This is a genomic window from Paenibacillus radicis (ex Xue et al. 2023), from assembly GCF_024722015.1.
Taxonomy (GTDB): domain Bacteria; phylum Bacillota; class Bacilli; order Paenibacillales; family NBRC-103111; genus Paenibacillus_S.
Window position 1 is genome coordinate 1 of record NZ_JANQBD010000017.1, and the last position, 56549, is coordinate 56549.

Annotated in this window: 73 protein-coding genes and 1 pseudogene (1 of these 74 running past the window's edge); 9 read left to right on the plus strand and 65 right to left on the minus strand. The window is 38.9% G+C overall.

Features of this window, described 5'->3' with window-relative positions; all coding sequences use genetic code 11:
- Positions 1–170: 170 nt before the first annotated feature.
- The 8 genes from NV381_RS22000 to ald form a co-directional block, all read right to left on the minus strand.
- Positions 171–659, minus strand: coding sequence for a GNAT family N-acetyltransferase (locus NV381_RS22000; RefSeq protein WP_258215437.1), 489 nt, complete (start codon positions 657–659; stop codon positions 171–173).
- Positions 660–1068: 409 nt separating this feature from the next.
- Positions 1069–1377, minus strand: coding sequence for a hypothetical protein (locus tag NV381_RS22005; RefSeq protein WP_258215438.1), 309 nt, complete (start codon positions 1375–1377; stop codon positions 1069–1071).
- A 358-nt stretch (positions 1378–1735) separates the two neighbouring features.
- On the minus strand, positions 1736–2584 hold the full coding sequence (locus NV381_RS22010) for a purine-nucleoside phosphorylase (RefSeq protein ID WP_258215439.1): 849 nt from the start codon (positions 2582–2584) through the stop codon (positions 1736–1738).
- A 33-nt stretch (positions 2585–2617) separates the two neighbouring features.
- Positions 2618–3448, minus strand: coding sequence for a purine-nucleoside phosphorylase (locus NV381_RS22015; RefSeq protein ID WP_258215440.1), 831 nt, complete (start codon positions 3446–3448; stop codon positions 2618–2620).
- Positions 3449–3469: 21 nt separating this feature from the next.
- Positions 3470–4642: a phosphopentomutase gene (gene deoB, locus NV381_RS22020; RefSeq protein ID WP_258215441.1), complete on the minus strand. Its 1173-nt coding sequence runs from the start codon at positions 4640–4642 to the stop codon at positions 3470–3472.
- A gap of 163 nt (positions 4643–4805) precedes the next feature.
- Complete coding sequence (gene xerD / locus NV381_RS22025; protein ID WP_258215442.1) at positions 4806–5702, minus strand: site-specific tyrosine recombinase XerD; 897 nt, start codon at positions 5700–5702, stop codon at positions 4806–4808.
- Positions 5703–5809: 107 nt separating this feature from the next.
- Positions 5810–6043 (minus strand): YqzK family protein, encoded by a 234-nt coding sequence (locus NV381_RS22030; protein ID WP_258215443.1) that lies wholly within the window; start codon positions 6041–6043, stop codon positions 5810–5812.
- 128 nt (positions 6044–6171) lie between these two features.
- Positions 6172–7305 (minus strand): alanine dehydrogenase, encoded by a 1134-nt coding sequence (gene ald, locus NV381_RS22035; protein ID WP_258215444.1) that lies wholly within the window; start codon positions 7303–7305, stop codon positions 6172–6174.
- 191 nt (positions 7306–7496) lie between these two features.
- Between ald and lepB the strand changes: the two genes are divergently transcribed.
- A complete protein-coding gene (gene lepB / locus NV381_RS22040) occupies positions 7497–8051 on the plus strand; it encodes a signal peptidase I (protein ID WP_258215445.1) in 555 nt (184 codons plus the stop codon).
- 86 nt (positions 8052–8137) lie between these two features.
- Here the strand turns inward: lepB and NV381_RS22045 are convergent, their stop codons facing one another.
- The 6 genes from NV381_RS22045 to NV381_RS22070 all read right to left on the minus strand — a co-directional run bounded on the left by NV381_RS22045 (position 8138) and on the right by NV381_RS22070 (position 14643).
- Positions 8138–8587: a Fur family transcriptional regulator gene (locus NV381_RS22045; RefSeq protein ID WP_258215446.1), complete on the minus strand. Its 450-nt coding sequence runs from the start codon at positions 8585–8587 to the stop codon at positions 8138–8140.
- 225 nt (positions 8588–8812) lie between these two features.
- The gene (spoIIM, locus tag NV381_RS22050; RefSeq protein ID WP_258215447.1) at positions 8813–9454 is read right to left on the minus strand and encodes a stage II sporulation protein M; all 642 of its coding nucleotides are present in this window, start codon (positions 9452–9454) and stop codon (positions 8813–8815) included.
- A 63-nt stretch (positions 9455–9517) separates the two neighbouring features.
- Positions 9518–10705 (minus strand): endonuclease Q family protein, encoded by a 1188-nt coding sequence (locus NV381_RS22055; RefSeq protein ID WP_258215448.1) that lies wholly within the window; start codon positions 10703–10705, stop codon positions 9518–9520.
- A gap of 2 nt (positions 10706–10707) precedes the next feature.
- Positions 10708–11268 carry an NUDIX domain-containing protein gene (locus tag NV381_RS22060; RefSeq protein ID WP_258215449.1) on the minus strand — a complete coding sequence of 187 codons (561 nt, stop codon included), beginning with the start codon at positions 11266–11268 and terminating at the stop codon, positions 10708–10710.
- Positions 11269–11590: 322 nt separating this feature from the next.
- Positions 11591–12754 (minus strand): DUF3866 family protein, encoded by a 1164-nt coding sequence (locus tag NV381_RS22065; protein ID WP_258215450.1) that lies wholly within the window; start codon positions 12752–12754, stop codon positions 11591–11593.
- A gap of 755 nt (positions 12755–13509) precedes the next feature.
- Entirely contained in the window at positions 13510–14643 is a 1134-nt protein-coding gene (locus tag NV381_RS22070; RefSeq protein WP_258215451.1) for a M20/M25/M40 family metallo-hydrolase, read from the minus strand.
- A 77-nt stretch (positions 14644–14720) separates the two neighbouring features.
- Between NV381_RS22070 and prli42 the strand changes: the two genes are divergently transcribed.
- Positions 14721–14816 (plus strand): stressosome-associated protein Prli42, encoded by a 96-nt coding sequence (prli42, locus tag NV381_RS22075; protein WP_258215452.1) that lies wholly within the window; start codon positions 14721–14723, stop codon positions 14814–14816.
- A 9-nt stretch (positions 14817–14825) separates the two neighbouring features.
- Here prli42 and NV381_RS22080 read toward each other — a convergent pair whose 3' ends face one another.
- The 4 genes from NV381_RS22080 to lpdA form a co-directional block, all read right to left on the minus strand.
- Complete coding sequence (locus NV381_RS22080) at positions 14826–16172, minus strand: dihydrolipoamide acetyltransferase family protein (protein WP_258215453.1); 1347 nt, start codon at positions 16170–16172, stop codon at positions 14826–14828.
- Between the two features lie 505 nt (positions 16173–16677).
- Positions 16678–17658 (minus strand): alpha-ketoacid dehydrogenase subunit beta, encoded by a 981-nt coding sequence (locus tag NV381_RS22085; protein WP_258215454.1) that lies wholly within the window; start codon positions 17656–17658, stop codon positions 16678–16680.
- On the minus strand, positions 17658–18671 hold the full coding sequence (locus tag NV381_RS22090; RefSeq protein WP_258215455.1) for a thiamine pyrophosphate-dependent dehydrogenase E1 component subunit alpha: 1014 nt from the start codon (positions 18669–18671) through the stop codon (positions 17658–17660). The genes NV381_RS22085 and NV381_RS22090 overlap by 1 nt, the downstream gene beginning before the upstream one ends.
- 129 nt (positions 18672–18800) lie before the next feature.
- Complete coding sequence (gene lpdA / locus NV381_RS22095) at positions 18801–20222, minus strand: dihydrolipoyl dehydrogenase (protein WP_258215456.1); 1422 nt, start codon at positions 20220–20222, stop codon at positions 18801–18803.
- Between the two features lie 237 nt (positions 20223–20459).
- Between lpdA and NV381_RS22100 the strand changes: the two genes are divergently transcribed.
- On the plus strand, positions 20460–20729 hold the full coding sequence (locus NV381_RS22100) for a DUF2627 domain-containing protein (protein ID WP_258215457.1): 270 nt from the start codon (positions 20460–20462) through the stop codon (positions 20727–20729).
- 168 nt (positions 20730–20897) lie between these two features.
- Here NV381_RS22100 and NV381_RS22105 read toward each other — a convergent pair whose 3' ends face one another.
- The 4 genes from NV381_RS22105 to NV381_RS22120 form a co-directional block, all read right to left on the minus strand.
- Positions 20898–21764, minus strand: coding sequence for a hypothetical protein (locus tag NV381_RS22105; protein ID WP_258215458.1), 867 nt, complete (start codon positions 21762–21764; stop codon positions 20898–20900).
- Positions 21758–22462 carry a glycosyltransferase family 2 protein gene (locus NV381_RS22110; RefSeq protein ID WP_258215459.1) on the minus strand — a complete coding sequence of 235 codons (705 nt, stop codon included), beginning with the start codon at positions 22460–22462 and terminating at the stop codon, positions 21758–21760. Before NV381_RS22110 ends, NV381_RS22105 begins: the two co-directional genes overlap by 7 nt.
- 45 nt (positions 22463–22507) lie before the next feature.
- On the minus strand, positions 22508–23542 hold the full coding sequence (gene steA / locus NV381_RS22115) for a putative cytokinetic ring protein SteA (protein WP_258215460.1): 1035 nt from the start codon (positions 23540–23542) through the stop codon (positions 22508–22510).
- Positions 23543–23756: 214 nt separating this feature from the next.
- Positions 23757–24032, minus strand: coding sequence for a hypothetical protein (locus tag NV381_RS22120; protein ID WP_258215461.1), 276 nt, complete (start codon positions 24030–24032; stop codon positions 23757–23759).
- 111 nt (positions 24033–24143) lie between these two features.
- Here NV381_RS22120 and NV381_RS22125 point away from each other — a divergent pair, with 111 nt between their 5' ends.
- From NV381_RS22125 to NV381_RS22135, 3 genes are all read left to right on the plus strand, one after another.
- Positions 24144–24473 (plus strand): hypothetical protein, encoded by a 330-nt coding sequence (locus tag NV381_RS22125; protein ID WP_258215462.1) that lies wholly within the window; start codon positions 24144–24146, stop codon positions 24471–24473.
- A 395-nt stretch (positions 24474–24868) separates the two neighbouring features.
- Positions 24869–25255, plus strand: a complete 387-nt coding sequence (locus NV381_RS22130) for a DoxX family protein (RefSeq protein ID WP_258215463.1) — start codon at positions 24869–24871, stop codon at positions 25253–25255.
- A 58-nt stretch (positions 25256–25313) separates the two neighbouring features.
- Positions 25314–25817, plus strand: a complete 504-nt coding sequence (locus tag NV381_RS22135; protein ID WP_258215464.1) for an SRPBCC family protein — start codon at positions 25314–25316, stop codon at positions 25815–25817.
- 194 nt (positions 25818–26011) lie between these two features.
- Here NV381_RS22135 and NV381_RS22140 read toward each other — a convergent pair whose 3' ends face one another.
- The 10 genes and pseudogenes from NV381_RS22140 to NV381_RS22185 form a co-directional block, all read right to left on the minus strand.
- Positions 26012–26452: a NucA/NucB deoxyribonuclease domain-containing protein gene (locus tag NV381_RS22140; protein ID WP_258215465.1), complete on the minus strand. Its 441-nt coding sequence runs from the start codon at positions 26450–26452 to the stop codon at positions 26012–26014.
- A 65-nt stretch (positions 26453–26517) separates the two neighbouring features.
- Positions 26518–26703 (minus strand): hypothetical protein, encoded by a 186-nt coding sequence (locus NV381_RS22145; protein ID WP_258215466.1) that lies wholly within the window; start codon positions 26701–26703, stop codon positions 26518–26520.
- Between the two features lie 50 nt (positions 26704–26753).
- Entirely contained in the window at positions 26754–27182 is a 429-nt protein-coding gene (locus tag NV381_RS22150) for a hypothetical protein (protein ID WP_258215467.1), read from the minus strand.
- A 154-nt stretch (positions 27183–27336) separates the two neighbouring features.
- Complete coding sequence (locus NV381_RS22155; protein WP_258215468.1) at positions 27337–27675, minus strand: macro domain-containing protein; 339 nt, start codon at positions 27673–27675, stop codon at positions 27337–27339.
- 300 nt (positions 27676–27975) lie between these two features.
- Entirely contained in the window at positions 27976–28395 is a 420-nt protein-coding gene (locus NV381_RS22160; RefSeq protein ID WP_258215469.1) for an RDD family protein, read from the minus strand.
- Between the two features lie 32 nt (positions 28396–28427).
- A complete protein-coding gene (locus NV381_RS22165) occupies positions 28428–28649 on the minus strand; it encodes a hypothetical protein (RefSeq protein ID WP_258215470.1) in 222 nt (73 codons plus the stop codon).
- 229 nt (positions 28650–28878) lie between these two features.
- Complete coding sequence (locus tag NV381_RS22170; RefSeq protein ID WP_258215471.1) at positions 28879–29130, minus strand: hypothetical protein; 252 nt, start codon at positions 29128–29130, stop codon at positions 28879–28881.
- A gap of 464 nt (positions 29131–29594) precedes the next feature.
- A complete protein-coding gene (locus NV381_RS22175; protein WP_258215472.1) occupies positions 29595–29855 on the minus strand; it encodes a hypothetical protein in 261 nt (86 codons plus the stop codon).
- A gap of 913 nt (positions 29856–30768) precedes the next feature.
- Positions 30769–30960: pseudogene (locus NV381_RS22180) on the minus strand (sporulation initiation factor Spo0A C-terminal domain-containing protein); the annotation flags it as partial.
- A 595-nt stretch (positions 30961–31555) separates the two neighbouring features.
- Positions 31556–32233, minus strand: coding sequence for a hypothetical protein (locus NV381_RS22185; RefSeq protein WP_258215473.1), 678 nt, complete (start codon positions 32231–32233; stop codon positions 31556–31558).
- A 173-nt stretch (positions 32234–32406) separates the two neighbouring features.
- Between NV381_RS22185 and NV381_RS22190 the strand changes: the two genes are divergently transcribed.
- Entirely contained in the window at positions 32407–32643 is a 237-nt protein-coding gene (locus tag NV381_RS22190; RefSeq protein ID WP_258215474.1) for a helix-turn-helix domain-containing protein, read from the plus strand.
- 154 nt (positions 32644–32797) lie between these two features.
- Here the strand turns inward: NV381_RS22190 and NV381_RS22195 are convergent, their stop codons facing one another.
- From NV381_RS22195 to NV381_RS22285, 19 genes are all read right to left on the minus strand, one after another.
- A complete protein-coding gene (locus tag NV381_RS22195) occupies positions 32798–33268 on the minus strand; it encodes an EcsC family protein (RefSeq protein WP_258215475.1) in 471 nt (156 codons plus the stop codon).
- Positions 33269–33307: 39 nt separating this feature from the next.
- Positions 33308–33433 carry a hypothetical protein gene (locus NV381_RS22200; protein ID WP_258215476.1) on the minus strand — a complete coding sequence of 42 codons (126 nt, stop codon included), beginning with the start codon at positions 33431–33433 and terminating at the stop codon, positions 33308–33310.
- A 93-nt stretch (positions 33434–33526) separates the two neighbouring features.
- Positions 33527–33751, minus strand: coding sequence for a hypothetical protein (locus NV381_RS22205; RefSeq protein WP_258215477.1), 225 nt, complete (start codon positions 33749–33751; stop codon positions 33527–33529).
- 205 nt (positions 33752–33956) lie between these two features.
- On the minus strand, positions 33957–34970 hold the full coding sequence (locus NV381_RS22210; RefSeq protein WP_258215638.1) for an ion channel: 1014 nt from the start codon (positions 34968–34970) through the stop codon (positions 33957–33959).
- 412 nt (positions 34971–35382) lie between these two features.
- Positions 35383–36030 (minus strand): restriction endonuclease, encoded by a 648-nt coding sequence (locus NV381_RS22215; protein WP_258215478.1) that lies wholly within the window; start codon positions 36028–36030, stop codon positions 35383–35385.
- A 21-nt stretch (positions 36031–36051) separates the two neighbouring features.
- Positions 36052–36432, minus strand: a complete 381-nt coding sequence (locus NV381_RS22220) for a hypothetical protein (RefSeq protein WP_258215479.1) — start codon at positions 36430–36432, stop codon at positions 36052–36054.
- A 247-nt stretch (positions 36433–36679) separates the two neighbouring features.
- Positions 36680–37327: a hypothetical protein gene (locus NV381_RS22225; protein ID WP_258215480.1), complete on the minus strand. Its 648-nt coding sequence runs from the start codon at positions 37325–37327 to the stop codon at positions 36680–36682.
- A 20-nt stretch (positions 37328–37347) separates the two neighbouring features.
- Entirely contained in the window at positions 37348–37677 is a 330-nt protein-coding gene (locus NV381_RS22230; protein ID WP_258215481.1) for a hypothetical protein, read from the minus strand.
- Positions 37678–37692: 15 nt separating this feature from the next.
- Positions 37693–37833 (minus strand): hypothetical protein, encoded by a 141-nt coding sequence (locus NV381_RS22235; protein WP_258215482.1) that lies wholly within the window; start codon positions 37831–37833, stop codon positions 37693–37695.
- 5 nt (positions 37834–37838) lie between these two features.
- Complete coding sequence (locus NV381_RS22240; protein ID WP_258215483.1) at positions 37839–38021, minus strand: DUF4083 family protein; 183 nt, start codon at positions 38019–38021, stop codon at positions 37839–37841.
- Positions 38022–38072: 51 nt separating this feature from the next.
- Positions 38073–38717: a hypothetical protein gene (locus NV381_RS22245; protein WP_258215484.1), complete on the minus strand. Its 645-nt coding sequence runs from the start codon at positions 38715–38717 to the stop codon at positions 38073–38075.
- A 40-nt stretch (positions 38718–38757) separates the two neighbouring features.
- Positions 38758–39204 carry a hypothetical protein gene (locus NV381_RS22250; protein WP_258215485.1) on the minus strand — a complete coding sequence of 149 codons (447 nt, stop codon included), beginning with the start codon at positions 39202–39204 and terminating at the stop codon, positions 38758–38760.
- A gap of 39 nt (positions 39205–39243) precedes the next feature.
- Complete coding sequence (locus NV381_RS22255) at positions 39244–39504, minus strand: hypothetical protein (protein ID WP_258215486.1); 261 nt, start codon at positions 39502–39504, stop codon at positions 39244–39246.
- Between the two features lie 54 nt (positions 39505–39558).
- On the minus strand, positions 39559–40299 hold the full coding sequence (locus NV381_RS22260; protein ID WP_258215487.1) for a hypothetical protein: 741 nt from the start codon (positions 40297–40299) through the stop codon (positions 39559–39561).
- Between the two features lie 390 nt (positions 40300–40689).
- Positions 40690–41253, minus strand: coding sequence for a recombinase family protein (locus tag NV381_RS22265; protein WP_258215488.1), 564 nt, complete (start codon positions 41251–41253; stop codon positions 40690–40692).
- 264 nt (positions 41254–41517) lie between these two features.
- Positions 41518–42567 carry an SIR2 family protein gene (locus NV381_RS22270; protein WP_258215489.1) on the minus strand — a complete coding sequence of 350 codons (1050 nt, stop codon included), beginning with the start codon at positions 42565–42567 and terminating at the stop codon, positions 41518–41520.
- Between the two features lie 30 nt (positions 42568–42597).
- A complete protein-coding gene (locus NV381_RS22275; protein ID WP_258215490.1) occupies positions 42598–42993 on the minus strand; it encodes a DUF6979 family protein in 396 nt (131 codons plus the stop codon).
- 82 nt (positions 42994–43075) lie between these two features.
- On the minus strand, positions 43076–44206 hold the full coding sequence (locus NV381_RS22280) for a hypothetical protein (protein ID WP_258215491.1): 1131 nt from the start codon (positions 44204–44206) through the stop codon (positions 43076–43078).
- 27 nt (positions 44207–44233) lie between these two features.
- Entirely contained in the window at positions 44234–45061 is an 828-nt protein-coding gene (locus NV381_RS22285) for a hypothetical protein (RefSeq protein WP_258215492.1), read from the minus strand.
- Between the two features lie 322 nt (positions 45062–45383).
- Here NV381_RS22285 and NV381_RS22290 point away from each other — a divergent pair, with 322 nt between their 5' ends.
- Together NV381_RS22290 and NV381_RS22295 are read left to right on the plus strand one after the other, a co-directional pair.
- Positions 45384–45608 (plus strand): DUF2188 domain-containing protein, encoded by a 225-nt coding sequence (locus NV381_RS22290; RefSeq protein ID WP_258215493.1) that lies wholly within the window; start codon positions 45384–45386, stop codon positions 45606–45608.
- Between the two features lie 49 nt (positions 45609–45657).
- Positions 45658–45783: a hypothetical protein gene (locus NV381_RS22295; protein WP_258215494.1), complete on the plus strand. Its 126-nt coding sequence runs from the start codon at positions 45658–45660 to the stop codon at positions 45781–45783.
- Positions 45784–46165: 382 nt separating this feature from the next.
- On the opposite strand, the gene NV381_RS22300 is transcribed toward NV381_RS22295, so the two are convergent.
- From NV381_RS22300 to spo0A, 14 genes are all read right to left on the minus strand, one after another.
- A complete protein-coding gene (locus NV381_RS22300) occupies positions 46166–47374 on the minus strand; it encodes an HNH endonuclease (protein ID WP_258215495.1) in 1209 nt (402 codons plus the stop codon).
- Between the two features lie 299 nt (positions 47375–47673).
- Positions 47674–47925 (minus strand): HNH endonuclease, encoded by a 252-nt coding sequence (locus NV381_RS22305; protein WP_308862163.1) that lies wholly within the window; start codon positions 47923–47925, stop codon positions 47674–47676.
- A complete protein-coding gene (locus NV381_RS22310; protein WP_258215496.1) occupies positions 47907–48659 on the minus strand; it encodes a hypothetical protein in 753 nt (250 codons plus the stop codon). Before NV381_RS22310 ends, NV381_RS22305 begins: the two co-directional genes overlap by 19 nt.
- A gap of 170 nt (positions 48660–48829) precedes the next feature.
- Complete coding sequence (locus NV381_RS22315) at positions 48830–49507, minus strand: hypothetical protein (protein ID WP_258215497.1); 678 nt, start codon at positions 49505–49507, stop codon at positions 48830–48832.
- Between the two features lie 86 nt (positions 49508–49593).
- Positions 49594–50490, minus strand: coding sequence for a DUF3991 and TOPRIM domain-containing protein (locus NV381_RS22320; RefSeq protein ID WP_258215498.1), 897 nt, complete (start codon positions 50488–50490; stop codon positions 49594–49596).
- A gap of 96 nt (positions 50491–50586) precedes the next feature.
- Positions 50587–51057 carry a hypothetical protein gene (locus tag NV381_RS22325; RefSeq protein ID WP_258215499.1) on the minus strand — a complete coding sequence of 157 codons (471 nt, stop codon included), beginning with the start codon at positions 51055–51057 and terminating at the stop codon, positions 50587–50589.
- Complete coding sequence (locus NV381_RS22330) at positions 51050–52453, minus strand: hypothetical protein (protein WP_258215500.1); 1404 nt, start codon at positions 52451–52453, stop codon at positions 51050–51052. Before NV381_RS22330 ends, NV381_RS22325 begins: the two co-directional genes overlap by 8 nt.
- 61 nt (positions 52454–52514) lie before the next feature.
- Positions 52515–52955 carry a hypothetical protein gene (locus tag NV381_RS22335; protein ID WP_258215501.1) on the minus strand — a complete coding sequence of 147 codons (441 nt, stop codon included), beginning with the start codon at positions 52953–52955 and terminating at the stop codon, positions 52515–52517.
- Between the two features lie 57 nt (positions 52956–53012).
- Positions 53013–53987 (minus strand): tyrosine-type recombinase/integrase, encoded by a 975-nt coding sequence (locus NV381_RS22340; RefSeq protein ID WP_258215502.1) that lies wholly within the window; start codon positions 53985–53987, stop codon positions 53013–53015.
- Positions 53988–54140: 153 nt separating this feature from the next.
- Entirely contained in the window at positions 54141–54392 is a 252-nt protein-coding gene (locus NV381_RS22345) for a hypothetical protein (RefSeq protein ID WP_258215503.1), read from the minus strand.
- The gene (locus NV381_RS22350) at positions 54389–54670 is read right to left on the minus strand and encodes a hypothetical protein (RefSeq protein ID WP_258215504.1); all 282 of its coding nucleotides are present in this window, start codon (positions 54668–54670) and stop codon (positions 54389–54391) included. Before NV381_RS22350 ends, NV381_RS22345 begins: the two co-directional genes overlap by 4 nt.
- Before the next feature lie 81 nt (positions 54671–54751).
- Positions 54752–55357, minus strand: coding sequence for a tyrosine-type recombinase/integrase (locus NV381_RS38515; RefSeq protein ID WP_419182289.1), 606 nt, complete (start codon positions 55355–55357; stop codon positions 54752–54754).
- 125 nt (positions 55358–55482) lie between these two features.
- Positions 55483–55728 (minus strand): site-specific integrase, encoded by a 246-nt coding sequence (locus tag NV381_RS38520; RefSeq protein WP_419182290.1) that lies wholly within the window; start codon positions 55726–55728, stop codon positions 55483–55485.
- 172 nt (positions 55729–55900) lie between these two features.
- A protein-coding gene (gene spo0A / locus NV381_RS22360; RefSeq protein WP_258215505.1) for a sporulation transcription factor Spo0A crosses the window boundary here: on the minus strand, positions 55901–56549 show its 3' portion. 158 nt of this gene lie beyond the right edge of the window; the window shows 649 of its 807 coding nt (coding positions 159–807); its start codon lies beyond the right edge, outside the window; its stop codon occupies positions 55901–55903.

A 56549-nucleotide genomic window follows, 5' to 3' on the forward strand; every position in this document is an offset into this window, starting at 1 on the left:
CGCCTTGTTTGCTGTACGCTTTTTTCTGGCTTACACCAAAAAACAAACGGCACAGGGATTTTTCCCATACCGTTTCGAATTCCATTTTAATTCCGCTATTGTTTTTGAGCTTAACTTAATGACATTGCCCTCTTGGGTAGTCGTTTTTATCATCCATGCCCAATTTCTTCTCAGACCAAATTCAAAACCATTCTGGTAGTTTTTAAAGTGTAGCCATTAAATGCTTCTTCCGAATCATTCACTTTACTAAATCCTTTGGATGTATAAAATGCTATTCCTGCGTGATTTTCCCGTTCCACATTGAGAAATAGACAGGTTATTCCAGTTAAGTCATTTAGCCCTCTCTGTATTAATTCAGAGCCAATCCCTTTGCCCTGATGTTCAGGAGCAACATAAATCGCCCATAGCTCTGCCTCGTGGCTCGTGTTTGCTTTAGAAAAGTTTGCAAATCCAACGATTTCGCCTTCACTTTCAGCTACAAGAAGCAGGGATCGCTCCATCCTCCTTCTCACATTCCCGTCCGAATAAGCAATACTAAGAAAATTACGCTGCACCTGCTCAGGAATAATGCCTTTATAAGTAAGATGCCATGTTGTTTGGGCTACATGCTGGATATCGGCTATATCATCAATTTGAGCGTAACGAATTTGAATCTTCATTGGATCCCCTCCAAAGAATCGAAAGCTTTTACTTGAACCGAGCATTATGCCGCCATTATTACAACAACAAAAAGACTACTTCCACCCGATTGATGATCGATGAAAGTAGTCGCTTCATACTGCTTGTAAACAGCTTATAGCTGTTCGAGGAAGTTTTGAATGACTAAGAAAGGAATGGCACCAATAGAGATGAAAGCGAAGAAGAAACCGTAAAGAAAACTTTTTAACTGTGTCATAGCAATCACTCCAATCCATTTTGTCTAAATTGTGAACTTGCTTCTCATTATAAACCTCATTAGCTTGTCTTTTATTAAAAATACATGAGTTTTTCATTAATTTTCTATAATTTAACACACAAAAAAAGCTTTCTAACAGTTCCATGTACCTGCTAGAAAGCCGTCTTATTGATTTATTTAACAACTTCGGTTTTAAATACGTTATCTAATTTTCCATCAAGCCGTTTCTTCAATGGAATTTTAATATCTCTGCCAAGTTCCTTAAAGAAAGTGTCCACATCACAGTTTACGTTTTCCAGCAAAATTTTCAGAGCGCCTTCCACGGCAATATTCTGGTTAGATTCGGCAGGAACCGTAATATCAACCGCGTATTTCTTAGTTAATGTGTTAATATATCGGCTGAATATTTCAATTAACTCATCATTATTAAAATTCTCGATTGCGACTTGACCTTTATTCGTAAATTTCAAATTAATTCTCACTTTCCAATTTCCCCTTTTCTGTTAAACCATCTATTTTTGAAGTATTTAGTTAATAGGGCTGATCTTATGGTTGTTCACGAAGAAAAGGTTGCAATAATCCGCTAGATACTACGCTTCAATTCTAAGTCAGTTTTTATTGTTTTCTTATCCATCCATAAATATATCATACTTTTGACTTTTTTCCGATGGTTTTCAACGTTTATTTCACATTAAAGTAAAAATAAGTGCTCGGGTGTCACTCAATTGAGTATTATTCGCCAAATTTTAACAGTAAAAAGACCACTTTCACTCGATTTATCCAATCGACAGAAAGCAGTCTTGTTTGCTTCAAACCAAAACTCGATGCAGTTACCTTACATCAGATAGCCAACTGAGCCACAAAACGCCGAACCAGTTCAATGAACATCGGCTTCGTTTTATTGGCTACAGCTACCACCTGCTCGTGCGTCAGCGGCTCCAATTCCTCGCCTATCGCCATATCGGTAATGCAGGAAATGCCAAGCACCTTTAGTCCTGCGTGGCTCGCGGCAATCACTTCGCCAACTGTGGACATTCCCACAGCGTCTCCACCCAGTCGTGCAAGCATAGTAAGCTCTGCCGGGGGTAAATAGCTTGGTCCGGTAATACCGCTGTATACACCCTCCTGGAGTCGTATAGACTTGCCTTCGCTACGCATATCCTCGGCAATTTGTTTCGCCAATTGTCTGTAATTGCGGCTATAAGCTTCAGACATATCAGGGAAACGTACACCCAGCTCAGAATGGTTGGCTCCGATGAGGGGATTAGCTCCAGTCAGATTCAAGTGGTCAGAGATCAGCATCAGGTCACCCGCCTGGAAGCTGCGGTTCATCCCTCCTGCCGCGTTCGTAATGACCAACGTATGGACTCCCAGCTGCTTCATAACGTAGATCGGAAAAACGACTTTTTGCATCGAATAGCCTTCATAATAATGAAAGCGTCCCTGCATAACGATGACAGATTTTCCTTCCAGATTACCGATCACAAACTGCCCGGCATGTCCTTCTACAGTTGATACTGGAAAATGCGGAACCTGGTCATATGAGATTATTGTTGGATTTTCCACTTGTGCAGCCATATCTCCAAGTCCTGAACCTAGAATAAGTCCAAGCTGAGGTGCATTCCCTTGCAAGCGCTGTTGAATCCATTGTGCTGCTTCTTGAATTTGTTGTAAGTAATTAGTTTCCAAACTATTCGGTTCCCCTTCCAAATTACAATCTATTTAGCCCAGCCTAGCCACAATACCCAGAATCAATTTAAGGAATTTCGGCTTAACTCGTTCTGTCGTCTCTATAACCTCTGCATGAGATAATGGTTGGTCAAGAATGCCTGCAGCCATGTTGGTGATGCAAGAAAACCCGAGAACTTCAATACCTGCGTGACGTGCTACCACAACTTCTGCCACTGTGGACATTCCTACTGCATCAGCGCCCAGTGTACGCACCATACGGATTTCCGCAGGTGTCTCATAGGTTGGGCCTAACAAACCGATATAAACGCCCTCCTGGAGCTTAATGCCTTGCTCTGAGGCGACCTCATGGGCCGTTTTCCTTAAGCCGCGGCTGTAGGCCTCCGACATATCTGGAAATCGAACGCCAAGCTCATTGAAATTCGGCCCGATTAACGGATTGTGGAAGGTAAAATTAATATGATCCTTAATAAGCATCAAATCTCCAACTTCATAGGAGGTGTTTACGCCGCCGGCAGCATTCGTCACAATCAGCGTCTTAACTCCGAGCTCTTTCATCACTCGAACCGGGAACGAAACCACATTGACTCCATACCCTTCATACAGATGAAAGCGACCCTTCATTAGCAGCACATGTTTGCCATGTATTGTTCCGAGCAGCAGCTCACCTGCATGTCCCTCGACAGTTGAAACCGGGAAATTAGGAATATCCTTATAAGCAATAACCGTAGCCTGCTCAACTAAATCGGCAATAACACCCAAGCCCGATCCAAGTATCAAACCTATTTCCGGAGTGGCTCCATATTGAGCCCGGATGTAGGCCGCAGCCTCTTTAATATGGTTGAGCACCGATCTATCTTCCATGTGGTTGTCCTCCTTCAATTCTTATAGCTTCCCTAAAAAGCTGCTGCCATTATCAGTACTCCGTACTCCAAAATTGTCAGCAATCGTTGCACCAAGATCAGCGAAGGTATCCCTGATGCCAATCGAATGCCCTTTGCTCAGGCGTGGACTATATATGAGCAGCGGCACGTATTCACGAGTGTGATCAGTCCCCGGATGAACAGGATCATTCCCATGATCTGCTGTCAAAATAAGCAAGTCGTCCTGCCCGATTTCATTCATGATTTGCGGAAGCCACTCGTCGAATTCTTCAAGGGCTTTAGCATATCCTACAGGATCACGGCGATGGCCGTACAAGGAGTCAAAATCAACAAGATTAGTAAATAAAAGCCCTTTAAACGGCTTTCGCAAATAATCAATGGTAGCCTGAATTCCATCCAAATTACTTTTGGTTGATCTTGCTTCCGTTATACCTTCGCCGGAATAAATATCATTGATTTTACCGACCGCAATGCAGTCCAGACCTGCATCCTTCAAATGATTCATGACTGTAGGCTCCGGCGGCTTAACCGCATAGTCATGACGGTTCGGAGTACGTTTGAAGGCTCCCGGTTGACCGTTATAAGGTCTCGCAATAACCCTTCCCACTGCATAAGGTTCCTCTAGTGTCAGCTTGCGCGCGATTTCACAGCCCCGGTAAAGCTCCTCAAGCGGGATAATATCTTCATGAGCGGCCAGTTGAAACACACTATCTGCCGAAGTGTAAACAATCCAGGCCCCTGTATTCATTTGCTCTTGTCCCAGCTCATCCAAAATCTCTGTACCTGAAGCAGGTTTATTGCCAATAACCTTACGACCCGTCTCCTGCTCGAAACGATCGATCAATTCCTTTGGAAAGCCATCCGGAAACACATTGAACGGAATGGTGACTCTCAAGCCCATGATCTCCCAATGGCCAGTCATTGTGTCCTTCCCTACGGATACCTCGGCCATTTTTCCGAAGGCAGCACTTGGTTGTTCAGCCGGTTCAATACCTTGCAGCGAAGCAATGTTGCCAAGCCCCAGCTGTTGTAAATGCGGAAGCGAAAATCCCGCAACAGTCTCCGCAATATGGCCTAGCGTATGTGAGCCGCTGTCACCAAACGATTCGGCATCTGGAAGCTCACCGATTCCCACGCTATCCAGGACGATTAAACATATACGTTGAAAGGTCAAACTAGCCACCTCCTTTAGATAATAACCATCTTTTGTATTATCGCAAAACAGTCGCAGGTTTGCAAAAACGGATTGTCAATTACATCTTAACTAAAAAAGCCCATTCCATCATACTCGGAACGAGCCTAAAGCATTTATCTCGACTGATCATCATCAACCGCAACTACCTTTTGGCTCTTGGATGCGCGCGGTCGTAGACCTCTTTCATTTTGCCACGAGTTACCTGGGCGTAGATTTGAGTCGTTGAAATATCCGCATGGCCCAGCATTTCTTGTACCGAACGCAGATCTGCCCCATTTTCCAATAAATGTGCAGCAAAGGAATGTCGAAGCGTATGCGGTGTAATTTCTTTAACGATCTGAGTCTCAGCGGCATATTTTTTAATAATCTTCCAGAAGCCCTGGCGGGTAATCCTGGTCCCAAGATGATTTATGAACAATGCTTGTTCCGTCTCCGAATGCTTCAAAAGTCGGGGGCGCATTATTTTGATATAGGAACTGACATACTCAGCGGCAATTCCTCCAAGAGGGATAATCCGCTCCTTTAGTGCTGTGCCAACGCAACGAACAAATCCCAGCTCTAGGTTCACGTTCTCAACATCCAGGGAGATCAGCTCGGAAACACGAATGCCTGTCGCATATAAAACTTCCAACATTGCTTTATCCCGCATTCCGTTGGGAACCTCGGTATTAGGTGCGTCCAGCAATGACTCCACTTCAGCGATTGTTAACACATTGGGCACTCTTTTCTCCAGCTTGGGTGTTTCTATATACAACGTAGGATCCTGCTGTATTCTCCGTTCGCGGACCAAGTACTGGTAGAACGCACGGATCGAAACCATATTGCGTGACTGGGTAGCAGCAGCTCTTCCCAATTGTTTCAATTGTAATAAATAATTGGATATTTGTATTTTTTTTGTATCTGTCAGCGAGTTAATACCTTGCTCCTCAAGAAAGTATAGATATTGGATAATATCTCTTTCATAGGATTCCAGCGTATTTCGGGCCAACCCCCGCTCATCAGATAAAAAATGGATGAATGACTGCAGCTCGTTTCTCATTCCGATTTCCCTTCCTATGTCAAACCATGGATACTCAACTAAGGTAATCCTCTAGTAAATTCAACATGAAAGGACAGAATCCTGCTGCTGAAGTAAAGGCAAATTTATTATTCTCCCAGCCAATAAAATAATTTCAAGCGGTCACGCATAGAGCCTTGATCCGATATGGACACTTGGTTTTGAAAAACCTTTACCGCTTTCCCCGCTGGTTCCTTATAGCGTTGAGTCGGTTCTATCCATTGTGTTACTACGATCAGCATGTGGTAAAGCGCATAGGTGAATACGCAAAACACTAATAGAAATTTTAACCGCCCCAACCATCTTCTGAAATTAAAGATCATAGCCTGTACCTCCTTAAGCGTTTTTGCAATAGCAAAAACCTGCTTCGTAAGCGTCTCCTTGAGTCTACAAAGCGCCTTCCCTTAAAGATAGACTATGATCATTGGACCAGCTTTATGATTGATGCTGCCTATGGATTCAGCAGTTCTTCGACTTTTCGAAAGGGCAAGCCCACTGCTTCAGCTACTGCTGAGTGAGTGACATGACCTTTAAACGTATTCACTCCCAAACGCAGATCCGGATGAGCGCCAATCGCTTGAATAACCCCCTTGTCGGCAAGCTCCAAGGCATAAGAAAGCGTGACGTTAGTTAAAGCCAACGTTGATGTTCTTGGTACCGCCCCCGGCATATTGGCTACAGCATAGTGAAGGACGCCATGTTTCTCATAAACGGGGTCACTATGTGTTGTAACCCGGTCTACCGTTGCTATGGAGCCACCCTGATCAACAGCTACATCTACGATTACAGCTCCCGGTTTCATATGCTTAACCATATCCTCAGTAACCAGCTTGGGTGCCCTCGCTCCCGGGATCAGCACAGCGCCGATTAATAAATCGGCTTTCTGAACTGCGCTTGCTATATTGTAAGGGTTAGACATAAGTGTTCGTATTCGTCCTTGGAACACATCGTCCAAATAGCGCAGCCGGTCAGCGCTGCGGTCTATGATCACCACATTCGCTCCTAATCCCAGCGCCATTTTGGCCGCATTAGTCCCAACGATCCCTCCACCCAAAATAATTACATCCGCAGGTGGAACGCCAGGGACTCCGCCCAATAATATACCTCTGCCGCCATAGAAACGCTCCAGAAACTGTGCACCAACCTGTACTGACATTCTCCCTGCCACCTCACTCATTGGCGTAAGCAGCGGCAAGCTGCCATTAGGCAGCTGGATTGTTTCGTAGGCAATACCTGTCACTTTACTTTTTACAAGCGCTTCGGTAAGCTTCGGCTCTGCTGCCAAATGGAGATAAGTAAAGAGCGTCAAGTTTTCACGGAAATATCCATATTCAGACGGCAAGGGCTCTTTAACTTTTATTATCATATCCGATTGCGACCATATCTCTGCTGCTTGCTCCAGCACTGTTGCTCCTTCTTTTATATAATCATCATCAATAAACCCGCTCCCCTCACCGGAACCGGATTCAATGATTACTTTATGCCCATGCTGCAGCAGCAATCCCGCCCCTCCTGGAGTTAGAGCAACTCTGTTTTCGTTATTCTTAACTTCCTTAGGAACACCGATTACAGTTATATTCGGCATATGGCCTGCTCCCCTTTCCGTGATTCTTTCCATTACAGGTAACTTCCCCAAAAGGCCAAGACATTAATCACATCATGAAAATGAAACAACACCAAAACCGAATGATTTTCAGCAAAAACCTTAGTTTTGAAATCTATGAATAGAACATGCTATACTTTTAAAAGAAACAAATGTGTAGTGGGGGATTATTGATGAAGAAAGTAGCGACTGAAATACGAAGCTGGATCTTTTCTATCGGAATTGCTTTTGCATGTGCTCTGTTAATCGGTGTATTTGTTTTGCAGCCTACCAATGTGCTTGGGCATTCAATGGACCCAACTCTGCATGACGAGCAGCGTATTTTCGTCTCCAAAATTTCGCATACTTTTCATATGGAGCCCGATTACGGGGATATTGTCATCATCGACAGTCGTGTGGACCGAAGCCGGAGTGTGCTTGATGACCTTCTGGAGCATCCACTAATCTCCCTTTTATCTGACAAGGATGACCGCATTATTTATATTAAACGAGTCATCGGCAAACCCGGCGATGTGCTGGAATTTAAAAATCATCAGGTATTCCGTAACGGCGAACCATTGAACGAACCTTATCTTAACGAGCAAATGAATTATACGTCTTCACAGAAGTTCGTCGTTCCTGATAAACATCTGTATGTGATGGGGGATAATCGAAATAACAGCAAGGATAGCAGAAATATTGGCTTTATCCCGTTAGATCATGTTCTCGGAATTAAAATAGGGAAATAATCCTTCTTTTACACAAGCGCGACATATATCATACTATGACAAAAAACCTTCAAACTTGTTAAATCAAGCTGAAGGTTTTGTTCGTTTTATGGTTTGTTTTTGTCGTTGCAGCGGTGACATATTCCTTGAAAATCCAGCCGATGATCCAACACCTGAAAACGGTATTCACGTTCCAAGCGCTCCTCCAGATGTCCCAGCCAGTCTTCCATTATTTCATCGACTGCTCCGCACTGTACACAGATTAGATGGTGATGATGATGACGAGTGCTGTCATTACGCAAGTCATACCTGGCTACGCCATCACCGAAATTCATTTTCTCCACGACATGCAGTTCGCTTAATAATTCTAGCGTACGATACACAGTCGCAAGACCAATTTCGGGAGCTTTATCCTTAACTAGCATAAATACATCTTCAGCACTGAGATGATCTTCTTCATTTTCCAGCAGCACACGGACGGTAGCTTCCCGCTGAGGAGTTAACTTATAGCCTTGTGATTGGAGCTGCTGTTTAATTTTTTCAATGCGAGATTCCATGTTCCTCCCCCTACGGGTTTTGCAATAAACAAAACCTGCTACGTAAGCCTATGCCCAATTACAACAATAAAAGCCGAATATTCTGCTGGGCTTCATCTTACATTATAGGTCGGGTTTAGTTGGAAAGTCAAACATAATAAGGTAAGCTGCTGAACTTTAATAGCTACGATTGAATGATTCCGCACTAACAAAATGTTATATTCTATCTAAATAAGAAGATTGGGATCAAGGAGCCATAGTAATGAGCATCGGAGTCACCCATTTCATAATAACCGGAGAGAGATAGGCCTCGAACAACGCAACTCCAGCCAATAATACACCCGACAGAAGAATCGTTGAGGAATACCGCATAAATGGTTCATAGAAAGCCCCTTTGCGCATCATAAATCGATGCTTAACCAAATGGATGGAAAACGCCATTGCAGTTACACTGCAAATAAGCAGGGCTGGAATAACAAACAGATTTTGCGGAACAACAGAAACAAGTGCAAACAACAGCCCCTTCCAGGACAGCTGTCCTACTAGATATCCAACGCTAAAGCCGATTAGAACACCTTTTAGAAAATCAAGAATTAATATCAAGGGAAGACCGACTACGGACATACCGAGCACCCATATGATCAGTATCCATTTGATGTGAAGGGCAAAGGATTGTTGAAAGGACGCCTTAATATCACTGAAAGCACCTTGTTCCACCGCAGAGAAAAAATTGCCCAAATATCGCATAATCTCCTGTTTTTGTTCAAAAGACAATGCATTCACCATCACAGTTCCAAAAACAACACCTGTAATAAAAATAACCCCTACGAAAATATACAGCGACAAATGCTCTTTCATATAAAGCTGCAGCGAACGGTTACGGTTCATGGTGGGTCAGCCTCCCTTGCACTATTAGTACAAGCATATGAGAAGCTTCTATAGGTTATGACATTATCTGCCCGTTACTTTACCGTACTTGCCTCCTCCGCCCACCTGAAGCATAAGCTTATCCTCTCTCGCTTGTACAATATACTCTGCTATCTCCGTGCCAGCTGCTTGCTCCAGCTCTTCACAGGAAACCTTATGCAGCAGGTTCATTTCCGTACCGAATCGTTCAAGAAGCGCCTGAAGCTTCTTCGGTCCGAGCCCAGGTATATATTCGAGAGGCACCTGGTAATGATAGGCCGGTCTATCCTCCGGTACGAACGGATGTCCAACTTCACGGTCGGCAATATTAAGAATACGGTCCAGTACGCCATTAACAATCCGTTTGCTGCCGCAATAGAGGCAGCGTTCCACCGCCGTCGCCTGCTCATCTAGAACAGAACTGCAATCAGCGCAATACGTACGGTGGTATTTACCAAGCCGCGGGTTCAAACCATAATTGGCCTGCACCCCTCTACCATCCTCCCTTGCCAGCGCTTTTCGCAGCTCTTCAAAGCTAGCCTCCTCAAGCTTAAGAACATTATATTCACGGCCTATCTTAGCCAAGGAGTGAGCATCCGAATTAGTCAAGTAGGTGTACCGATCCAGCTCGGATATATAACCTGCCATTTCAGAATCGGCGCTTAAACCAAGCTCTACAGCCGCAATTCCATCCAAATCCAGCAAATGCTCCATCCGTGTGGAGCAGCTGCCATAAACGCTTTTGTGAGGAGTAAATATATGCGCTGGGATAAGCAGTCCTCCTCTTCCCAGCACCTCTTGCTGCAGAACCTTGGCAGGGACATAGATTCGCTGTGAGCTTAGTCCAACATTCTTCATATGCTTGCCCATCCACACGGTAAACTCCTGCATAACGGCCAGATTAGGCAAATATGCCAATAAATGAGCTGTACCCATGCCAGGGTCGCGAACTTCAATTTCGCTGCCTAGAATGACTGTGGTATTGTGATACCTAATACCTCCTCCATGCAGTTCCTCCATCTCGCCTTTGTCCAGATAAGTCTGCATTTCGTGCTGCACAGCTGGTGATTGACAGTCAATGATCCCCACAATATCGATGCCTTTTCGCTCTGAAGCTTCATGGGTAATATTATAAAAGGTCAAATTATTGGAAGCGCTGATTTTTACGGCCTGTCCACTTTCGGTTCGTCCAATATGAATGTGCAGATCGGCGTAAAAAGATCTGAATCCCATTGTTAGAAGCTCCCTGTCAGCTTGTATACCTGCCAAGCATAAACGGCTGTAATGGTTTTAGCATCGCTAATGCGCTGTTCGCGTATATACTGCTGCGCTTGCTCCAGGGTAATACTTTCGCAATCCAGAAATTCATCCTCATCCAGATGAACCTCACCCTTCTCGAGTTGCTCAGCCACATATAAGTGAAGTATTTCATCGGCAAACCCCGGCGATGTATAGAAGGAACACAAGTGCTTCAAGGAGTCGGTCCGATAGCCGGTTTCTTCTTCCAATTCTCTTTTGGCAGCTTCCATGGGATCTTCTCCCGGCTCAAGCTTCCCGGCTGGAATTTCCACCTGGCTTTTCTCCAGGGGCTTGCGATATTGCTCCACTACCAGCATGCGGTCCTCGGTCAATGCAAGCACTGCTACAGCGCCTGGATGCCTGACGATTTCACGGGTTGCCGTCTCACCGTTAGGCAGTTTCACTGTATCTACCTGCAAGGAAATCATTCGCCCTTGGAAAATCGATTGTGAAGACACAGTTGTTTCTTCATATTTGTTGGATACGGATTTATTCATTACGGATTCCTCCTTGAAAATGTTCGATTGAAGCAGCTTTTTTACTATTTTCTATTATACCATACATGCAGCCATACTATTTTTATAGCAACAGCTTGTCATAACCATTCTTTGCCCAGCATAGGGTGTATCAAAGATATCCATTGCAGGAAAGAGGGAGTGCAAACTATGAAAACGTATATGACTGAAGGACAAATCCGATTGGTAGGACGAGTGTGGGAGATTCGGAGGTTTCTAAAGATGGCGCAGCAGCGCAGGACAACCGATGTTAGTTTGCTGGAATTTTTGTCAGAGCAGACAGGCTATGCTAATAAAAAGCAGCCTATGCATCGACTTCATCTCGATGGTGAGGCTGCTGCTTATATCCCTGCAAGCAGCTGCATGCAGCCGCAGCCGCAGCTCGAACGCCAGCAAAAAACGCAGGATCCGAATGTAATTCCCTTCCCATTGAAGTAATGGGCATTGAATAGGCACGGAGAGCTACCTCATGAATATATAACGAGCTGTCAGTCATCCATTGCAGCTTGTGTTTATGAATTAGACCGGCATGTTCGATCTGAATCCTCAGACAATCGCCCCGTTCACTATCCAGATCGGGCATTGCTGCAATCACGCCAGGCTGTGCAATATCACGCAAAATAGTTAGCGTATGATGGCTGATCCCATAATGCCGATCTCGCTTATCTGCAAAGCTGATTCGCGGGATCACTATGGGCTGACCGTTTAACGCTGAAACGGCATTAGCAATTTCACCAACCTCCAAGCCACTGAAGCCAAACTGTGTGTTCGTGCCCACGCATCCAGGCCCCATCGTAACTATTGTTAGATCCGCATGTAATATATGCTTGGCAGCCAGCAGCGCCGTATGTTTATTAACGGTTTCGATATCCCCTCCGTAGGCATGACCGTAAGTAATTGTACCCGTCAACCAACCTAGCTTACGGAGCTGAATGACATGTTTACTATAGGCAATCGGCAGTGCTCCGCCATCAGACATGATATAAGCAATCCGGATAGGCTTCTCTGTCTCATGATCCAATTGCCGTATATAACATACTGCAGCAGGCAGCATACTATGAAGCTCACCGATGAGTACAGGCATCCCGTCCAAAGCTTGATTGGAGCCGCTGAACAAATCGTGATATGGACTTGAGGGCTCTTCAGCGGCAAGCACTGCCCTCTGCAGGGAGGTGTATCTGAGCTTCATAATATGGCCTGCACCGCGATTATTTTTTGTGCTTTTGGAAAGTATCGCATGCACAAAGTGAACTCCTCCTGTGCCCAGATGAAGCGATACAGCCGTCGTATTAAGGAGAACCTTATCCCCTGCTTCCAATGCAGGAAAGATGTCCGTAGAATGAACAGCTTTCTCTATTGTTTCACAATCTCCGTCGTCCATCAGCACCTCAACCTCCTGCAAGCCTCCTCCTTTCGATTCCAAAGGATCCGTGACATGTTGAACAACCCCCGTTCTCCATTCAATCACATTAGACACCCCACTTATGTTCGACTATCATTCCATTTAATGTATGCCATCTCCAAAAACATCTTTCCTCCTGTTTCGAATAGGTAAATCAAGGATAATAAAAGCTTCTATTCGAAGCCTTTTCAATGAAGATTACATCCATGTCTAAGATCTAGCATTACTTGCAATATCATTTTATCTAAATATAGGGTGGTAAAAACTAAAAAATTGTTTTGCACATTCTATGGGATTCATTCCCTCACTAGGGTTTACCCTTTGGAGATAGCGCTTCTTAGGTACTCTTAGTAAATTGCAGACATGAGGTCGCTTTCCAATGCGCGCTAATCGCGGGTATAGCGGGTTACGGGCGGGTTCGTTTACAGCACGTTATAGCAGCCCACTGACCCCACGCAATTATCAGGAAAATGTCACGTTATTTTTCCGAAAAATACCATTCTAAGCCCTATAACTGGAATTTCTCATGCTAATTCTAAGGATTTTGGCTGATCTCAGCTATACCACCTCTATTAGCAGGAGTTTTTCCAGTTAGATTGCTTTCAAACGATATCCAGGCTGGATTAATGGGAGGATTTCCATCTATCATCTTTCTTTCGACAGCCGTAAGAGTATCCCGGTCTCTTTTACAATGCAACCTCTGAACATCTGCTCTCGCTCCATGACTTAAGCAACATATAAAAAAGAACCCTCCAATAATCGGAAGGCTCATTAAGCAGTTACTATAACAAGGGGAAAGTTACACTTTATAATGCAACTTCTTATGAGGCTGCAACTTCTTTAATGATTTGAACAACAACCTCGGTTACTTTAACCAAGTCCTTGATTGCAATCTGCTCTTGTGTCGTATGAATATGCTCATAGCCAACTGCCAAATTGACTGTCGGAATCCCCATACCATTAAACACATTGGCATCGCTTCCCCCGCCGGAGTGGAAGGTTCTTGGAGTGCAGCCCACTTTTTTCAAAGCTTCTACTGCCAAATTAACAACAGGAGCTTCTAAATCGTACATGTAAGCGGGATAAATGATCTCACTCTGGAAATCGACTTGCGCACCCATTTTAGCTGCGGCATCCTCACATGCTTTGCGCATTGAGTCCAGTTGGCGCTCAAGCTTATCCTGCACAATACTGCGCGCCTCAGCTTCCAATTCAACACGATCAACTACAATATTCGTTGCACCGTTCACACCACCTGCGAATCGGCCGATATTAGCCGTTGTTTCACTGTCGACCCGACCCAGCGTCATCTGTGAGATAGCTTTGCTCGCAACTGTAATCGCACTGATTCCTGATTCAGGGTTAACACCTGCATGTGCGGAACGTCCAGTGAAGGCAATATTGATCTTGGCTTGAGTCGGTGCAGCTACCGCGATATCTCCAATATTCCCATTAGAATCCAGCGCATAACCGAAATCAGCCTGCATCCACTTAGCATCCATCGCTCTTGCGCCCTTCAGTCCCGATTCCTCACCCGCTGTAATGATAAACTGAATTTGCCCGTGCTTAATGTCTTGTTCCTTCAGAACACGGATGGCTTCCAGCATCGCAGCCAAGCCTGCTTTATCGTCACTGCCCAGAATGGTTGTGCCATCGCTTCGAATAATGCCATCATCGCCTATAATTGGCAATATTCCTTTACCAGGAGTCACCGTATCCATATGTGAGGTAAAAAAGATGCGGGATACATTGGCATCCGTTGTAGCAGCTAGTGTGCAAATCAAATTGCCTGATCCGTGTCCGATTTTCTCGGCAACATCATCCTCTTCAACACTTAAACCAAGATCCTGAAATTTTTTCTTTAACACACGGCTAATTTCCTGCTCAAAACGGGTCTCGCTATCCACCTGCACCAATTCGATAAATTCGGTCACCAATCGTTTTTCCTGAATCATCTCTTTCCTCCTAAGCCGGTTTTAAGTTAAAATAGTATTACTAACAACTGAAATGTCAGTAAGAGGAGCTGAACTTGATGCGAAACAAGCTAGTGTTTAAAGTTATTATTTACTTAATGATCGCTTCCATGCTGTTGTCGACGGTATTATTTACCGTTAATTTATTTATGTAGCGCATTAACTTAATACAACTTGGATTCCTGATTATAAGACTCCATGTTTTCCTTGACGCGCTGCAGGAATCGCCCACAAATAACCCCGTCCAAAATACGGTGATCCAAGGACAAGCATAGGTTGGCTATAGAACGTACCGCAATCATATCTTGTATGACAACAGGCTTTTTGACAATCGATTCAAAGGTGAGAATAGCGGCCTGTGGATAGTTAATGATCGGATATGATGCGATAGAACCGAACGAGCCTGTATTATTTACCGTAAAGGTTCCGCCTTGCAAATCATTCAGGGACAGCTTGCCGGCTCTGGCCTTTCGAGATAAGTCATCCACTTCTCGAGCCAGACCGGCTATATTTTTTTGGTCTGCTTTTTTAATAACGGGAGTAATAACGGAATCCTCTGTGCCTACAGCAAGCGAAATGTTAATATCACGCTTCACAATAATTTTATCAACAGCCCAAACAGAGTTCATTATAGGATAATCTTTAATTGCACTGACAACCGCCTTAAGCATAAAAGACAAATAGGTTAAATTAACACCTTCTTTTTGCCTGAAATCATCCTTAAGCTTGTTCCGAAGAAGAACAAGGTTGGTAACATCCACCTCAATCATTGTCCAGGCATGAGGAATCTCTGTAACGCTTTGGCGCATTCGGGTAGCGATCATATTACGAATCGGGGTAACATCGATCAAATATTCGCTCCGGCCCTCAAGCTCTTGACCTTCGACCTCGATATTAGGCAATGGCGGATTATGTGACAAGTGAATACCTGTTGATCTTACAGGCCCTCTTGGTTGGCTCGGAATAAATATATCCCCTTTTTCAATTGCAGGAACGGCCGATTCCGTACCAGCGGCGCCATGATTCGGACTGCCGGAAGCCGCGAAGGCTTCAATATCTTTGCGAGTAATACGGCCTCCTAAGCCAGTGCCGCGAACATCCTCGAGTCGTATTCCATGCTCAGCCGCCAGCTTCAGTACAGATGGGGAATATCTGCTGCGCATGCTCACATCAGCTTCCGAAGAGACATGAACAGCGGCATCCCCTTCTGAATGATTGACAGCATTCAGGCCAGATGATGTCGCTGCTGCGCTGCCAGCTGTCAGCTCGATGATACAAATCACTTCGCCTACCGCGGCAGTAACACCTTCTTCGACTAACAGCTTAGTTAAACGGCCTGCAATCGGAGATGGCATCTCTGTTGTTACCTTGTCTGTGATCAATTCACACAATGCATCGTATTCCTCTATGTAATCACCCGGCTTTTTGAGCCATTTGCCTATAGTTGCTGAGACGAGACTTTCCGCTAGATGTGGAACCGTCACTTCCATTTCTCGTTTATTTCCGCTCATATGATTTCCTCCTTTATCACGTTTCCCCACCCAAGCCCTCAGGGAGTTCCCCACCCAAACCCTCCCCTACGGGAGGGCTCCAAGGGCTTCGCCCTCTGGACACCCTTAAAAGGGCTTGGAGCGAGAGGTAGGGTACATGCTCCTTTGTAACTCTGGTGCCTGCAGCGCTTTCGTCCCTGCGGGACACGCTTTACTTTAGGTGTTCCCTAATATTAAGTAATGTTTTCAATATTCCGTTCTTGCAGTCAATGCCATTCTTGTACTACTTGCCTACTCGTGTTTTTAAGTAATTTCCTAATCCCTAACCCAGAGGTACAAGATCCGTAGCCCTTAAGTTCATTAGCTAGGAAAGCCAACTTTAAGCGTGTCCCAAAGGGACGGAAGCGATCCTTCACCAACGGTACCCAAGGAGCTCCACATTAATTCCTTCCCCAATTTACCGGGTGTCCAGAGGGCAGGGCCCTCGGAGCCCTCCCGGCGGGGAGGGTTTGGGTGGGGGAATCCTCTAAAACTCCGCTAGCTCACGCATAGCATCCTTAATCTTATCAGGGCTTAATAAATAAAACTTTTCCATGGGTGGATTCATCCCAACTGCGGGTACATCTGGAGCGCACAGTCTTTTAATAGGAGCGTCCAGTTCAAAAAGCAATTCCTCCGCAATAATCGCCGATACTTCTGCTCCCACTCCGCCAGTCTTATTATCCTCATGGATAATTAATACTTTACCCGTTTTGGAGGTTGCTTCCAGAATAGCTTCCTTATCTAGCGGCTGTATCGTGCGCAAATCTAAGATATGCACGCTAATGCCTTCCTTGGCTAACTCTTCAGCAGCTTGCAGCGCGTATTGTACGGTAATACCGTAGGAAATAACGGTAATATCCGTTCCCTGTCTTTTAACATCAGCTTTCCCGATTTCGATTACATAGTCGCCTTCAGGCACCTCGCCGGTCACGCCGAGATAGCATTTTTTATGTTCAAAATAGAGCACAGGATCAGCGTCCCGAATAGCCGCTTTCATCAAACCTTTTGCATCGTAAGGGTTTGACGGAGCTACCATTTTCAAGCCTGGGGTTCCGAAAAAAACGGATTCCGGACATTGCGAATGATAGAGCGCACCACCACCAGTTGCACCATAAGGCGCACGAACAACAATTGGACAATTCCAATCATTGTTGGAGCGGTAACGAATACGAGCCGCTTCGCTTATAATTTGATTTGTCGCCGGAAAAATAAAATCTGCAAACTGCATTTCCGCTATTGGCTTCATCCCGTACATAGCTGCTCCAATCGCGACTCCCGCGATGGCCGACTCTGCCAATGGCGTATCCATAACTCTATCTTCACCGAATTTATCACGAAGTCCTTTGGTTGCATTCAGAACGCCGCCTTTACCGACATCCTCACCTAATACAAATACGGCTTCATCCCGCTCCATCTCTTCGTACATGGCGGAACGGATGGCTTCCAAATAAGTAATAACCGCCATTACCGCACCTCCCCTTCTTCTGCATACACATGTCGCAGCGTGTCCTCCGGCAATGGAAAAGGGGCTTGCTCTGCATAACGTGTAGCATCATTAATTTCCTGCTTCAGCTGCTCCAGCAATTCCGCTTCCTGTTCATCGCTCCACAAGCCGCAATCAACGAGATACTTCCTATATTTCGGAATTCCATCCTTCGCACGATTTTCTTCCACTTCTTCCTTCGTACGGTAGAGCATATCGTCATCGGATGTGGAATGCGGGGATATACGGTACATTACTGCCTCGATCAATGTAGGGCCTTCGCCGCGGACTGCACGCTCACGTGCTTCCTTCATAACGCGATAAACCTCCAAAGCGTCGTTTCCATCTACCTTAATCCCCGGAAAACCATATCCGGCCGCACGCTCTGCTATACTTCCAGAAATCTGCTTATGAAGAGGAACCGATATGGCATATTGGTTATTCTCACACATTAATATAACAGGCAGTTTATGAACACCGGCAAAATTGCAGCCCTCATGGAAATCGCCTTGATTACTTGAGCCTTCTCCGAAGGTTGCGAAGGATACAAAATCCTGCTTCTTCATTTTTGCAGCCAAAGCAAATCCGACAGCATGCGGGACCTGCGTTGTTACTGGGCTTGAGCCCGTTACAATATTGAGCTTTTTATGGCTAAAATGTCCAGGCATCTGCCTTCCACCGCTGTTCGGATCCTCTGCCTTCGCAAATACTGAAAGCATTAATTCCTTAACAGACATACCCACAGAGAGTACAAACCCATAATCACGGTAATAGGGCAGGAAATAGTCTTTGCCTTGCTCCAAAGCAAAAGCAGCTGCCACTTGAGCAACCTCTTGACCAATACCGGAAACGTGAAAACCAATTTTCCCTGAACGCTGCAGCAAAAATCCCCGCTCATCAAACTTTCTTGCTTTTTGCATAAATCTATACATCTCAACTGCGCGCTCGTCAGACAGTCCAAGCTTGCGGTGCTTTGATAATTGTCCAATAGACATGGGTGCAACCCCCTTCTAACATCCATAATTATTACTAGGTACTAATACTTACCTCTATAAGTATATTATAAACCGTTTTAAATATGAACACAATTTTTATAATGAATAAATGAACCGCCAACTTCGCTATTATATCCCAATTGCACGGCCATCCACGGCCAGCATAGCTTCTCCTAATGCTTCAGACAGCGTTGGATGTGGATGAATCGTTTGTCCGACCTCCCATGGGGTTGCATCCAATACCTGGGCAAGAGCAGCTTCGGAAATATAATCAGTTACATGGGTGCCAATCATATGTACACCAAGGATATCATTCGTTTGCTTATCTGCAATGACCTTAACAAACCCGTCGGAGTCGCCATTAATCAAAGCTTTTCCAAGCGCAGAAAAAGGAAAGCGTCCCACCTTAACCTCGTGTCCCCGCTCTATTGCTTGCTGCTGTGTCCAACCAATAGAAGCCGCTTCTGGACGCGTATAAATGCAGCGTGGCACTTGATGCGCTCCGAACGTATGAGGTTTCAGCCCGCTTGCGTGTTCCACTGCAATAATACCTTCATGACCAGCGACATGGGCAAGCTGCAGTCCGCCATTAACATCGCCGATAGCATATATGTGTGATTCGGTAGTCTGCATGAACTCATTAACGCGAATCGCACCCTTGTCGAGCTTAATATCTGTTCCTTCCAGTCCGATTCCTTCTACATTGGCTTGACGTCCGACACTTACCAATACCTTGTCCGCATGGAGCTGCTGCTGCTCGCCCTTGCGTTCAACCTGCACGGTTACTTGACCTGCTTCGACTCTAGTGTCTTCCGCTATAACGCGGGCATCGGTCAGCACTTGAACTCCCCTCTTCTTGAGAATCCGCTCCATTTCTTTGGAGATGTCAGCATCCTCCGTCGGCAGCAGCCGTGGAGCATACTCAATAACCGTCACTTTAACACCAAAGTCACTTAACATGGAGGCCCACTCTACACCAATAACGCCGCCTCCAACTATGATTATCGAGGAAGGTAATGCTTCCAGCTCCAACGCTTCATCACTGCTAATAATGAAGCTGCCGTCCACGTTTAAGCCGGGCAGCTGCCTAGGTCTCGATCCAGTTGCAATGATCAGCTTGTCAGGTGTCAGCGTAATAATCTCCCCATCGTCTTGCTCTACGGATACAACTCCGCTTCTCGGTGAAAATATCGAAGGACCGATGATGCGCCCATTGCCATAAAACACTTGTATCTTATGCTTGCTCATCAAGTACTGAACACCTTTATGTAGCTGTTCCACTATGTCGAGCTTGCGTGATTGTACTTTGGGAAAATTTAATTGTACGGAGGAAGCCTCAATACCGTATTTATCGCTAGCAAGCATGGTTGCGTACACTTCTGCACTGCGCAGCAATGCCTTACTAGGAATACAGCCGCGGTGTAAGCATGTCCCTCCGAGTTTTTCGCGTTCCACGATGGCAACCGTTTTTCCTAGTTGTGCGGCCCGGACGGCTGCTATATATCCTCCCGTTCCTCCTCCGAGGATGACGATGTCAAAAGCTTGCGTCATATATTTTCAACCTCCTATGAATTTTGCGCAGCAATAGCTACTTTGTAAGCATTAGCTGAAATTTGCGTAGCAAAAGGTACTACATAAGCATTATGCTTAATCTATGATTCTCCTATTGTAACCTTATTTCATGTGATAAATATAGTACAATTTGCGAAAGATGAATGAAATATGGACAATAATATGGTACTTTAAAACATGTAGTTTTGCACTATGCAGGAAGAAAAGGAGCCCGGCATGAAAGTTATGATTGCCCGTTTTATCGCTGTATTGATGTTAGTTATTCCCGGAATTATGGCTACTTACGGATTTTTAGCAATGAAAGATGCTTGGTTCGCCCAGTTCGGAGCAATTGAGGCGAATCCTCATATACAATGGGGAAAGCTGGTCATTGGATTGATCTTATTTTTGGCAGGGGTTTCTTACCTCGGCGGGTGGATTTTCTTCCGTGACCGCAAGCGCAACTATGTCGCTCCCCGCTTTAAAGTAAAGCGTAAAAGACAATAAAAGCCTTCACCAAAGATGGTGCGGCTCCTATGTAACTCTTTTGAAAAACTCCAACAAGGAGTTTTTCTTCTTTATGTTCACTTCTTTTCAATACTTTCGGGAAGAAACATACGGAATTCTTTACTGTAAATGTCCTTGATACCGCTGCAGCAGCTTTTTCGGCTAAGCTCATCCTTGTCGACCCAGGAGATCAAACCAATGAAGCAAACGGTTACGTTCTATAAGAGTACTCAGTGAAGTTCGCCATGTCAATAAATGTAAAAAGAGCAACAAGATCAGTAGAACTGTTTGCAACATCCACCCTGCAGAGAGAATTGCCCAGCAGCCCGCTGCAAAGCCCAACATATTCGCTCCCGTGTCACCCAGCATCAGCTTCCCCCGCAAATCCGGTCCAAACAGTAGGATAGCCCCGATCATCAAAGGAAGTATAAAGGGTAAAAGCCACAGCCCAAAATGGTCAGCAGAAAATAGCATAATAACAGACAAGGCAAAAAAACATTTCAATGCACGCCCAGGCCGTAAATCCAATAAGTTCATCCCATTCGTCATAAGCATGAGCAAAAGAGTGCAGCAGCCCCACTGTATAAAGGATAATTCCGTTAGCTGCAGCACAAACACCATTGCAGTTATTGCTGTTCCTCCCGCTTTTAACAGCCCAGTGCTTACCAGCCTACGATCCTTCCACAGCCTCCAATGTTCTGCAATTCCTTTTACTTCCTTAATTCCAACAGCATCGTCAATAAAGCCTAATAAGGCTATTACGCTAAGACTCATTGAATATGCCAAAAACTGGTCGTAGTGCTGGGCTAAATATGAAGCGTCTGTTCCCAATAACCTTCCTTCAGCCGATATGATTACCGTCTCCACCAACAAAAGAAGCCATAGCAGCAAACCGCATGCTGTTGGAATTGCTTCCCCCAGGTAATTCCTGTCGAATAATCCATGCGCGTCCATAAACCTTGTCACCAAGGGCAGCAAAGCTAAGCCTACCAGTGCCAGTACTCCGCATTGAAGCATTATTCCCACTATCAGCATATCGGCTCAGTCCAACGCCGCCATAAGGTTTCTCCGACTGCACACAGTTGTTTACCACGATGCAGCCAGCCCTGCATATCCCGTCCCGTTTCCCTATGTGCAAATGGAATCATCAGCTCCTGCACCTTGTAGCCTAACTTCACCGCATCTATGGTCAGTCCAACCTCTACGCCAAAGCCACCGGAAACTCGGCCGATCCGCTCCATCACTTCCCGTTGAATTGCCCTTTGTCCAGATAATGGTGCCGTAGCTTCAAATCCAGACAACCGGTATACTCCGTGCTTCGCCAGCATTCTGACAAAGCCCAGACCCCCCCGTTTTTTTGCTGCAGGCAGTCGTGCAATGACCATATCCGCTTGTTTAGCACGAATAGGTGCAATAAGATTATGAAATTGATTCGCAGTTGCTCCCAAGTCAGCATCCAGAAACACTAGTACACTCCCTCGTGATGCGATTCTTCCAGTATTCATTGCAGCCCCTTTACCACAACGATAAGGATGGCGAACAATTAGATCCGCCCAAGGCACAGCTCTGGAATAGGTTTCATCTGTACTTCCATCATCAACAACAATCAACTCGCAAGAATAGTCTTTTGATTCTTCGTCGGCTGACTTATAGACAGCTTTCAACGTTTCAGCAATATACATTTCCTCATTCCAAGCAGGGATAATAATGGATACATGCTGCTTTATTTTCATATATGAATCCCCTTCCCCTAAAAACGAGTCCTTTACAGCTCTGCACTAATTGGAATCCCTTTGAGCTTCAGTTAATCTCGCTATTCCTTTGGCATCAGTCAGCTTATCACCAACTTTCATACGGACAAGAATAGTGCTGCCCATTCCTTGTCTGCCTTTTTCCAGAAAATCATACATACTGCTATGTAAGCCGACTGTCACAATTTGTTCGCACTGATGGTCGTAGGATAGCAGCAAGGCCATATCCTCACTAGTCCCATATGAAGACAATGACACTGCATGGAGACCCATTGCTTCCAGCCGTTCCATACCAGGCGCTTCACCATTGTTGTAGGCATGTACGATAAGCTCAGCGCCGCAATGCAAAGCTGAATCTGATACGCTATCCATATCGCCAATAATAATATCGGGTACATAACCTTGCTCCAACAGTGCGTCAGCTCCGCCATCCACACCAATGAGAACGGGATGTTGTCGTCTTATGTATCCGCTAAGTGCTGCCAGGTCTTCTTTATACTCCCGACCTCGTACGACGATAAGAACGTGCCTACCTGCCAATACGGTACTCATTTCCAGACATTGCAGCGGCCTAAGAACAACTTCTTTTTCAAGCTGAGCATAGGCTAATGTATTATCAATAAACTCACGCAATTGTTCATGCAGAAAATTTTGGGCAGAAGTATTTAAATGCAGCCACTTTTCTATTGTAAAAACATTACACGGAATAATTAATTCATCGCCCACTACGATTTCATCATTGTTTATCATGAGCTCTTTATGGTTTAAAATCATAGGAAACCAAATGGGCTCTATCTCAACAATCGGGATACCACTTTTCAATAATAGTAAGGGACCGTATCCGGGAGTTTTACCTGACATCGTTTGACCAGCATTAATAACCGCCCTAACACCGGCTTGGATTAATCCATCCGCAGCCAATTCATCCAGATCGTCATGGTGTATGACAGCGACGCTTCCTGGCGATATATGCATAAGCAGTCTTTTGGTTAACCGATCCGCTTGTGCTATCCCTTTGGTAACCTTGGAATGCTGAAGTGAATGCCTTTTGCTTACTGCCATCGATCAGCACTTCGCTTTCTCCTGCCACCTCCGTTTTGCAAAGTTAATCCGATTCTGCATTTGAGGTGCTGGCATTAATATGACTCCATTTCTATTTTCTGTCTAAAGAATCATTCTCATGCATGAAACAAAATCTATTTAAGAAATTTGAATACATAAAAAAACAAACCTAGGCTTGTTTCACCTGGTTTGCCCTTGTCAATCTACTATTCATTCAAAGCTTCAAATCTCCCTGGAACCAGTTCGCATATTCGGTAGCAGCTAATTTTTCTAAAACGTAGTCCTTTATGAGTGCGCGTTCTTCTTGCTTGAAGCTATACTTGCAGTCATTTCCGTTAAAATACAACCCAAGCTCCTGAACAGTCCCATCCTGCAATGTGTCCAATTGAACCACATAAAGCTCGTCAGGTTCATCTGCAAAACGACAGCCCGCAATTATAGTCAATTGACCACTCTGTATGGATTCTAACTCGCAATAGTCGAAAATCATAATTAAACCTCCATTTTTTGTAAATTAAACCGATTGATCAACAATATTCTACAATTTATGCATTTTTACTATGCTATAATAAGGTCAATCTTAGCGTAAGGAGTAGGGACAATGCAAAATATATGTCAAAAAATTGTTCGGGTTCAGAATGGTCTGATAACGGAAATTTATGATGGACTAATGTATCGCGACTTCACTGATAACGATACCGCATTGAAGGAACTTTTGATGGATGACATTGGATTGGATTTCGATTTCATATTAAACACTTACGAGAAGCTTATCCATGATTTATCCGTCTCCTTTCCCCAGCTTCAAGGCTTTATTAATGAACAGCTTCCCGACGGTTGGTTAGTTAGGGCCGAACAACGCTATTCGGATACTCAGTCCCTTCTCTCCCCTCTCCTAATGTCAGACAAGCATGCAAAAACCTCTCAATAACTTGAATGACTTAAATCCATTACATTAAGAACATAACTTCTTATAGGTCAAGAGCTTGCTTCTTCGAAGTTCAGGAAAGTCCGACGGTTCCTTTAAGCCGGTGGGCTTTTTCTATGTGCTTTTTTTATTTCTTTTCCACAAACATTCCTTGACAGGAATATTCCTAATGACGTATATTGAAAACATGATTGCTGCCCAACCCGTTCAAGGAGCTTGACACCATGCTGGAATCCTACCGACGAATTTGGGACGAAAGATTCGATTGATTGGACAATTATCTGCACGAGCTGCAAGGAAAGGAAGTGAATAACGAAGATTTGAAACATGCATCTCAACAGAAAAGGTAATACTGAATCTATGGATTTACTTACCCAGGGGAGGGAATGATAATTAAGATGAAAAAATTAACAATTGGCTATTGGATCTGTACAATACTGATGGTAGCATTAATGGGTGTGGGAGCTATTCCAGATTTATTGTCTGTTCCCGATGCAGTAACATTATTTGCACATTTAGGTTATCCCGCTTACCTGCTCCCATTTCTGGGTGTTGCCAAAATACTAGGGATCATAGCGATTCTTGTTCCAGGCTTTCCTAGAATTAAGGAGTGGGCTTATGCCGGCTTGGTTTTCGATTTAGCCGGTGCCGCGTATTCGACCTTGGCTGTGGGTGACCCTCCTATAGGACTTGTGTTTTTCCTGATAGGATTCCTTGTCATATTTGGATCTTACTTTTTATACCACAAAAGACTTAAGTCAGCTCACCTGAAAAATACCAAATAAACTTAACCATTATGGAGTTTCATTATTAAAAAACAAGCAAAATTTGGAGGGACTAAATATGTCGGCAACAAATCATGATAGTGAATTGGTAATAACACGCATCTTCAATGCTCCTCGTGAGCTAGTGTTCAAAGTCTGGACTGAGGCAGAGCATCTAAAGCACTGGTGGGGACCAACTGGTTTTTCAATTCATGTTTCCAAGTTCGATATTCGCCCAGGAGGTATATTTCATTACAGTATGAAATCCTCCGAAGGCCATGAAATGTGGGGTAAGTTTGTATTTCACGAGATTATCTCGCCGGAGAAGCTCGTTTTCGTCAACTCTTTCTCCGATCCAGAAGGCAATACAGTCCGTCCACCCTTTAGTGAAACCTTTCCAATAGAAATCCTCAATGTTCTGACCTTTACAGAGAATGAAGGCCAAACAACATTAACTATGCACGGAGGACCTGTAAACGCTACGGAAGAGGAACTCCAATTCTTCAACTCCATGCGCGGCTCCATGCAACAAGGATTTGCAGGCACCTTCGGTCAGCTCGATGAATACCTTGCGAAGCTTTGAGCCAATACTTGTTATGTTCAACGTCGGGATACTGATATCCCGACGTATTTTTTACTTTTTCAACATATAAGTAAAACAGCTAATGGTTTTTATTGGTATGTACATCACTTTGTAGCCTTAACGCCATGTAAAATACCCAATAAATCAAAAGATTTATTGGGTGAGATGACAAGGATGGATTAAACAAACTATTATCAATTAACAAGAATCTTAACCTTTGTCCCATCCTTATACTTATCAAGTTGATTGCTAACCCAAGATCCTGCACCCCGATTATCAGAAGGGTTTATGTACTTAATATCTGCACCTTTTCCACCTTCAGCACACATTGCCATAGGAAACTCATCACGATCTAAATTTGGTTTTGTAGGAATGCCTTTAAGCGACTCTTTTCGATTTGCTTCTGCACCCTTTCGATCAATTGTACAAATTGGGGACTCTCCATGGCTTATTGCTTCTTTTATATGTGCAGCTGTTTCAGGAAATCGCTCCGATGGGAAGATGATAATATTCGTTACTTCAGTATCGTTGTATGAACTACTCGTTGGAACCACAAATAGTTCGGGTTTATAAATATAGAGCAGTACAATAATACTTAAAAGAACTAGAGTAAGAAGTTTTGATTTATTTTTCATTTTGATTATCCCTTGAAGTCATTTTTTATGAATGTAACTGATAATTCCACATCATAAACTCAGTTTTATTGAATATGCAGACCTGATCTTTGTTTAATCATCAGAATTTTTTCTTTCTGTACTTTAATAGCCATTCTGTAATGTTCCAATTGTTTTAAAAATACTGCATACTCTTCTTCAGCTTCCTTAAGAACGGCTTCTGCTTCAATCAGCTTTAATCTCAAGTCTTCTCTTGCTGCTATATCATCCAATAGGGCTCCTCCTCATATATTCACCGCAAAGTTTATAGATCGAGTTTATCTTAATTTTCATCGAGCCTAGACATTGCCCTGGACCTTACCTTCTTGGCGAGTTTTACACCTAATAAGATCACTGGAATTTCGGCCAAAAAAGAAACCAATGTATACCAAAAGGGCGAATTATCCATCGACAACAAATCATTAAAGGCAATTGCCAACCCTATTACACCAATGATCGATGCATTGAAATATTCTGCTTTCTTTGCAATTCGAGCGGACATATAGCCTACAAGGAATGACCAGAACAAACCAACAATCACTATTCCACTTAATATTAAATCATTAGAAAATACTCCTTTAAACTCTTCTGCGCTGAGACCCATACTATTAAAGTAAATCAAAAGTAATATTCCGATAGAAATATACGACCCAGCAAAATTAATAATTACGCCAAGCAAAATTGCGCCAATATGCAAATCTTTATAGTTCATAAAAACTCTCCAATTCCTCTATTATCAGACAACATTTTATCAAACCTACAAGAAATCTCCGTAAGTCATCATAATAACAACTATCTGTTGAAATTTCTATAACCGTCTTTATTTTTTGACTTTAACCGCCATCAATAAGAAGGTTTAGAACACTTCATAAATACTTTCGTGATACATTTGGACCAAATTTGATAGAGAAATTCTCGATGGCCTTCCTTCTCCAAGTACAAACTGGCCCAACAGTATGGATTACAGAATTAGCAGAAAGTTTGCCTGCAGTTGTAATAACTGCCTCTCCTGTCTTGCATCCACCTTGCTTATCACGAATTCTCTTACATTCATCCAGTATTTCTTTACCTCCTGTTTTATGGATAGCACCATCAACACCCCCACCACCAAGTAAACTTGAATTTGCAGCATTTACAATTACATCCACTGATATTGTGGTTATATCGCCTTTTAAAACCTCAATTCTTTTGATTATACTATCCATCATTATCTCCTATAAAATCGTCATTTTTTTCCTATAATCATACGGACTTAACAATTACTGCAACTATTAAAGCCAAAAGTATGAATATAGTTCGATACCTTCGAGGAACTATTCTATTAATAAAGTACAGTGCTACAAGTAATATCCCTAACGTTAATCTTGTTTTATTGTCTTTGCCTAAAGCTAATAGGACAATAACAATAGACAAATAAAAAATAATCTATAGGCCTTGTTCGACAAGAACTGCCCTCCCCAATGCAACTTAAAATCACTTCAATCGTCATTACTTGAAGATTTGGGCTAATATTCACTCTGTACTTTGTCATAAACATTTGTATTTGCGATTTTATCATGAAGCGTCTGTTTATAAGGACCAAAAGCAATTAAGTATCCAATTAATAGAGTTAATGTAGTTACTATTTTCCCTAAAAATCTTTTAGATGCTTTACCAAATGTTAGTTTATTCCCTTCTAAATCCATGACCACAATTGACAAAATTATCTTCCCTACAGTTCCTTTGTACTTAGACGATTCAAAAATAGCTGAGTAAGCCCAATAGAATAAAAAAACAAATATAATAACTAACGGAGTTCTGTATCCATCTTGAATCGGTAACCTCATACTAAAAATATGTACAATTCCAAACGGCAATAAAAAAGCAGTTATGAATAAATCAATAACATTGGCAAGTATCCTTGAAAACAAATTTGAACGCTTCAACAGATCACCTCATGTATAATAAACTCCATGTTTTATTTATCAACGGCACAAGAACCTAGGAGGAAGAATATGCCTACTGTTACAAATAGTCCTCCTTTTATTCTTCTCAACACTAATTCGGCTTCGCTACGGGTTTCATACTTATTTTCAACTTTTTTAGTATTAAAATTATAGCTATAAAAGAACGTAGAATATTTGGGAAATAAAATGGCAAATAAACCTGCGGCAATTACTATGATACTGACGATTTTCATACGTACCTCCAACATGGATATTCACATGTGTGTATATTTTCCAAGGCTTGATTTCCCATCTTCTGATTCAGTAAAGGGGAATTTTCTAAATAATCTTTCTTTATCCATCACGGCACTCTTTCTAAAAGAGATAAAAGTGCTCTCATTGAAGCAATTTACTTCTTTCCAATTTAGTATTATCCCATTCAAATGCTATTGGTGAGCCTTTTTCACTTGGTTTCCATCCTAGTTAAATTGCTTCTAGGATAATCAAGGCAACTTCTTTAGGTTTGATAACCTTTAATTTCAAATCATTAACATATGGAAATTCAACCCAAAAGTCATTAATGTCAGATTGTACATATACTTCGATTCTTTGTCCCATTTCCATCCTATGTTCCACAATTAACACAATACGTCCTTTTATTGATGCAGAGATAGTCCACCTGTATTCTTCATCTGCTACAAAGATTCTCCTAGAACCTTTTTTACTGAGCGTCAAATGTTCACCCTCTTTGTGTACTTTGCAATTAATTCCATGTTTATTTAATTACTTGAACATGATTTTTAACAATAATTCAAAAGCTCTAACACCATTATGCTACCATAACCAAAATGAAGAATGACCTTTCCAACTTACAAATGTATTTACAATGTTAAGATAGGAATTTCTCCATGGAGAATTTACTCCAGAGTAATTATGAAACGTATAGTAAAGAATAGTTCTCATCCTGCATAACTAATATCAGGAGGATATACTGATGTCACTCCAATTGATTTGGTCAGTCTTACTGCACCTACCATAGATAAATCAAACATTTTTGTAAAATCCCAGTTTCGCTAGTTTTTTCAACGCCATTTCTTTTATTTCTAAATCCTCATCCTTAGACAAAACCAACAAAGCGCTTATGGTCGCTCTTTTATTGTTTACAATCCTTTGTCGAACAGAGGGGTCTATATCATTAGCTAATTTAATTTGGAGTTCTTCAGACAATTTGTTTTAGATGCAACCATATGTCTGACTCGCCAACAAAGATCGTCAGATAGTACCTCAAGGACTTCCATCTGAACCGTTTTGTTATGTGCCACCCAATACTTCAAATCTGGATACTTTCCAATAACTTCAAGCCAAATGTTTATATTTGCTTCTTCCCTAGCCGCTCTTAAGTAATCGTCAACATTTTCACTTAATCTTAACCCTACAAATTCCTCTGCTGAATTAATCATAACTACCAGCTCCAAACCAATCGTAGCCTTTTCATCTGTTTCTTTCGATACCCCTGGTACATTTATGGACTGTCATTAAATTCTCCCCACATCCATGGTAACTCACTTCTGAACATCCTGATGTTCCCATAAACCCCATTTTCGCATAAAGTTAACAAAAAAGGCTACCTGATTTTCTGTAGCTACTGGGTGTCCCACATAATGCATGTCAGCGAGAAAAAAGTTATGGATTTCGAAAATAATGGCATTGAGTAGAACTCATTCGCTGAGCTAACAGCCAGTTTTAATTTGCTTTCGTTTACCACGCTGTAGAACAGAACAATGAAAATCAGAAATAGTCGTAATTGCGCTCAGAATTAAATCTTTGCCATAATTCGGTCCATGGGACCAGATGTATTAGAATTGATAAATAGCAACAAACCATTGCCAATAAAAATACATTAATTCATGGCTATTTCACGATTAATATCATGTTAGTCAGGATGGGAGAACCATTAGAAGCGGAGGAGGGTTCAGTGACGCACAAAGATTTTAAATGAACAGGAATTATCGTGTTTCTAGACTCACATTTCGTAAGACGAGTGAACCAGCAGCCAAGTATGCAGAAAAGCAATTCGCTCTTTCGAGCTTTGGCACTAGTATGGTAGAGGAGGTTGCGTGGGATTTACAGACTCTTAAAAGGGCTTTCAAAACTGTTTCAAGAATTCTAAATGAATGATGGACCGTTTTAACCTGATACCTTCATATTCTCCCCCATCCATCCTTACAAATAAACACCCAATAAATCGTTAAGATTTATCGGGTGAGATAGGAAAAGTTTATCGGTTCAAAAACGAGTTTATCGACTTTCATTAATTATAAGGAATACAGTCCAAATCCCATTATCCCTTACCCCACAAAGCTCCTAACCCTTTCAACTAACCTTATGCTCGATCCGCAGCTTATCCGCCACCATCGCGATAAACTCAGAATTAGTTGGCTTGGCTTTAGAGATATTAATCGTATAGCCGAACAAGTGGCTGATACTGTCGATGTTGCCGCGCGTCCATGCGACTTCAATCGCGTGACGGATAGCACGTTCTACGCGGCTCGGGGTTGTTTTGTATTAACCTATACTTTTCCCATCTCACTAGGTATTTATAGGATTAATGACCGATATTGATTGGTCTACTTATATTTTAAAACCTTAGTTTTGTTATTACCAGTCCTAAACCTATAAACTCTAAGAAATTTTAACCATTCTAATTCAACACCACAAATCGACTCTCCCCTAACACATCACCACACACGATTTGTCCCCCTATCCTTAAAACCTATTCTTTATAGAAAATGGGGTACAAATCAAATATTCAAAACAAACAAGTTGTATAGCTCACTTGCCAATGATCTTTCACTAATTCGTTCAAGCAACTAAATTCTTCTATATATTAGAGAAACTTCTCACCGCTTCATCTAAATTCAACGAAACATTCAAACAAAGATAGTACCTCAACCTACACTCACTTCAATTCAGACGTATTTATTTTGATCATGAGCGATTTATATTGTAGAAAGTAATATCTTTCCTTCTAAGCAACCTAGGACGCTCAGGATGAGATTTAACAAATGAAAAAACGGATGTATCTACCTATGCCAAAGAGAGTAGCATAGCTACTCCCTATTAGATGATAATATAGTTTTTTTCATACCTTTACTATCACTTACTTAACCGCCTTCTTTAACATTTCCTCTAGTTCTTTAAGTTTTTCCTCTTTTGTCATTGTCTCAGCAGGTCTATATTCACCTTTTGCGTTATAGTCTGCTGGATTTTTAGACACACCATTCTTCGGAACGTATTCACCATTCTTGTTATAATCTAAAGGGTCTTTTGATGGTGCTTTAGGGTCTTTTTCAAGTTGCTCTTTCGTATAAGCAGGTTTATTTGCTGTTTGAGACTTCGATAACTCCCATTGTCTATCAGCCAATGGTTGATACTTTAACAGCATACTATCTCTTTCATTTAATGAAATTAGAGTATCAATCGGTTTTAGCTGGTTTAAATAGTTAACGACATTAATGTAATCGTTGCCCTGTAACTTCTTCTGTACCTTTATGTAATTATATAAGTTTATTAAATCCTGCTTATCCTGCGGCAAGTCACCCAGCCTTACTGAGTATACTCCACCTATCTCTTTCCATAACAATGCATCCGCTTCATCAAGCTTGCTTTCTTTGATTTTTTTAAAAATAAGATTGTATGTATTGTCTTCTGGTAAAGTGGCTTGCGTACTACTAGCTACGAGCGGTTCGTTTGACTTCACATTGCTTCCACATCCGACAACAAAACAAAGTGATACCGATACGGATAGCGTTATTATTAATTTTTTTCTAATTTTCATTGTGTTGACACCACACCCTCATATTAATAGAATTTCAACTTTTGAAGCAAATGTCGAATAGACCACATTAATATTAACACATACAATTGTTAATTAAAACCAAAATGTCTAGTTAACCAGACGATGGTGATAGAGAATATCCGTAATAATTAATTCTAAAAGGAGACAATCCTTTGCCACTTGAATTAATTTTCGGAAAAGTCGTAAAAAGTCTAAGAATTAAAAAAGATATTACGCAAGAACAACTAGCACTTGATAGCACCCTTGGACGCACTTATATTTCCGAACTTGAGAATGGTAAATATCAACCTACTCTAACAAGCCTTTTTGACATTGCAAAAGCTTTAAAAATGAATCCCTCTGATCTCGTCAGGCTTGTGGAACTTGAATTTGACAACCAATCTCATTAACCCAACACAAACAGACGCTCAGGAGCAATCCTGAAGCGTCTGTTTTCGTTCTAAGAGGGATCTCTAGCCTTAGATAAAATGCAAGTTTTATGTAATCACAGTTGATGGTTATTATCATTCAAGTACTGATAGAAAAGAAATACTTTCATCTCACTCAAACAAAAAGCTTTTTGGCTGTTTTAGCGATGATGTATGTACTTATACCATCACTTGCCCCTCCGACTACTCCACCAATAACGGGAACAGCTTTTGTTAGAACTATCGGAGCCTTGGTTCCAGTTTTCGCAACCAATCTAAATCCAACCTTTTGATTTATCTTCTTCAATACCGCAAAGGGTAGCTTATTCTTTATATAGCTTGTCATTATCTTTTGACCAATTTTTATTCCTGTATTCTTTAATACTTCCGCTGCGGAATTACCAGTTAATGCAACATATACGAATGTTTTTACTTGGTCACTTTTCAAATCATATCCTCTTAAATACGCAATAGCAGCAATCATTCTTACTTGTACATAAAGAACACTTATAATATTTGCGGGTAACGTAACTGGTAACGTTATTAGACCACCCAATCCACTTAGGAAACCAGAAGCTATTGCTTTTGTATTTTGATAACGAATCATTGAACTTATAGCTGATTCAACGGAACCATTTTTCTTTCGCTAGTAATCATCAGCCATTTCGCTGGCTGAATCTAATCCTGAAATACCGTTTATTGCTTTGTCATAGCAAAAATCTAAAGCTTTAATTAGTTTATTGCGTTGATTCTCATGATTTTCAGTCATCATATCCTCTCTTTCACTTCAAAGCTAGATAATAGCTTATATTCGACAAGAATTGTGGTAAATCCTTCAAGCTTTATACCCAATGCAAATTGAGACTTACTTCACCAATCGAAGATGGCTTCCCTTGATTTTCAACACACAATTACTTCGTAGGTACTTTCCTTCCTCCAAAGCCACCACATCATCATTGAAATCAATAATCTTCGATTTGCAATCCAACGTTCCAACAAACCAAACCTCAACCTCCAAGTCAGCGTTAATACAATTTTGAAGCTGCTCATCTGTTTTGATTGTTCTTTTGTTTATTGATATGTTTTTCATTGTAGACTCTCCTTATGGAAAACAAAAAGCACGCAGAAATACAGGCGTGTGTTCGCCAGTATCTCTGCGTACTTCGCAGTTCCCGTACTATACTTTTCTTAATTACAGTATTAAGCACATAATTCAAATTCGTCAACACAATATCATAATTCTTGGAAATAAAGTACATAAACATGTATATATGAACACTTATTAATTATTATTTTCAGAAATTAAGTTGAAAACCTGATACTGACGTTCCCACACTCCAACTTGGTATTCTGATGGATGGTATGAATTGAATTGCAAAAAGAATAACCCAGAGAATTTGTAAAGAAATAAAAATTCTTCCCAAATACATATCAAGTCTATATTCCTTAACTTCATGTATAATTTCTCTCTTGTTTAAAATAATTAATGCAATTAATATCAATGCATTTAAATGACTAATGAATGATTCGATGATAGAAAGAACTTTACTAAAGATTGATGTTGCTACAATATCTCCATAGCCAACTGTAAAGTAGGTTATGGTATTAAAATAGAAAAAGTCAAAAAAGTTGTTAACTTTATCCCCATTACTATATTTTAATAATGCTTCTGATTTGAAGTAGTCATTCATACTCCATTCTAAATATGAAAATAAAAATATAATCGCAAAGCTTAAAAGCATAATATAAAAACATTGCGAAACAACAACTTTTGTAGTTATTTTAGAGTAATTTAGCTTGCGTATCGCTTTGTAAACATTCACATAGAGCATTATTACACAACACATTACTCCAGTAGTAATAAACAAATAATTAATATTATCAAAAAAAGCTTTAAAAATTATTTCCCTACCAAATATAAGTTGTGAAACATTTAATAATTGAGTAGTAAGTAACCCTAACATAATTATTAGGCTGAGATAAAATAGAGTTAATCCAGTTGACCCATTTAGCCATTGCACTCTTAAACTAACAAAAAGCGTAGATAAACTAACAATAAAAATTATTAAGCGAATCCAATTAAGTGGATGCTGAGTAGGCTCATCAGTAATTCCGATCTTCAATAAACTAAATAATTCAAAATAAGTGATTGAAACAATTTGAAATATTAGTACACTCATCAGCATCAATGGAAAATGTCTTCTAATAGAATTTTCAAATTTGCTGAATCTTTTTTTTGAACGTGGAGGTAATGGCTCACCAATATCTAATTTAATACTAGTGAACGTTTGTGATTTTTCATCGTTCATTTTACTCACGTTTAGAACCCTTTCTTTACTTTCTACAATAGTTTTGTGGAGTTTATCACAAACAAGCTATACACTTTAAGATACTTCAAATTTTCTACTGCTATAGTCCCAGTTATCAACTTTTTGCTGATATTTGTGGATACCTGAATGAGTTCTTTCAAAAGAGTAACAATCACAAGTGGCTTGACTGGATTTCCGCTTTGCTTTAAATTGTTCCCAATAATAGCATATCACCTTTTCTGCAATAGCTGATAAGGTGATCTCAACAACAACTTGTTGCTGATTTTCTGAGTCAAATTCAGGAGTTTTCTGTTGTGGCTTTAGACCAAGCTGCCTTGTAAGTATTGTCAGTGAGCAATTACGGATGTTATGAAGCCAAGTGTTCAAGAAAGTTTTTTTTCATTAACTTTCATTATTTTGATTGTATTGATTTCACGTACTTCTCAGCTTTATGATCTTTCTTTATCACTGGTAAAGCGTTGTTCAATTGATTCCAAGACTCCAGTATAACTCTTGGCTCTGATTCAATAATATTTTGTGCCTTAAGATTGTCCTCCTGCTTGTAAGCTTCAATAATATTAATAAGATCATGGCGATCTAACAATTTCACATGATTAATACCTGCAAGTGTTTCACATGAATCTGTGTAAAGTGTTGTTGCAATTACAATAGCTTTTTTTGCTTTGTAGTACCTCATACAAGAATAAACCTCTTGTACTGCGCTAATACCTACTGGTTTATCAATTGCATATCTTTTTGCCTGTACTACGTTTCTTACGCCTTCACGATCTGTAAAAATCACATCAGCTCCAAAATCTCTACTTCCCACTGTTTTATACACTCCAGAATAGCCAAGTTCTAATAATAACCTGTATAGGTACATTTCAAATTCTGAACCATCAATCATTTTATCTATATCTTCAATGTCTATATTTCTTAGATCATAATTCTCTTGAACTACTTGCTCTTGCTCTTGCTTTCTATTGCTACCCAGCTTTCTATAAGCTAAAATTCCTACTAATGTAAATAGCAGAATGATTACTAAAATTAATACAAACACTCTATTACCTCCATATTCATATCATCTTTGATGCTCGTAGCAAAACACTTGATTATTAAACTTATTAGGTCTTTCCAAGCAATAACTTCTAACCTTTTCACTAACCTTTTTACCACAATCAGCGCAATGAAATGTGCCTATGTCATTGGGAGTAGTAGCCCCATTTCCTATCTCTTGAACATCTACTTTTGATTTCCTAGCTTTATGCTTTAAAAGAACAAATGAAACCCTTATTAGAAGCAACGCAACAGCTATCATTATCCCATAGTTAAGGAATGGTATCTCAATTGGTGTGTTTAATACTTTTGTTTCCAGCACCCATACAAATGCTTTTAACATGCAAAGCATCCCCAACGCACTAACTAAGAAAGTTGAAATTGATCGCTTACTCCTTCTTGCCATAATAAAGCCTCCTTTAATTATCCTTATCTGGATGAATAGTTAAATAGTACCATAATTCATGTCCTTATATGTAATATTTTGTTATACCATGTTTTAATGATCTACTTCTTATTCTCTACCCTTCATCCAAAGAGATAGGTAAAAAAGCCTAGGCAAGGTTCCTGGGCATTAGACATCACGTATGTTCAACTAACACAGCGGCTCAGATATAATTGGAGCTTGATGTACATTTTTACTAGAAACTTTCTTAATTAACTCCTAATCCCTCCAACTCGCAAACAGCCAAAAAATACTCAAACTCCAAATACCTTCCCTGATAATCTCTACATTTCTCTAAATGTTTAACATAACCTTCCTCATTACCATCTTTCAGGCATTTTACAGCTATCCAGAACTCATATTTGCACCTTTCCCTTATAGCCATAATCGATTGTGTACTTATGCTATCAAACAAATCTTGACTACTTATTTGCCCAAGAAGAAAAGGTGCTATTGGATACTTCCTTTTCTTTAGATACCGTATAGCTAATTTCTCTAACTTCTTATCCTCTAGATATACTCCAGCATATAAAAGTAAAGCTGGCACATTTACGATATTTGATGTATAAAGCTTAGGAGCAAGTCCTTGTTTCCAATACTCAACCGCTTCTGAATAACGCTTCATCAACCAGCAAGCAATTCCTGCCTTGATGAAATTCGTATCACCTTTATATTCATCCAAATCTTCAATAATTAATGAGTATTTAAGTGCAGTTTCATATCTTTTAAGCAAGAATGCGGCAGTCACAGCATTACCCAAATGGATTTTGTTATTCGTTTGCTCAAATTTACCAACAAGCTCATCAAATGCTTCTTGAAATCTACCTTCTTCAATAAGTTTCCAACCCAAACCCATTTAGACACACCCTTACCAACTTAACATTCTTCATATCCCAAGAACCTAAATCTATTTGTAAATGTTTTTTCAATCAAAAAATACCTAACCACTTCTTCAATACGCTCACGACTACATTCATCAATCAATATCATGTCGCTTGACCAAAAATACTTTCCAGACAAACACTCGCCAGTCATTTGATTCTTATCAATTAACGCTTGTATGTTCTTGTATGTAAAAAAAGTAGCAATCCATCGTGTTCCATCTTCGAATGTCATTATTACATCTGTATTGTCATCATAGATATTCCATTCTCCAACAGACCATTGCTCTGCTTCTATCCAAAGAGTATATCTTTGCTCTTGCATATTCCCTCCATATGCCTAATCATTCAAAATCACAGTCAAAGCATCATCAAACCTGCTTGAAATTTCAATAAACTCATTATTGGGCGTATCTACAAGTGAACGAACTTCCAGCAATAGCTCTATCAACGCTGAATACTTGAACAGTCTCTCAGCCATCTCATTCAAAACCTATCCTTTCCAAGGAGTTCAATTACTTTATCAAGCTTCTTACCCATTTGAGCATCGTGTTTCTTCTTCCAACTGAAATACCTTATGCCACTTATCAACGCAACAACTAGCAATACTACCAAAAGCAATGAAATCAATTGCATTACAGCAGCCATTATCGAAAACGAATAACCCATCTAGTATTTTCTCCTCTCAACACGCAATCTGCCTTAAATAAAACTTCTCTTTTATTGAAGGTATCCAATTTTCAAATCTTTGACTATATTTAGTAACGTTTCACGACTTGCTTTGTATTCATCAATAATATTAATGTTTACTTTATAAAATCTATCATAAGGCTCTTCTTTACCTAGTGTTTTATGAGGTAATATCCAAGGTTGTATTTGCTCGTTTGAGTAGGAATTAATTCTTCCTATGAAGTAGGAAAGAAAATAGCCATCATTTGTTTCTATTGAGTTTCTTTCAGCATTATACAATCTAATGAAAGCCTCCATTCGTTGGTCTAACTCTTTACTAGTTTTATTAAAGCGAAGGTACTCCTTTTTTAATTGAATTAAGTTTATAATGAAATTATTATTTACATATTCCTCATAAATATGGATAGGAAATCCCTTCACGATTTCCATTACTTCAATCACAACTAAAGGTATTGACTTTTCTGCACTAGTGATATTTACTACATCTTCTGTGTTAAGAATCGAGATTTCAAGTTGGTCTTTTAGTAGTGATACTTCTTTTTTCACTTCCCATTCCTTCTGTCTTTCTTCACGTTTCGATTGCGTCCGCCATAAAACAAATCCAACAGTTATCCCTGTAAAAAGCCCAGAAATACTCCCAGCAATAATATCTGGTACAAATGTTGACCAATCCATTTTTAATTTCCTCCACTTGGCTATGAAATCCATAATTTATCTAATAAAACGCAACCACTTTTTTAATTTTGCAACCCATCAATTGCATTAAGTATTCTGTATGTTCTATCGTCAATTCTTCCCTTGGATTCATAATTTCAATTGAGAAGCGTGAAAATCCTGCGTTCCACTTATAATTCAGTTCATTTAATGATGTAGCCTCATTACAACAATCTGTCACCACGCTTAAGTTATGAAATGAAGTTTTAGAAGCCTTGTCCATTACTTCACCCCACCAATCTAAATCAATATTACTTGAGCAAAATGGACAACCAATGCTCTCAAAATTCTCACCTTGATCTATAAAACGCACTTCATCAGTCAGAATGTACTCTGTTTTTTCGTTACTTACGTTAAAATTTATCCATTCCTTTACTTCCCCTAATTTCATTTCACTTGGAACAAATTTAGGATCTTTGGGTATTATCTTGACTATCACATCTGACATAGTAGTGGATTCCTCCGTCATTCAACAAAAATTGCTCTTTTATACCTTTAACTCTCCCTTTATAGCTTGAACAACCTTTTTTATGTATCGCTTGCTATATTTGTTACAGCAAAGAGCAATAGACTTATCCATTTCCCAATCTTCAAGTTTTAGATTTTCCTCAATCATTTCAACTTCTCTAAGAATTTCCTTCTTTGTCTGGTCTAACTCCATCTGACTGAATAATTCAATTTCTTTTGTAAGTGATTGTAGTAAACCACGATATTGATTCATGAAATATGAAAAAGTGGGTATCGCCATTCGATTCTCCCTTCAAATAAAATCGTGCTTTATGTTGAAGTACTTTCTTATAAATTAAAAATCTTTTGACCTCTCTAAATATGTTTTTGCATGAGGGCTAAATTCACCAGAACCATTAGTTAATTTAGTTACTACTTCTTCAACTGCATCTTTCAAGACATGTATACCTTTTTCACCTGAATAATATTTTCGGAGAATATTTTTCAGATTGTTGTATAGTCTCTTTGTAAGCTTTTCAATTTTAAGATTGTGTTTATAACTCAATATAGTATAAGCATCTTCTCCACGTAACTCAGAAATAGAACTCCATAAAAGATAATGAAAACTATAATTTGTTAGTGTCTTTTTATTAGAACTGTCGAAGAGTTTTGTATTTGTATTTAGCTTTAATAGTTGATCTAGCATATGCCAAAAAAGTACAATTTCATAGATTATTTGCTTATTCCCCCTTAAATCTAGATGGTAGTCATAAAATCTAACATTATGTAAAGCTGAAATCACTTGGGGAGTAGCAAACATAAGATTTTCACTAATATGAGTGAATATTTTTTGTTTAACCTGATCAACATCTATCCCAACCTTAATATCATTCGATCTTCTAAATGCTGTTCTTACATCAATATAAATATATAACTCAAAGAGAATAGGTGCGTATAACTTTTGATATACTTCTTTGTAATACTTGTGATTTTCACGCCTCTTTGTTAACCAATGGGATATTATTTGAGCTATAACTGCTGCAATAAATGCTGCTGACGCTGTTATTATTGCTGCTATATAAGGATTACTGTTCATTTATAATTAAACCCACCTTTTTCATTTTTTATTGCTTTCTGTAGAAATATATTCTTGTTCTTGAAATAAACAAGAATTGTCGCTCCTGAAGCAAATAGCACTTCAAATGACAATATATCCTCATCTGTAATCAATATCTCATTGTATCCCAATCATCAAAGCCCCTACGTTGATCTTTCCTTTTTATCCTTATTGTACCATTTGGCGTATCGATGTAGTTGATAATTTATCGTTCAAATTGAGTTTAAGGTCGCTGGTCTGGAGCGCACAGGGCATCTGGGGAAAAAGCAAATCTTCATTTGGTTATAAGTACCCCCCACCCTGTTACCTTATAAAATCAAAAGAAAAAAGCATCCTACATTCATCAGGATGCTCCACCATTTACCACTACTAAGATATTACCTTCCGTTTTTCCAACTCACGATACAACGTAGGCTTAGATACACCTGTAAGATCAACGATCTCCTTCAACGAATATTCCTTGCTATCATAAAGCTTCAACGCTTGCTTAACTTTCTTATCATCCAGCGGAGGTCTGCCACCTTTTCTTCCTCTTGCTCTCGCCGCTGCTAACCCTGCAAGCGTTCTCTCGCTAATAATATCGCGTTCTAGCTCAGCAATGACCGCAAGCATTCGAAACATGGCACGCCCAACTGCTGTGGTAGTGTCGATATTATCACGAATTGAAATCAACTCAATACTGCGGTCTTCTAAGACCTCACTCAATTCAATAAGCTTCTTCGTTGATCTTGCAAGCCTGTCAAGCTTGTAGACAACCAATGAATCACCTTCACGTAAATATTCTAAAGCTTTTGCCAACTCAATACGGTCATCATTCTTCCCTGAATCCTTTTCTTCAAATATCTTGATACAACCTTTTTGTTTCAATGCGTCTGTTTGCAAATCAAGATTTTGCTCACTGGTACTAACACGGGAATAGCCTATAAGTGCCACGCTTTCGCTCCTTTCAATGTATTACCAGTTCCAGACTGTAGCATCAAAAACGGCGAAAATCCAGTGTTTATTTACTTTGATTTTGATATGAGTTTTGTACCATGAGCTGCGTATAAAAAGGGAGTTTTTCCGAGCCAAGCCAAAAGTTCTCAAAAACATTCATTTATGAGAAAAGGCACGAACCAAAGTTGTCCTTGGATTCATACCCACTCACATTTCAAAAGATTAAACTTCACCAAATTTACTTCTGCAATAATGTTTTGCTTATAGACTACTCATAAACTCAGAATGCACTCTTTCCAAGTGATTGTGAATGTGTTGATCGTTAGAGCTATACATTTTCAAGTTCTTAGTTATGTCATTGAGCAACTTTAAATAATCCACAATATTTCCATTCTTAAAGCGGTAATAGTTAAAATCAATAAAATCATCAAATCTTTGTTTAACTTCCCCGCTGGGGTCAAGGGAAATTACATCAATTGATTTTAAGTGTTTTGATTCCAATAGAGATGACTTTAACATATATTTCATATATGAATCTGAGATAGGCAATGAATATCCCAAAATTCTAACATGGTTTGCTTCCCTTAATTGCTTTTGGGCAATTTTCCAAGTTTCTAATAGGTCTTGGTTTGAAGTTTTATTCCAAGTAGGAGGAACTAAATTCATCTTTTCTATACAACCATGCAGCTTAGAGAGCTGCACTTCACTTTGAAACGCTTCTGCAGCTGCATTTCCAGCAAACGTTATTGGTCGTGAGACATCACATTTTCTATTTAGGTATCTAATAGTATTTTCTAACACCAAATCATAGTTTAAAGTGACAACTGAATATTCTGTATTTGCTTCGTGATTTCTTTTAAATTTAATAATTCTATCATTTCTGTTCAACATTTCGAACTTCAGGTTGAACAATTCCGCAACGAAATGCCCATAAAGTATGTTTGACTCACTTTGACCAAAAACAAAGTCATGCCAATTGGACACTTTTTCATTGTAATCAACAATTCCAGGAGTGTAATGCTCAATTACATCTCTAAGGAATTGTTTGAATTTTTCTGTATTATTCTGCCCCTCCAAGTAGTCATTCATTTCGAGGATTGATAGGATTTCTTCAATATTATAAAGGTCTGCTTTGAAGAAGTTTTTTATAACTGACATTTTATTTAGTAAATCGAATATTTCATTAAAATGGGAATATCTTTCTGTATCTTGAAAATATAAGTCTTTAGCCTTCAAAATGAAATTTGACATTACTGGCAGACCAAGCGGAGCAGAAAATCCAGCTCCTAATATATATACTACTTTTTCCATTCGACACCCCTTGTGCTATATAATTAGATGCTATTCACAAATCAGCCCATGTTTCCACAACGAAACAACAACATCCATTTGATAATTATGTGACATTACCTTGCCATCCATAACAGTTTCCCATAACACTTTCAGATCCTCAGCCAACTCAGGATTCTCTCTAAGCAACTCCACAGCCTTGATTGCATAGCCCTTATTCTTTTGTGAATTGCTTCTCTCTGTATAGATTCCTTTCGAAATACCCTTCACCAATCCTGCTTCACATAACCCAAGAAAAGCGTTCTTAGGACACCCCTTCTTCTGCGCCCATGTACCTTCACCGCAAGTTTCCGTTGTAGCTATGTTCCAAGCTTCCAAGGGTGTAGACGCTTGGTTATTTTCGATTAACTTTGTTGCTATTAAAGTTGCCTGAGCATATTTGTTCATTTGTACTTCTCTCTAGGAATAATAATTAGGAAGCCAAAAAATACTTGTAACAAGTATTTTTTGGCTTTCAAAATTTCTGAATTTAGTTTACCTTCATTGTTTTTTTAATTTGTAATTTTCTTGCTTTATCAAAGAAATACTTAGGTTGCCATTTTTCTATTACTTTTGGAACAATGAACTCATTTGCAGCGGATAGCAAAACAGATTCAACTGGTTTGATAATAGACAACACTTGCAAGAAACCAAAAATAACAGTTCTAGTTGGTAGTGACAAACCACTATTACTATTATTTATAATTAATTTCGCGACTGACTTAGAAAAATTCGTTTGTTCCTTTAAGCATGTCCTAGTAGTATTGTCCAACCAATGCCTTAGAATCTGCCCATCACCTTTCCTCAGTTTTAGAATATCCGAAATATTCATTAGCCCTGCTGAGATATTTTCTTTAATATCTGGGAAATCATGTATTTCGCATAATTCAAGGAAATTATCGCTTTGATTCCTATAAATATCTTTACGGTACGCTTGCCTTAATTTCTTGACGAAAAAATCTTCTAACTCACTTTCACAAACCACTTCATCAAATTGGCTAAGCAAAGCCATTCTAAAATTCAGTTCAGAAATTAAGTGTAATCCATATGTTGCTTCGTCAAGAACCCTTTTTTGTAATCTTTTATCCTTTGTTTTAGGAGTAAAGTAGCAAGCACCATCTGAAATTTCAATAGTGAAATCTGGTAGATCAAACCTATCTCTAACGAAATTAAAAACAGCTGAAGTTAGTTCAAGATTATTAAGATCATTTCTACAGTTTTCAAGAAGAATATCGCTACTAACTTGACTACTTGTAAGCTTACTGCTAAATTGTTGAATTGTATTTTTCGGATAGCTAGCTTTAAACACTTCCTCTAACTTGCCGTAGTCTACAGGTGGAATACCATTTTTTTCATAATCCAAAAGCATAATACTATTTAATGTCTTTGTTGTTTGCTTTGCAATTATTGTCCCATAAGTATTGTAAACTGGAATAATCAAATTTTCAGCTAATAGTTCTTCCATTGTTTTTGCTTCTATATTTGCAGCTAAGACTTCGAATACATTAGCAGCTGAAACATCTAGTGCAACTGAATCATAGAATAATAAAGCTTCCCCTAATAATGGAATTATTTCACTCGGTCGATTGGCAGATACATATACTGTCTTTTTCTGTTTCAATTTTAATACCTCCAAATATATATGTATTTATTTAGTATCTTCTTGCTTTTTCAATATTCTAATTACAGCATGGTAAGTTGCTAAGTAGAAATGGAACATCCATGAATGCCATATGTTCTTATCATAATTCCTAATTTGTTCAGGGTTATGATGCCTTAATTCAAATTTGTTTGCTAACTCAAAAATTAAGCTTTCATCTTTTTTATCAAGTGCTTTTGCAAGTTTTTCAGTCTTTTTAAGCCATTCAAATACATTTGCCAAATCAATAATAGCTTGTCTTCTATCTTCAACTGATTGACTTCTATTTTTCCATTTGCGGATGGCTTCCCTCACTTTGAAGTCAACGTTTTCTGGATCGTATTGAATTATTTCTGCATCCAAAATTTCCTCTAATCCATTTTTTCCAAGTGATAATATCTCACCTGAATCAGAAATTTCAAAACCATCACTGTAATCACAGATTAGAAGATTTACTGCTCCTTTAAACTCAACCTTTCCACTAAAATCATCGTAATTTTCATAATCCTGATAATTGTAGCCTGTGTCTGACGAATACCATGCTAACTCTCCTGGTTTTGAAACATGATGAAATAAGAACTCAATTGTATCGAAAATATTTTCCTCTGTTACATCTAATCTATCCCACTTTTCTATTGGAAATGGCATGAACTTTATCTCAAACATTGCCTTATGATTAGCATCCTCTGGGACATCAAATGATGTAATTGATAGTTTTTCTTTAAAATAATCTTTGCTTTTGTAATAAAGAAATAGACTCTGAAGTTGCTTGTATAATTGATATACATCAATGGCTTTCTTATTGTTCCTTGTTGAGTAATACATTCTTTTTTCCATCTTCTTCTACCCCTAGCTTTAGATTATCTAGGATTATTTTACCATATCCTTTTGTGGAGAAATATAACATATTATAATCCAAGTACATTATTATCAGTTAATGTATTTCATTGTATTGAGTAATCCAGGCACCAAAACACTATATACACAACTAAAATGGACACTCCAATACTATATATTGTGGTTTCATCAAAAAAACATATTGCATTTTGGTATTTACTAGAGTAATATTAATCCTATAGAGACATTAGCACTCACGATAGTCGATTGCTAGTATTGTCTGAATATTATAACTCCAAAGTTAGAAAGGAGGTAAGAAAAGATGCCAAATCGAAATATCCATACAACTAAACGTGGTGACAAGTGGGCTAATGTAATTAGTGGAAACTCAAGAGCAAGCGGATTATACGATACACAAAAGGAAGCAATTCAAGCAGCTATACCAAGGGCAAAAAAAGATGGATTAGAGCATGTGATTCACGGAAAAGACAACAAAATAAGAGAAAAGAATAGTTACGGAAATGACCCTAGAAATATAAAGGGATAGGATCAAAATTAAAACTAAGTACACTTAATGTGAAAGGAGGTAAATATTCATGTCTACAATTCAACGTGTTTACGGCAAAGGAAGATATGATGGAATTTTTATTGGAGCAGCTATTGTTGTAGCTTTGTTCCTAATTTTCAAATCCACAAACAAGCCTACCCAAAAGACTTACTAGATAGTTTTACTTCTTCTTATAACTTAATATTGTAGAGAAAATTCGCTTTGACGAATGGAGTTGATTTTCTTTATGTACATAGTTACTCTCACAAGTCGTGTACCTCTGACAAATACCTAGCAGACCACTAATCTAAGATTAGTGGTTCTTTATTTTATTCATCTAAAAGACGTAGCCCACAACATTTCTAAACCTCTCCGCACAATAAATGTGAAGCCTTCCTACCCCCATTTCTGTTCGCCTGATAAGCTACTGACCTTCCATAAAATCTCACTTTTATACCTGCTAAGAGAAAAATCTTGCGTGTTCTAATTCTATATATCACAAAAAAATAACTTCCATTTTCTCTTTTCACTGACTTATGTCGTAGCAGATTAATTTTCTAAATATTAGATGGTTCTTCTGAAGAATGTAATAAATAGCTGAAAAGTCGTTTTTGTTTCGAATCTATGTATTCTTTATCTTTAATTGTTCTTCTGTCTTCTATCATTTGGAGAATGTATGTTGGGTAAAAATAAAATGGAACTTCACTGTTTATTTGATCTACACTTGGTGTAAATCGCCTAAAGCGTTTCTCTCTCAACATGTCATCATCATCCATATAATAAGAAATACTTTTATATTTGTCATATAAACTATATTTGGTTGATTTTGTATAATGATATGAAATCTTGTCGGAAATATAACTGCCCATACTTTTTTCATAAGGTTCCTTATTAATAACTGTCTGGACATCCATTTTCAACTTATCAATGTTAAGAGTAGGTTCTACACCATAAATAGTAGCTATTGTATGAATGTGCTTAACACGATAAATATTAAATTCAGGCATATTCCTATCAATTTTTTGAACTACCTGACAATAAGGCTCGTAAATTTCTTTTCCATCCCATATTTCTGACAATACTACAAAGTATTGAAATGTGTTAAATAAATCTACATAGCAACACAAGTAGTTTTGATGAGAAAACAAGATCAATGTATGAGATAATTCAAAAAAAGTATCTAGTTCTAGATAACTATCAAATGCGTTAAGTGCAATAAAAGGAATAATAGATGCACTGAATGTTATATTTGTAATGATATTGTTGTTCTTTATTACATTTAAAACAGGCTTTATTTTATTATTTGGGACTTTCTTTTCAATTGCATAATTATAAGCAATTTTACAGATACCTTGCTTAAACACATCATTATTTAAATCAATATCAATACAGTAATCTACAATTTCAAATTTTCTCAATTCAGCTTTACTTAGATTCGTTCTGTGCAATTTTTTATACTCAGGACAATCAATAACAATTTGATTTTTAATAATTACATTATAGATTTTCCCATCGTCTCCGTACTTTGCCCTTCCTTTACACGATGGCATTGCTGAACTATTTGTCTTTTTCATATTCTCTATTTGTGTTATAACAGGATTGAATTTTTTGCAAAACTTATCATCGATCTCTCTCTGAACAATGTTGTTACATTTATTACAACATATTTGAGTGGATTCATATAGTCCCCCCAATGCATTTTGTATTATATGTTCTTTACTTTCATTCATAAAAGAGATGATTTCATCACAATATATACAATTCATTATTACTCTCCATAATTTCCTAAATATTTATTCATAATGCATTTATGCTGGCAAAATAAAAAATTTAGTTGAGTTCAACATTGCGCATCCCATTTTCACTTCGTCAGAGTCATCGCAAAATCATAGATACAACATGCTATTCCATCATCAATAAAAGAAGTCAGATTCAATATAGGGATTCACGATAAAAAGCGTCAAAGAACTTGCTAGTATCACGTGTATGGGAAAGAGGATAATGTTACGCTGATAATTTCCTTATCGTAGCAGTTACTGGTGTAGTAGGTAGGAATACACTTCAGTTAATGTCTAACCCTTACAACTTTCTTCATCTGCTCAAGCGATAATACATCATCATACCTTCGAAGAATCATCTTGTGGCAATTAGCACAAACAGGAAACAAATCCACAGCAGGGTCAATCCTAACCTCTTCTCCTTCCAAAGTACTTAATGGTTTAACATGATGAACCTCAATAAAATCTTTTCCTCTTTCTCCGTAGGCTTCTTCAAAGTTGAAATTACAAACAACACAATTTAAGCCATGTAAATCAATTGCTCTTTGTCTATTTTTGCATCCCGCTCATATCTCTTACCATAGTAAGTCTTGACTGCACCCTCAGGTCTAAGTTCATGCTCATTTTCTATATTGTCAGCTAGAATATCATCTTGTATTGTATGTAAATCTATACTATCCTCAAAAACTACACCTAATACCTCAAATTTGTACTCTTTCAAACGTTCAAAAGCAGTTTTTCTTTCTTCAAGTGTAAACATTGATTTGTATTTCGGTAGTAATACATGTGCTTCTATAGTCAAATCTAATCTCCCAGCAAAATAAAGTTTTTCAAATCCTGTAGTCGCTTGTTTCTTATGTATGAAATCTTTTGCAACCTTTAAAGCTCCATCACGAGTCACAATTTGAATGAAAATTGATGCGTTATACCCACACTCTGATTTCGCCTTTTTGTAGGCACTAATTACGTCTTTATGAAATTGCTCAATTAACGATTTTTCGATTGGTGAAATCTCACTTATTTCATCAATGACAATAAAACCAAGTTTCCTTAAAAACTTATTGCTTTCATCCCCACCATTAAATTTATTTGGATGAAGTTCTTCCCCATTCGCAAAGTAATTTGCTAAAGAAATAGTATATTTAGGAGGATAGTGCTTTTCTTTAAAAACTAAAGCATATTTTGTTGGTTCTCTTCGTTCAGGCACACCTTTTTTTCTGATTTGTTCTATTGCATTAATAATGTGTTCTGACGTTATATTCGGAGGAATCATGTTTACATCTCCCTTATTGGCAATCACTAAAATTGATTTTAACAATCAATCCATATATTGTCATTAGAAAATGTAAATTATTAGACTGATACAAAATCTCCATTAGAGACAGTTTGAGTTATTGAAGAAACACCAGCAAAGCTAACTGGCGTTTCTTCGTTTTCCTTCGTTTAAGCTACCTTTTCACTAAATGCGTTATTATTTGCCAAAAATTTAACTTCCGTTAATTCTCCCATAAAAGCTTCCAAATCCTTAACAGAATCCCACTCAATAAGTAGATCAGCGTAATAAAGAACATTGTTCTTAGTAAATGACGCTACGGAATGTGTTTCACTTGTCAAAATCAATATCCCTTCAGCATCTTCAATTGCTGTTTTAAGCAACGTTGCCACGAAAGGCGCGATAAAGAAGCAACCATGAACCCAACGATACCAGTCTAATTCGTACTTTTTAGGTTGGTATTTTTCATAATAGCGATAATCCAATTCAGAAAAGGCTTCTGATTCATAAAAATCATCCCAAAATTCATCATCTTCAATGTTTACTTCTAAGCCAAACATTGATTCAAAGAGCGATTTTTTCTCTGATTGATACTCAATATCAGCTTGAACTTGGTCATCTAATTTTGTAACCCAATAATCCGAAGGTGTGTATGTCCAAGGCGCATCTTCATCTTGATCCCACTCTTCAGAACTTCTTATTCCTAAACATCTCCTGAGACTTGTCACAACATCAGCATCTTCAAGATGCGGTCTAAATAAATCCCAGTTGTCTTTTAATGAGAATATTTGTTTCTCACCTGCAAGCACATCGTTTTCAACATTAAGAAATTTTTTCATCGTAAGCATCGTTTGTAACCTCCAGTAATTTAATTTGTATAATTTGATTGCGTGTATATTGCATGCCTAGCGGCAGGCTGCGGAACAGGAAAAAATTATGCGGTGCGTTCTTGCTCCAACATTTCATTCCAATCCTTACCATAGACTGGGACAAGTACATTAATTTCATAAATCTGTCCCAAATCAATCTTTACCTTCTCAACGAACTCTTTAACAGGATCATCGTTATCCAATGCAAGAACCACTTTAGCAATTTGTTTATTCTCCTTGAGGAACATTTTTATTGCTTCTAAATGCAATCCACCTAGGGCAAGCAAGTAGTTCTTTCCAGCCCTTTCAGGGTACAATGCTAACAATGACATTGCATCAATAGGAGCTTCAACTACTGTCACCGCATTGCAATATTCATCAGATTCAATCACCCAACCATAACTCACATCACTATTAGCCGCTCTACCTTTAAATACATTATCGTCATGCGTTCCCCTCAGAATCGCACCTTTAGCACCCCCTATATTGTCAAAGCAAGGGAATACGTAATTGTAATTATCATCTTGATAGACCAAACCCTTCTCAATCATACGCTTTACTATTTTCATAGGTATTTTGCGTACTTTGCATAAATAAGGATACAAAACAGTATTAGCGGCAGCTCTCTTAGGCAGCATAAACACACCCTTTTTTTCCTGTTTAGCCTGTGATTGCCGTAGGCGATCACATTCAACGTCCTCCACCACACTATTAACCTCAATCAAAGCTTCCACAGCTTCTTTGAAGTTCATCCCCAAAATACGGATGCAAAAATCAAGTGCGTTGCCACCTTTTTCTTCACTATGCCTATAGTAAAAGTTATCCTTGATAACCAACCCAGCATAACCAACAACCTTATGGTCACCATTACGTTCTGGCTTAAGCTCATAACCATTTCGTTCGCAAAACTCAATCAGATTAGTCATACGGGCTTTTTGAATATTATCATCACTTATTCGCACTATTTTCACCTTCTTATATTGTTATTGGAATAGTAGGTGACGAAATTATTCTCTATATAATAGAAACAGTTCGTCACCTAACATGAGTGCTATTTTTCAGCATACTTCCTTTAAATAAATTGATTTATAACCTTTTTCATTTATCTCTATGTCCATTCCTTGCTTTGAGAAGATTTCTTTTAATATCTCTTGCCTTTCTTGCTTCTGCCAATTGGAGTTAAACCAATCTTTAAATGATCTTCCACCTATCTCATAGGCAGTATGCGTAGGAAAGCTAAAAAGATCACCTTCGTATTTCAAAGCGTATTCCTTAGAGTTTTCAGCCCATTGAGTACACTTTTCAATAAATTTATCCAAGGACAAATCCTGAAGCTTACTATTATGAACGTTACTTGGTGGCAAACTAAACGCTATTTGAAGCATATCTAGCCATTCTTTGCGATACGTGTACAAGTAGATATTCACAATAGAGTTATCGTTAATGTTTCGAATGCTGCTTCTATGAATTATTTGCATAAGATCTGCTAGAACAAGTTCATCGAAAATCGCTTGCACTCTTTCATACAAACCAAGCTTTTGATCTTCCTTTGTTCATGGAAAGATCAATATTCGTTCCATACAAAGAAATTGCAGTCTTCTTATACACGGATGGATGTCTTAATGGGATGTTTAGTAACGCTAATGCATGATACCTATTTAGTTTGTTCTTCCCAGTTGTGTTCAAGAGATTAAGCGGCAATTCATCAGCATTATTTTGATCATACAAGGTAATCTGATCTTTAGTGATAATCTTATTGCCAATACAAATGTTTATTTCATCTTTCTTAACTAAAGGAAAAAGGTCAATTCCAGATGATCGAATTGCTTCAATATCATTTGAGATAAGTTCGAAAATCTCTATCCTTTTCTCTTTGTCCTTCTTTGCATGACTTGACGTATTGATTTCTTGCAAGTGCAAATGAAGTCTGCTTTGATAATCATGATAGTTCTTAGTGTGAATAAATTGATATTCGTTGTTATAAAGTCGCTTGGTAATATTGCTTGTTCCATCCAAAATCAGAATGTTACCTAGCTCTCGATAGTCAATTCTCCTTGCACATAAAATGGTTGATCCTCTATCATGCCTGTCGATTACTCCTACATCATCTTGATGTAGAAGTTTTTTGAACCAAGTAAACTTAGCTAGATATTCATTTTCCGCATTTCTGGTATTTAGGTTCGCTAATATTCCATCCAATCGTTCCAAGTCACTACTTTCTATGAGATGACGACTTAACCGCTTCGTTACAGGCGAGTCTTCATCCATTTCTTGATTGATAATCGTTGTAATAGTCTTCCTAGCAAATCGTTTGACATCTTTACTTAGTTCACTTTCACTAGCTAGTGCATCAAACCAATCAACTTGATTGTCATTACTTCCAAGGTCAAAACCACAATGAGAAATAAACTCAGGCATTTCATCAACGATTATATTCCGTTTAAGAGTCAATCCATTGGTTAGTTTATACCGCATATAGTCATCTGGATCACTAACTTCATTAGCGAGATCACGAAAGCGTTGTTGAGTTATACAAACGATTTGATAATTTGTTAAATCATTTATTACATCATCCACGTTGTTTGTATCAACGTAGGTAATGGCATTTTGAATGTTCTTCATTTTAGCGTAATCTGATACTGGTTTAGAAAACTTTCGCATATTATCGTTATTTAAAAAGACAATTAATAATGCAGTCTTGAATTTTTGAGTTAGAAGGTATTTGGCCACCGCTTCTAGTGCGGCAGTTTTACCATGACCAGGTAGAGATGAACAAACATAGTGTTTAGTTTGTTTTTTTGAGTTATTAAATTCTTCAATAACGTCTATTATTACGTCTACCATTTGAGAAAAAGCTTTTTTGTGTAAATTTTCTTGTTGCTCATTGCTAAGTAAAGTCTGTAGATTGGCTATTTGTATACTCATTTGTTATTCCCCTTTTATTGCATCGATTTTATTTTGCACTTATTGAAAGTTTATATTAAAGCTAGCTATTAAATTCCACGTTCTTTGAATTAGCCTTGAAGAAAGTCACATTCTTAATATCATCATTTTCATTGTCATATTCATATGTAAATTCAACTGGAATAGCGTAACTCTCATACTTTTCATTGATTGATGAAAATAGTTCTTCAATTGTGTTGCTTTCAAGTATACGTTCAAAAGTAAAGTTGAGCTTTGCGCTCATTACACTCTTATCGATTCTTATAGAAACCAGCTTTTCTTCTAACTTGCCTTTCTCATTTTGGATTCGCAATACTATCTCTTTCGCGAAAGATGCATCCAGCTTTTCCCCAAGACCTCTAAGTTCAACAAGAAGGCTGCTAATCAATGTGTTGTAGCCTGTGACCTGTCTTGCAAGCAACTTTTCCTTCTTCGTAAGCTGTTGGTAAGTATTTTTCATTTTTTTCATTGTCATGTTTGTCATTTTCAGTTTATCTCCGTTATTTTATTTTGCGCTTATGGTCTAACAAAGAGAGAAGTTTTATTCGTACTTCTCTCCATAAATTTTTGCTATTGTTTTATCATTGACAAAACTATGCAAGGAATTATAAGAGTTAACTTTAAACCTATGGGATACTTCAATCACAATAGTCAGATTTAACTTTTCCTGCGAATAATCTTGAACTAGCTGGTGTGCAAGTGCAATCATGCCAGAGCGAGAAATATTTTTAATTGTAAAATTCTCCAAATCAAGTTGCTTTTCGATTGACTCAATCCTTCGATATAGTACGAACTTATCAATCGCACCTAAATTTTTCTCTTTCCCAGTATTAGAGCTTCTTATGACATATTCACTTTCAATTAACTCAGTGAAGTCCCTTACATTACCACTCCCTTCCATCTTACCATTGCTTTTATAATATTTTTTTTCTGATATTGCCCTTACAAGTAATGCTATACAATCAGATGTGACCTCCACTACTCGCCTAGAACCATCATTATCAGTAAGATTTAATCTATGCTTAACGAAATCAATATCAGAAATTTTTAAATTTCTAATCTCAGCTCCTGCTTGTCCAAGTATACCTTCAAACACCAAACAAACTATTACAGAATCTTGAGCATTTACACAGTCATCAAGAATTTCAGAAATCTCTTTTCTTGAATAAAAAATTTTAGCTTCTTCACGAACAAATTGCTCAAACCATTTTGTTCTTACGTTCCTTAATGGATTTTCATTATTGTTCTTGTATCCTTTTGAAATCGCCCAATCAACATATTTAGTGCAAATCCTTCCATACGACCTTGCTGTGGAAATGTAGTCAATATGTAATCCCGTAAAGAAATCTTCGATTTCAGGCAATTCAAATTCATAAATGTCTTTTTCCAAGCGGTGTTCAACATGTTTGGTTTTGTCAAAAAAGTTTCTGTATGTGATTCCAGACTTTACTGGATACATGCTAAGAAATTGTTCTTTGCACCCTGCATTATAAATACCTTTTTCTTGTTCGGTCATTCACTTCACTCTTTCATTTTATTTTGCGCTTATTTGATATCCAAAGTATATTGTATTATTTTGCACTTGTCAAGAGGTTTTGTTTTAATTTGCGGTTGTTTCTCCCAACCGATAAGAAAAAGGGACTTTTCAGTCCCTTTACATCTACTTTCGTTATTGATTTCCTAGCTTGTTTCCCCTTACCGACTTCTCGAACCACAAATGCAACAACTCCGTGTGAGCATTAGCTTCAAACGAATGAATAAGCACCACAATATCTTCTACCGTAAGCAAATGTAAGTTTACCGTTTCATCTTGTAACGCGTTGAAAACCACTTGTAGCATCGTCTGGCATGTTGTTATCTTGTTCTGAAGTTGTTGTTCTTCCTCTAAAAGCTTATCGTGTTTGCTGGATGCATCGCTCATACGTTGGTACCTCTGTTTGAATCTGAGATAAGGATTGATTGTTTTAGTTTGAGAGATAATGCTTGTCTTTCAAGATCACTGCGCATCTTGTGTAGGGCTTCTACAACGTCACTGAGAGTGTCAGTGTGAAGGATTGAACCTAAGAGCAGAGCGGATTGGATGATTTGCTGCTGAAGGTGCTGGAGCGTTTTAATGCGGTGTTGAAGGTCTGCTTCTTGCGATGATTGGTTGAAGTAGGCTTGCTTCATTGATGGTTTTGGGTTTGTAGTTTCGCTCATATGTGGGTCAACTCCTAGGGATGGATTGGGTATCGATTTGGCTTCTGTAAACGCTAGAATGACTTTAAGATGTTTACGTAACTATAACTTCCACTTACTAAGAGGACTATGGTTTTGATATTTCTTTGCAATTTCTTCACGCGTTAAATCCATGTAGGCTTGTTCCGTAACTGTTACTGAGCTATGACCCAAGATACGTGAAAGTGTAAAAAAGTCCCCACCATTTAGTAGATAATGCCTAGCAAAATTATTTCTAATTTGATGTGGGTGTATGTCAATGCCTGCTCTCTTACCAGTATCCTTTAATTGTTTTTCAAATGACTGAACGCTCATATTTGTTCCCTTTGTTGTAGGAAAAAGTAAGGGAGTCTCCGTATAACGATCTTTGAATTTTAGATATTGCTTTAATTCTCTTTGCATAGTGGGAGAGAAATACACATATCTTTCTTTTTTCCCTTTAGTTTTGGTCAAAAGAATCATCTTACTTTTAAAATCAATGGCATCAACAACTACTTCCAAACATTCACCTATTCTCATTCCAGTATCTTGCAATAGAAGTACAATGATTTTGTTTCTGTAGCCATGAAAAGTTGTATAATCAAAGTTTTCAATCAATTTGTTAAATTCTTCTTGATTTATTCCTTGTTTTTGCCTTCGTACTGTTTTAATTTGAAAAACATTATCCACTGGATTTTTTTGTAATTCCCCTTCTTGTTGAAGCCAATTGAATAGAACTTTGATATTGCGTAAGTAATTATTGATGGTGATTGATGATACTTGTTTCTTGTAATCTGTACGCTTTTCAGGGAAATTTATGTCTTAGAGGATTCTCTATTCACTACGGTGTACTTCCCTCTATCTTGAACGAAGGTAATATATTGTCTTATATGCCCTGTACGTACTTCTCTAACTCCCACGATTTCATGTTCATTTTTTAAATATGCGACAAATAATTTCAACGATTGCTCATAAGAAGCAATCGTTTTTTGTGATAAATTCTTGCTTTGGCAAAAGGCTAAAAAATCTTCAACATAGAACTCTAATTCCGATAATTTCATAGGCTTCCTCCCACTTTTTTGACAAATCAAAAACCCAATAAACCTTTTTGGTTTATTGGGTGAGATGGGAAAAGTTTATAGGCTTCAAATCAAGTTTATCGGTTTTCATATACTAGCTGGATTCCGTTTCCAAATCACAATATCCCCTTACCCCACAAAGCTCCTAACCCTTTCAACTAACCTTATGCTCGATCCGCAGCTTATCCGCCACCATCGCGATAAATTCAGAATTAGTTGGCTTAGCTTTAGAGATATTAATCGTATAGCCGAACAAGTGGCTGATACTGTCGATGTTGCCGCGCGTCCATGCGACTTCAATCGCGTGACGGATAGCACGTTCTACGCGGCTCGGGGTTGTTTTGTATTTTTCGGCAATGGCCGGATATAACGTTTTGGTAATTGCACCTAAGATTTCGATGTTGTTATACACCATTGTGATGGCTTCACGTAAATATTGATAGCCTTTGATATGTGCCGGCACACCTATTTCATGAATGATTGTAGTAATATTCGCGTCCAAGTTTTTACCTTTGGGCATTTGTACAATATTGGCTCTCATGCTGCTTGAAGAAGACGACATGATAGAATTGCTTTGATTGCTTGTTACTAGCTGACGAATTCTATTAGTCAAAATTTCCATATCGAACGGTTTTAGAATATAGTAAGACGCGCCTAACTGAACTGCTTTTTGTGTGATGTTCTCTTGGCCGAATGCAGTTAACATAATTATCTTTGGTTGAGGATTAAGGTCCATTTCGCGAAGCCTCTCCAACACACCCAAACCGTCCAAATGAGGCATGATGATATCAAGAATCAAAACA

Excerpts from the sequence above, each read along its gene's own strand:
- NV381_RS22245 (WP_258215484.1), bottom strand. The coding sequence starts at position 38,717 with ATGGATTGGTCAACATTTGTACCAGATATTATTGCTGGGAGTATTTCT.
- NV381_RS22155 (WP_258215468.1), bottom strand. The coding sequence starts at position 27,675 with ATGGATAGTATAATCAAAAGAATTGAGGTTTTAAAAGGCGATATAACC.
- NV381_RS22310 (WP_258215496.1), bottom strand. The coding sequence starts at position 48,659 with ATGATTCCTCCGAATATAACGTCAGAACACATTATTAATGCAATAGAA.
- lpdA (WP_258215456.1), bottom strand. The coding sequence starts at position 20,222 with ATGACGCAAGCTTTTGACATCGTCATCCTCGGAGGAGGAACGGGAGGA.
- NV381_RS22060 (WP_258215449.1), bottom strand. The coding sequence starts at position 11,268 with ATGAATAAATCCGTATCCAACAAATATGAAGAAACAACTGTGTCTTCA.
- NV381_RS22270 (WP_258215489.1), bottom strand. The coding sequence starts at position 42,567 with ATGGAAAAAGTAGTATATATATTAGGAGCTGGATTTTCTGCTCCGCTT.
- NV381_RS22225 (WP_258215480.1), bottom strand. The coding sequence starts at position 37,327 with ATGGGTTTGGGTTGGAAACTTATTGAAGAAGGTAGATTTCAAGAAGCA.
- NV381_RS22295 (WP_258215494.1), top strand. The coding sequence starts at position 45,658 with ATGTCTACAATTCAACGTGTTTACGGCAAAGGAAGATATGATGGAATT.
- NV381_RS22275 (WP_258215490.1), bottom strand. The coding sequence starts at position 42,993 with ATGAACAAATATGCTCAGGCAACTTTAATAGCAACAAAGTTAATCGAA.
- NV381_RS22150 (WP_258215467.1), bottom strand. The coding sequence starts at position 27,182 with ATGAACTATAAAGATTTGCATATTGGCGCAATTTTGCTTGGCGTAATT.
- NV381_RS22045 (WP_258215446.1), bottom strand. The coding sequence starts at position 8,587 with ATGGAATCTCGCATTGAAAAAATTAAACAGCAGCTCCAATCACAAGGC.
- NV381_RS22255 (WP_258215486.1), bottom strand. The coding sequence starts at position 39,504 with ATGGCGATACCCACTTTTTCATATTTCATGAATCAATATCGTGGTTTA.
- NV381_RS22205 (WP_258215477.1), bottom strand. The coding sequence starts at position 33,751 with ATGAAAAACATATCAATAAACAAAAGAACAATCAAAACAGATGAGCAG.
- NV381_RS22235 (WP_258215482.1), bottom strand. The coding sequence starts at position 37,833 with ATGGCTGAGAGACTGTTCAAGTATTCAGCGTTGATAGAGCTATTGCTG.
- NV381_RS22000 (WP_258215437.1), bottom strand. The coding sequence starts at position 659 with ATGAAGATTCAAATTCGTTACGCTCAAATTGATGATATAGCCGATATC.
- NV381_RS22210 (WP_258215638.1), bottom strand. The coding sequence starts at position 34,970 with ATGAACGATGAAAAATCACAAACGTTCACTAGTATTAAATTAGATATT.
- NV381_RS22195 (WP_258215475.1), bottom strand. The coding sequence starts at position 33,268 with ATGATTCGTTATCAAAATACAAAAGCAATAGCTTCTGGTTTCCTAAGT.
- NV381_RS22030 (WP_258215443.1), bottom strand. The coding sequence starts at position 6,043 with ATGATCTTTAATTTCAGAAGATGGTTGGGGCGGTTAAAATTTCTATTA.
- NV381_RS22165 (WP_258215470.1), bottom strand. The coding sequence starts at position 28,649 with ATGAAAATCGTCAGTATCATAGTAATTGCCGCAGGTTTATTTGCCATT.
- lepB (WP_258215445.1), top strand. The coding sequence starts at position 7,497 with ATGAAGAAAGTAGCGACTGAAATACGAAGCTGGATCTTTTCTATCGGA.
- NV381_RS22100 (WP_258215457.1), top strand. The coding sequence starts at position 20,460 with ATGAAAGTTATGATTGCCCGTTTTATCGCTGTATTGATGTTAGTTATT.
- NV381_RS22090 (WP_258215455.1), bottom strand. The coding sequence starts at position 18,671 with ATGTCTATTGGACAATTATCAAAGCACCGCAAGCTTGGACTGTCTGAC.
- NV381_RS38520 (WP_419182290.1), bottom strand. The coding sequence starts at position 55,728 with ATGAAATTATCGGAATTAGAGTTCTATGTTGAAGATTTTTTAGCCTTT.
- NV381_RS22330 (WP_258215500.1), bottom strand. The coding sequence starts at position 52,453 with ATGAGTATACAAATAGCCAATCTACAGACTTTACTTAGCAATGAGCAA.
- NV381_RS22200 (WP_258215476.1), bottom strand. The coding sequence starts at position 33,433 with ATGATGACTGAAAATCATGAGAATCAACGCAATAAACTAATTAAAGCT.
- NV381_RS22015 (WP_258215440.1), bottom strand. The coding sequence starts at position 3,448 with ATGGAAGATAGATCGGTGCTCAACCATATTAAAGAGGCTGCGGCCTAC.
- prli42 (WP_258215452.1), top strand. The coding sequence starts at position 14,721 with ATGCGAAACAAGCTAGTGTTTAAAGTTATTATTTACTTAATGATCGCT.
- NV381_RS22080 (WP_258215453.1), bottom strand. The coding sequence starts at position 16,172 with ATGAGCGGAAATAAACGAGAAATGGAAGTGACGGTTCCACATCTAGCG.
- NV381_RS22175 (WP_258215472.1), bottom strand. The coding sequence starts at position 29,855 with ATGATTAATTCAGCAGAGGAATTTGTAGGGTTAAGATTAAGTGAAAAT.
- ald (WP_258215444.1), bottom strand. The coding sequence starts at position 7,305 with ATGCCGAATATAACTGTAATCGGTGTTCCTAAGGAAGTTAAGAATAAC.
- NV381_RS22230 (WP_258215481.1), bottom strand. The coding sequence starts at position 37,677 with ATGCAAGAGCAAAGATATACTCTTTGGATAGAAGCAGAGCAATGGTCT.
- NV381_RS22240 (WP_258215483.1), bottom strand. The coding sequence starts at position 38,021 with ATGGGTTATTCGTTTTCGATAATGGCTGCTGTAATGCAATTGATTTCA.
- NV381_RS22315 (WP_258215497.1), bottom strand. The coding sequence starts at position 49,507 with ATGCTTACGATGAAAAAATTTCTTAATGTTGAAAACGATGTGCTTGCA.
- NV381_RS22290 (WP_258215493.1), top strand. The coding sequence starts at position 45,384 with ATGCCAAATCGAAATATCCATACAACTAAACGTGGTGACAAGTGGGCT.
- spoIIM (WP_258215447.1), bottom strand. The coding sequence starts at position 9,454 with ATGAACCGTAACCGTTCGCTGCAGCTTTATATGAAAGAGCATTTGTCG.
- NV381_RS22340 (WP_258215502.1), bottom strand. The coding sequence starts at position 53,987 with ATGACCGAACAAGAAAAAGGTATTTATAATGCAGGGTGCAAAGAACAA.
- NV381_RS22120 (WP_258215461.1), bottom strand. The coding sequence starts at position 24,032 with ATGATTTTCGACTATTGCGAGTTAGAATCCATACAGAGTGGTCAATTG.
- NV381_RS22110 (WP_258215459.1), bottom strand. The coding sequence starts at position 22,462 with ATGAAAATAAAGCAGCATGTATCCATTATTATCCCTGCTTGGAATGAG.
- NV381_RS22130 (WP_258215463.1), top strand. The coding sequence starts at position 24,869 with ATGAAAAAATTAACAATTGGCTATTGGATCTGTACAATACTGATGGTA.
- NV381_RS22055 (WP_258215448.1), bottom strand. The coding sequence starts at position 10,705 with ATGGGATTCAGATCTTTTTACGCCGATCTGCACATTCATATTGGACGA.
- NV381_RS22350 (WP_258215504.1), bottom strand. The coding sequence starts at position 54,670 with ATGAGCGAAACTACAAACCCAAAACCATCAATGAAGCAAGCCTACTTC.
- NV381_RS22285 (WP_258215492.1), bottom strand. The coding sequence starts at position 45,061 with ATGGAAAAAAGAATGTATTACTCAACAAGGAACAATAAGAAAGCCATT.
- NV381_RS22070 (WP_258215451.1), bottom strand. The coding sequence starts at position 14,643 with ATGATTCAGGAAAAACGATTGGTGACCGAATTTATCGAATTGGTGCAG.
- NV381_RS22300 (WP_258215495.1), bottom strand. The coding sequence starts at position 47,374 with ATGAATTGTATATATTGTGATGAAATCATCTCTTTTATGAATGAAAGT.
- NV381_RS22335 (WP_258215501.1), bottom strand. The coding sequence starts at position 52,955 with ATGACAAACATGACAATGAAAAAAATGAAAAATACTTACCAACAGCTT.
- NV381_RS22125 (WP_258215462.1), top strand. The coding sequence starts at position 24,144 with ATGCAAAATATATGTCAAAAAATTGTTCGGGTTCAGAATGGTCTGATA.
- NV381_RS22085 (WP_258215454.1), bottom strand. The coding sequence starts at position 17,658 with ATGGCGGTTATTACTTATTTGGAAGCCATCCGTTCCGCCATGTACGAA.
- NV381_RS22220 (WP_258215479.1), bottom strand. The coding sequence starts at position 36,432 with ATGGCAAGAAGGAGTAAGCGATCAATTTCAACTTTCTTAGTTAGTGCG.
- NV381_RS22140 (WP_258215465.1), bottom strand. The coding sequence starts at position 26,452 with ATGAAAAATAAATCAAAACTTCTTACTCTAGTTCTTTTAAGTATTATT.
- xerD (WP_258215442.1), bottom strand. The coding sequence starts at position 5,702 with ATGAGAAACGAGCTGCAGTCATTCATCCATTTTTTATCTGATGAGCGG.
- NV381_RS22105 (WP_258215458.1), bottom strand. The coding sequence starts at position 21,764 with ATGCTGATAGTGGGAATAATGCTTCAATGCGGAGTACTGGCACTGGTA.
- NV381_RS22250 (WP_258215485.1), bottom strand. The coding sequence starts at position 39,204 with ATGTCAGATGTGATAGTCAAGATAATACCCAAAGATCCTAAATTTGTT.
- NV381_RS22135 (WP_258215464.1), top strand. The coding sequence starts at position 25,314 with ATGTCGGCAACAAATCATGATAGTGAATTGGTAATAACACGCATCTTC.
- NV381_RS22260 (WP_258215487.1), bottom strand. The coding sequence starts at position 40,299 with ATGAACAGTAATCCTTATATAGCAGCAATAATAACAGCGTCAGCAGCA.
- steA (WP_258215460.1), bottom strand. The coding sequence starts at position 23,542 with ATGGCAGTAAGCAAAAGGCATTCACTTCAGCATTCCAAGGTTACCAAA.
- NV381_RS22345 (WP_258215503.1), bottom strand. The coding sequence starts at position 54,392 with ATGAGCGATGCATCCAGCAAACACGATAAGCTTTTAGAGGAAGAACAA.
- NV381_RS22185 (WP_258215473.1), bottom strand. The coding sequence starts at position 32,233 with ATGAAAATTAGAAAAAAATTAATAATAACGCTATCCGTATCGGTATCA.